Source organism: Escherichia sp. WS1368, from assembly GCF_046487485.1.
GTDB classification, from domain to species: domain Bacteria; phylum Pseudomonadota; class Gammaproteobacteria; order Enterobacterales; family Enterobacteriaceae; genus Escherichia; species Escherichia coli.
On sequence record NZ_JBJQJI010000002.1, the window covers coordinates 576,716 to 634,386 of the forward strand.

General features: G+C 50.7%; 53 protein-coding genes, 1 pseudogene and 1 riboswitch (2 of these 55 running past the window's edge). Of the genes and pseudogenes, 21 read left to right on the plus strand and 33 right to left on the minus strand.

Translation table 11 applies throughout. The features are described 5' to 3' along the window. The 3 genes from ACJHYD_RS08415 to soxR all read right to left on the minus strand — a co-directional run. A protein-coding gene (locus ACJHYD_RS08415; RefSeq protein WP_000402207.1) for a Na+/H+ antiporter crosses the window boundary here: on the minus strand, nt 1-1,508 show its 5' portion. Its footprint begins 142 nt before the window's first position; the window shows 1,508 of its 1,650 coding nt (coding positions 1-1,508); it begins with the start codon at nt 1,506-1,508; the stop codon falls past the left edge of the window. Nucleotides 1,509-1,658: 150 nt separating this feature from the next. Further along, on the minus strand, nt 1,659-3,008 hold the full coding sequence (gene ghxP, locus ACJHYD_RS08420) for a guanine/hypoxanthine transporter GhxP (RefSeq protein ID WP_000106882.1): 1,350 nt from the start codon (nt 3,006-3,008) through the stop codon (nt 1,659-1,661). Between the two features lie 545 nt (nt 3,009-3,553). Beyond that, on the minus strand, nt 3,554-4,018 hold the full coding sequence (soxR, locus tag ACJHYD_RS08425) for a redox-sensitive transcriptional activator SoxR (protein WP_000412424.1): 465 nt from the start codon (nt 4,016-4,018) through the stop codon (nt 3,554-3,556). A gap of 85 nt (nt 4,019-4,103) precedes the next feature. Between soxR and soxS the strand changes: the two genes are divergently transcribed. After that, nucleotides 4,104-4,427 carry a superoxide response transcriptional regulator SoxS gene (gene soxS / locus ACJHYD_RS08430; protein ID WP_000019358.1) on the plus strand — a complete coding sequence of 108 codons (324 nt, stop codon included), beginning with the start codon at nt 4,104-4,106 and terminating at the stop codon, nt 4,425-4,427. 2 nt (nt 4,428-4,429) lie between these two features. On the opposite strand, the gene pdeC is transcribed toward soxS, so the two are convergent. Continuing rightward, a complete protein-coding gene (pdeC, locus tag ACJHYD_RS08435; RefSeq protein ID WP_001550430.1) occupies nt 4,430-6,016 on the minus strand; it encodes a c-di-GMP phosphodiesterase PdeC in 1,587 nt (528 codons plus the stop codon). A 429-nt stretch (nt 6,017-6,445) separates the two neighbouring features. Between pdeC and ACJHYD_RS08440 the strand changes: the two genes are divergently transcribed. Continuing rightward, a complete protein-coding gene (locus ACJHYD_RS08440) occupies nt 6,446-6,727 on the plus strand; it encodes a YjcB family protein (RefSeq protein WP_001295689.1) in 282 nt (93 codons plus the stop codon). Between the two features lie 98 nt (nt 6,728-6,825). Here the strand turns inward: ACJHYD_RS08440 and ssb1 are convergent, their stop codons facing one another. After that, a complete protein-coding gene (gene ssb1, locus ACJHYD_RS08445) occupies nt 6,826-7,362 on the minus strand; it encodes a single-stranded DNA-binding protein SSB1 (RefSeq protein ID WP_000168305.1) in 537 nt (178 codons plus the stop codon). Between the two features lie 254 nt (nt 7,363-7,616). Here ssb1 and uvrA point away from each other — a divergent pair, with 254 nt between their 5' ends. After that, nucleotides 7,617-10,439, plus strand: coding sequence for an excinuclease ABC subunit UvrA (gene uvrA / locus ACJHYD_RS08450; RefSeq protein ID WP_000357740.1), 2,823 nt, complete (start codon nt 7,617-7,619; stop codon nt 10,437-10,439). 34 nt (nt 10,440-10,473) lie between these two features. Here uvrA and ACJHYD_RS08455 read toward each other — a convergent pair whose 3' ends face one another. From ACJHYD_RS08455 to aphA, 3 genes are all read right to left on the minus strand, one after another. After that, nucleotides 10,474-10,830 carry an MmcQ/YjbR family DNA-binding protein gene (locus tag ACJHYD_RS08455; protein WP_000155657.1) on the minus strand — a complete coding sequence of 119 codons (357 nt, stop codon included), beginning with the start codon at nt 10,828-10,830 and terminating at the stop codon, nt 10,474-10,476. A 3-nt stretch (nt 10,831-10,833) separates the two neighbouring features. Further along, nucleotides 10,834-11,250 (minus strand): secondary thiamine-phosphate synthase enzyme YjbQ, encoded by a 417-nt coding sequence (locus ACJHYD_RS08460; RefSeq protein ID WP_000270375.1) that lies wholly within the window; start codon nt 11,248-11,250, stop codon nt 10,834-10,836. A 110-nt stretch (nt 11,251-11,360) separates the two neighbouring features. Further along, complete coding sequence (gene aphA, locus ACJHYD_RS08465) at nt 11,361-12,074, minus strand: acid phosphatase AphA (RefSeq protein ID WP_001226928.1); 714 nt, start codon at nt 12,072-12,074, stop codon at nt 11,361-11,363. Nucleotides 12,075-12,474: 400 nt separating this feature from the next. On the opposite strand from aphA, the pseudogene ACJHYD_RS08470 reads away from it, so the two are divergent. Continuing rightward, a pseudogene (locus tag ACJHYD_RS08470) lies at nt 12,475-12,837 on the plus strand (hypothetical protein); the annotation flags it as partial. 362 nt (nt 12,838-13,199) lie between these two features. On the opposite strand, the gene tyrB reads toward ACJHYD_RS08470, so the two are convergent. The 3 genes from tyrB to dnaB form a co-directional block, all read right to left on the minus strand. Next, complete coding sequence (tyrB, locus tag ACJHYD_RS08475; protein WP_001550428.1) at nt 13,200-14,393, minus strand: aromatic amino acid transaminase; 1,194 nt, start codon at nt 14,391-14,393, stop codon at nt 13,200-13,202. A gap of 252 nt (nt 14,394-14,645) precedes the next feature. Further along, on the minus strand, nt 14,646-15,725 hold the full coding sequence (alr, locus tag ACJHYD_RS08480; protein WP_001550427.1) for an alanine racemase: 1,080 nt from the start codon (nt 15,723-15,725) through the stop codon (nt 14,646-14,648). Nucleotides 15,726-15,777: 52 nt separating this feature from the next. After that, the gene (gene dnaB, locus ACJHYD_RS08485; protein ID WP_000918363.1) at nt 15,778-17,193 is read right to left on the minus strand and encodes a replicative DNA helicase; all 1,416 of its coding nucleotides are present in this window, start codon (nt 17,191-17,193) and stop codon (nt 15,778-15,780) included. A gap of 82 nt (nt 17,194-17,275) precedes the next feature. Between dnaB and ACJHYD_RS08490 the strand changes: the two genes are divergently transcribed. After that, a complete protein-coding gene (locus tag ACJHYD_RS08490; RefSeq protein WP_000235522.1) occupies nt 17,276-18,259 on the plus strand; it encodes a quinone oxidoreductase in 984 nt (327 codons plus the stop codon). 165 nt (nt 18,260-18,424) lie between these two features. On the opposite strand, the gene pspG is transcribed toward ACJHYD_RS08490, so the two are convergent. The 3 genes from pspG to ACJHYD_RS08505 form a co-directional block, all read right to left on the minus strand. Beyond that, nucleotides 18,425-18,667 carry an envelope stress response protein PspG gene (gene pspG / locus ACJHYD_RS08495; protein ID WP_000891404.1) on the minus strand — a complete coding sequence of 81 codons (243 nt, stop codon included), beginning with the start codon at nt 18,665-18,667 and terminating at the stop codon, nt 18,425-18,427. 133 nt (nt 18,668-18,800) lie between these two features. Next, nucleotides 18,801-19,838 (minus strand): tRNA dihydrouridine(20/20a) synthase DusA, encoded by a 1,038-nt coding sequence (dusA, locus tag ACJHYD_RS08500; RefSeq protein ID WP_001298868.1) that lies wholly within the window; start codon nt 19,836-19,838, stop codon nt 18,801-18,803. 362 nt (nt 19,839-20,200) lie between these two features. Beyond that, nucleotides 20,201-21,163: a DUF2713 family protein gene (locus tag ACJHYD_RS08505; RefSeq protein ID WP_000912582.1), complete on the minus strand. Its 963-nt coding sequence runs from the start codon at nt 21,161-21,163 to the stop codon at nt 20,201-20,203. A gap of 317 nt (nt 21,164-21,480) precedes the next feature. On the opposite strand from ACJHYD_RS08505, the gene zur reads away from it, so the two are divergent. Then, nucleotides 21,481-21,996, plus strand: coding sequence for a zinc uptake transcriptional repressor Zur (zur, locus tag ACJHYD_RS08510; protein WP_000416263.1), 516 nt, complete (start codon nt 21,481-21,483; stop codon nt 21,994-21,996). Nucleotides 21,997-22,037: 41 nt separating this feature from the next. Here the strand turns inward: zur and ACJHYD_RS08515 are convergent, their stop codons facing one another. The 4 genes from ACJHYD_RS08515 to dgkA form a co-directional block, all read right to left on the minus strand. Continuing rightward, nucleotides 22,038-22,247, minus strand: coding sequence for a CsbD family protein (locus ACJHYD_RS08515; protein WP_001030593.1), 210 nt, complete (start codon nt 22,245-22,247; stop codon nt 22,038-22,040). 115 nt (nt 22,248-22,362) lie between these two features. After that, a complete protein-coding gene (gene dinF, locus ACJHYD_RS08520) occupies nt 22,363-23,688 on the minus strand; it encodes an MATE family efflux transporter DinF (protein WP_001301116.1) in 1,326 nt (441 codons plus the stop codon). Nucleotides 23,689-23,760: 72 nt separating this feature from the next. Further along, a complete protein-coding gene (lexA, locus tag ACJHYD_RS08525; RefSeq protein WP_000646078.1) occupies nt 23,761-24,369 on the minus strand; it encodes a transcriptional repressor LexA in 609 nt (202 codons plus the stop codon). A 109-nt stretch (nt 24,370-24,478) separates the two neighbouring features. Further along, the gene (gene dgkA / locus ACJHYD_RS08530; protein ID WP_000002913.1) at nt 24,479-24,847 is read right to left on the minus strand and encodes a diacylglycerol kinase; all 369 of its coding nucleotides are present in this window, start codon (nt 24,845-24,847) and stop codon (nt 24,479-24,481) included. Nucleotides 24,848-25,017: 170 nt separating this feature from the next. On the opposite strand from dgkA, the gene plsB reads away from it, so the two are divergent. Beyond that, entirely contained in the window at nt 25,018-27,441 is a 2,424-nt protein-coding gene (plsB, locus tag ACJHYD_RS08535; RefSeq protein ID WP_000017354.1) for a glycerol-3-phosphate 1-O-acyltransferase PlsB, read from the plus strand. Between the two features lie 154 nt (nt 27,442-27,595). On the opposite strand, the gene ubiA is transcribed toward plsB, so the two are convergent. The 6 genes from ubiA to malK form a co-directional block, all read right to left on the minus strand. Then, nucleotides 27,596-28,468, minus strand: a complete 873-nt coding sequence (gene ubiA / locus ACJHYD_RS08540; protein ID WP_000455227.1) for a 4-hydroxybenzoate octaprenyltransferase — start codon at nt 28,466-28,468, stop codon at nt 27,596-27,598. Between the two features lie 12 nt (nt 28,469-28,480). After that, the gene (gene ubiC / locus ACJHYD_RS08545; RefSeq protein WP_001550424.1) at nt 28,481-28,978 is read right to left on the minus strand and encodes a chorismate lyase; all 498 of its coding nucleotides are present in this window, start codon (nt 28,976-28,978) and stop codon (nt 28,481-28,483) included. A 222-nt stretch (nt 28,979-29,200) separates the two neighbouring features. Beyond that, complete coding sequence (locus ACJHYD_RS08550) at nt 29,201-30,781, minus strand: SopA family protein (protein WP_001550423.1); 1,581 nt, start codon at nt 30,779-30,781, stop codon at nt 29,201-29,203. A gap of 228 nt (nt 30,782-31,009) precedes the next feature. Continuing rightward, nucleotides 31,010-31,930 (minus strand): maltose operon protein MalM, encoded by a 921-nt coding sequence (gene malM, locus ACJHYD_RS08555; RefSeq protein ID WP_000783444.1) that lies wholly within the window; start codon nt 31,928-31,930, stop codon nt 31,010-31,012. Between the two features lie 151 nt (nt 31,931-32,081). Further along, entirely contained in the window at nt 32,082-33,422 is a 1,341-nt protein-coding gene (gene lamB / locus ACJHYD_RS08560) for a maltoporin LamB (protein WP_000973665.1), read from the minus strand. Nucleotides 33,423-33,493: 71 nt separating this feature from the next. Beyond that, nucleotides 33,494-34,609, minus strand: coding sequence for a maltose/maltodextrin ABC transporter ATP-binding protein MalK (gene malK / locus ACJHYD_RS08565; RefSeq protein ID WP_000179165.1), 1,116 nt, complete (start codon nt 34,607-34,609; stop codon nt 33,494-33,496). Nucleotides 34,610-34,973: 364 nt separating this feature from the next. Here malK and malE point away from each other — a divergent pair, with 364 nt between their 5' ends. From malE to malG, 3 genes are all read left to right on the plus strand, one after another. Beyond that, nucleotides 34,974-36,164 carry a maltose/maltodextrin ABC transporter substrate-binding protein MalE gene (gene malE / locus ACJHYD_RS08570; protein WP_000695381.1) on the plus strand — a complete coding sequence of 397 codons (1,191 nt, stop codon included), beginning with the start codon at nt 34,974-34,976 and terminating at the stop codon, nt 36,162-36,164. Nucleotides 36,165-36,317: 153 nt separating this feature from the next. Next, complete coding sequence (malF, locus tag ACJHYD_RS08575) at nt 36,318-37,862, plus strand: maltose ABC transporter permease MalF (protein ID WP_001315138.1); 1,545 nt, start codon at nt 36,318-36,320, stop codon at nt 37,860-37,862. 14 nt (nt 37,863-37,876) lie between these two features. Beyond that, nucleotides 37,877-38,767 (plus strand): maltose ABC transporter permease MalG, encoded by an 891-nt coding sequence (gene malG / locus ACJHYD_RS08580; protein ID WP_001252058.1) that lies wholly within the window; start codon nt 37,877-37,879, stop codon nt 38,765-38,767. 93 nt (nt 38,768-38,860) lie between these two features. On the opposite strand, the gene psiE is transcribed toward malG, so the two are convergent. Next, nucleotides 38,861-39,271, minus strand: a complete 411-nt coding sequence (gene psiE, locus ACJHYD_RS08585) for a phosphate-starvation-inducible protein PsiE (RefSeq protein WP_000202902.1) — start codon at nt 39,269-39,271, stop codon at nt 38,861-38,863. 127 nt (nt 39,272-39,398) lie between these two features. Then, on the minus strand, nt 39,399-39,542 hold the full coding sequence (locus ACJHYD_RS08590; protein WP_000487761.1) for a hypothetical protein: 144 nt from the start codon (nt 39,540-39,542) through the stop codon (nt 39,399-39,401). On the opposite strand from ACJHYD_RS08590, the gene ACJHYD_RS08595 reads away from it, so the two are divergent. Next, a complete protein-coding gene (locus tag ACJHYD_RS08595) occupies nt 39,543-39,821 on the plus strand; it encodes a hypothetical protein (RefSeq protein ID WP_001328330.1) in 279 nt (92 codons plus the stop codon). 46 nt (nt 39,822-39,867) lie between these two features. On the opposite strand, the gene ACJHYD_RS08600 is transcribed toward ACJHYD_RS08595, so the two are convergent. The 5 genes from ACJHYD_RS08600 to pgi all read right to left on the minus strand — a co-directional run bounded on the left by ACJHYD_RS08600 (nt 39,868) and on the right by pgi (nt 45,695). Continuing rightward, the gene (locus ACJHYD_RS08600) at nt 39,868-41,964 is read right to left on the minus strand and encodes a YjbH domain-containing protein (RefSeq protein WP_001550422.1); all 2,097 of its coding nucleotides are present in this window, start codon (nt 41,962-41,964) and stop codon (nt 39,868-39,870) included. Then, nucleotides 41,964-42,701 (minus strand): capsule biosynthesis GfcC family protein, encoded by a 738-nt coding sequence (locus tag ACJHYD_RS08605; RefSeq protein ID WP_001550420.1) that lies wholly within the window; start codon nt 42,699-42,701, stop codon nt 41,964-41,966. Before ACJHYD_RS08605 ends, ACJHYD_RS08600 begins: the two co-directional genes overlap by 1 nt. Further along, nucleotides 42,698-43,336, minus strand: coding sequence for a YjbF family lipoprotein (locus ACJHYD_RS08610; protein WP_001305725.1), 639 nt, complete (start codon nt 43,334-43,336; stop codon nt 42,698-42,700). The genes ACJHYD_RS08605 and ACJHYD_RS08610 overlap by 4 nt, the downstream gene beginning before the upstream one ends. Nucleotides 43,337-43,449: 113 nt before the next feature. Further along, nucleotides 43,450-43,692, minus strand: coding sequence for an exopolysaccharide production protein YjbE (yjbE, locus tag ACJHYD_RS08615; RefSeq protein WP_000757333.1), 243 nt, complete (start codon nt 43,690-43,692; stop codon nt 43,450-43,452). A 353-nt stretch (nt 43,693-44,045) separates the two neighbouring features. Beyond that, nucleotides 44,046-45,695: a glucose-6-phosphate isomerase gene (gene pgi / locus ACJHYD_RS08620; RefSeq protein ID WP_000789997.1), complete on the minus strand. Its 1,650-nt coding sequence runs from the start codon at nt 45,693-45,695 to the stop codon at nt 44,046-44,048. A 236-nt stretch (nt 45,696-45,931) separates the two neighbouring features. Continuing rightward, a riboswitch (Lysine riboswitch) is annotated at nt 45,932-46,128 on the plus strand. 91 nt (nt 46,129-46,219) lie between these two features. Here pgi and lysC point away from each other — a divergent pair. Together lysC and ACJHYD_RS08630 are read left to right on the plus strand one after the other, a co-directional pair. After that, on the plus strand, nt 46,220-47,569 hold the full coding sequence (lysC, locus tag ACJHYD_RS08625) for a lysine-sensitive aspartokinase 3 (RefSeq protein ID WP_001290317.1): 1,350 nt from the start codon (nt 46,220-46,222) through the stop codon (nt 47,567-47,569). A gap of 252 nt (nt 47,570-47,821) precedes the next feature. Then, nucleotides 47,822-48,094: a DUF3811 domain-containing protein gene (locus ACJHYD_RS08630; RefSeq protein ID WP_001207638.1), complete on the plus strand. Its 273-nt coding sequence runs from the start codon at nt 47,822-47,824 to the stop codon at nt 48,092-48,094. On the opposite strand, the gene rluF is transcribed toward ACJHYD_RS08630, so the two are convergent. Beyond that, entirely contained in the window at nt 48,095-48,967 is an 873-nt protein-coding gene (gene rluF / locus ACJHYD_RS08635; RefSeq protein ID WP_000936365.1) for a 23S rRNA pseudouridine(2604) synthase RluF, read from the minus strand. A gap of 347 nt (nt 48,968-49,314) precedes the next feature. On the opposite strand from rluF, the gene ACJHYD_RS08640 reads away from it, so the two are divergent. From ACJHYD_RS08640 to pepE, 8 genes are all read left to right on the plus strand, one after another. Then, nucleotides 49,315-50,262, plus strand: coding sequence for a sugar-binding transcriptional regulator (locus ACJHYD_RS08640; protein WP_001550418.1), 948 nt, complete (start codon nt 49,315-49,317; stop codon nt 50,260-50,262). A gap of 69 nt (nt 50,263-50,331) precedes the next feature. Further along, nucleotides 50,332-51,138, plus strand: coding sequence for an SDR family oxidoreductase (locus ACJHYD_RS08645; RefSeq protein ID WP_001195423.1), 807 nt, complete (start codon nt 50,332-50,334; stop codon nt 51,136-51,138). Between the two features lie 9 nt (nt 51,139-51,147). Further along, complete coding sequence (locus tag ACJHYD_RS08650) at nt 51,148-51,555, plus strand: mannose/fructose/sorbose PTS transporter subunit IIA (protein ID WP_410228820.1); 408 nt, start codon at nt 51,148-51,150, stop codon at nt 51,553-51,555. After that, nucleotides 51,555-52,049, plus strand: coding sequence for a PTS system mannose/fructose/N-acetylgalactosamine-transporter subunit IIB (locus tag ACJHYD_RS08655; RefSeq protein WP_001027853.1), 495 nt, complete (start codon nt 51,555-51,557; stop codon nt 52,047-52,049). The genes ACJHYD_RS08650 and ACJHYD_RS08655 overlap by 1 nt, the downstream gene beginning before the upstream one ends. 65 nt (nt 52,050-52,114) lie before the next feature. Then, entirely contained in the window at nt 52,115-52,912 is a 798-nt protein-coding gene (locus ACJHYD_RS08660; protein ID WP_001550416.1) for a PTS mannose/fructose/sorbose transporter subunit IIC, read from the plus strand. Between the two features lie 10 nt (nt 52,913-52,922). Continuing rightward, nucleotides 52,923-53,747 carry a PTS system mannose/fructose/sorbose family transporter subunit IID gene (locus tag ACJHYD_RS08665; protein ID WP_000437902.1) on the plus strand — a complete coding sequence of 275 codons (825 nt, stop codon included), beginning with the start codon at nt 52,923-52,925 and terminating at the stop codon, nt 53,745-53,747. A 51-nt stretch (nt 53,748-53,798) separates the two neighbouring features. Continuing rightward, on the plus strand, nt 53,799-55,028 hold the full coding sequence (gene sorE / locus ACJHYD_RS08670) for an L-sorbose 1-phosphate reductase (protein WP_000858557.1): 1,230 nt from the start codon (nt 53,799-53,801) through the stop codon (nt 55,026-55,028). 381 nt (nt 55,029-55,409) lie between these two features. Continuing rightward, nucleotides 55,410-56,099, plus strand: a complete 690-nt coding sequence (gene pepE, locus ACJHYD_RS08675) for a dipeptidase PepE (RefSeq protein ID WP_000421763.1) — start codon at nt 55,410-55,412, stop codon at nt 56,097-56,099. Between the two features lie 89 nt (nt 56,100-56,188). Here pepE and ACJHYD_RS08680 read toward each other — a convergent pair whose 3' ends face one another. Beyond that, on the minus strand, nt 56,189-57,671 hold the 3' portion of the coding sequence (locus tag ACJHYD_RS08680) for a Na/Pi cotransporter family protein (RefSeq protein WP_000956830.1). The gene runs 149 nt beyond the window's last position; the window shows 1,483 of its 1,632 coding nt (coding positions 150-1,632); its start codon lies beyond the right edge, outside the window; its stop codon occupies nt 56,189-56,191.

Genomic DNA, 57,671 nt, shown 5'->3' on the forward strand with positions numbered 1-57,671 from the left:
CGACGCTCAAGGTTCTCTTCCTGCACGGAACTTTCAACGTCGTTACGTCCATCGGCGCGACGACGCAGGTTACCAATGACGCGAGAACTGACCTCCGTGAGCAGCTGGTTATCGATATTCTCTTCGGTATCCGCCGCCAGACGCTCCTCCATTTTCTGGATCGCCACAATCGCCACTTCTGCCGTTGCCGCTCGCGCAATACGTTCCTCTTTCAATTGTTGCGAATGGTCCGCGACTTCAATGTGTTGTAGCAGAATAGGCAACATCACCACGCCGACAAACAGCGAGAAGAGAATGACACCAGCCGCCAGGAATACCAGCTCATAGCGCGCCGGGAAGACGTTACCATCCGGCAAGAGCAGCGGGATAGAGAGCACACCAGCCAGAGTGATCGCCCCACGCACCCCGGCGAAAGACGCGATCAGGATTTCTCGTGTGGTCCACGAACCAAACTCCATCGGCTTCTTTTTCAGGAAGCGGTTGCTGAACTTTTTCATCGTCCACAGCCAGCCGAAACGGACCAGCATCAGCGCCGCATAAATCAGAATGATATCGGTAAACAGCATCCAGATTTCGACGTTAGGGTCGATTTCTGCCGCCATCAGCGACGTCTCCAGAATACCCGGCAGCTGCAGACCTAACAGCAGGAATACCATGCCGTTAAAGACAAATTCCAGCATCGCCCAGGTGCTGTTTGCGCGCAGGCGCATTGCCAGCGGCGCACGGCGCATCACACCGGAGCGGGTGATGGTCATCCCGGCAGCAACCGCAGCGAGGATGCCGGAAACGCCAATATGTTCGGCAATCAGATAAGAAGCGAATGGCAGCAGGAACAGCAGGACGATCTGCGTCGCGGGTTCATCACCGCCCCAGCGGCTGAGGAATCGCAGCGAGCGACCGTACAGCCAGCTCACCACAAAACCGGCGAGAATACCGCCAATGGCTACTTTCATAAATTCGACCGTCGCACCGCCAACGGTGAAGATCATCGTCCCCATCGCCACTGCTACGGCAAACTTCAACGACACCAGGCCAGAGGCGTCATTCATCAACGCTTCGCCCTGCAAAATGCCCATGATTTTTTTCGGGATGCGCCCTTCGCCAACAATCCCGGAGAGCGCCACAGCATCGGTCGGAGAAAGCACCGCCGCCAGCGCAAAGGCGGGGATCAGCGGAATGCCCGGCACCACCCAGTAAATAAGGAAGCCAATGCCGACCACGGTGACCACCACCAGCGCCAGCGCGAGGCCGAAAATCTCTCGACCATGTTCGAGAAATTCACGGGTCGGCGTTTTCCAGCCATCAGCGAACAGCAACGGCGGGATAAACAAGACTAAAAAGAGTTCAGGATCAAACTCCACATGCAAACCAAACGTCGGCCACGCCAGTAGCGCACCGATGGCGATTTGCATAAGCGGAAGCGGGATCTGAAAGGGCATGACACGAGTGACCACCCCGGACAGCGAGACCACGAGGGTCATTATCAGTATGGTGAAGAAGATTTCCATGCGTTCCCTGTTTGCGATGTTTTTTATGATCTGAGAAAGACGTTATGCCTGAATTCTCATTTTTTCAGAATATCGCAAAAGCTCACACAATGTGCGGAGAAAATAAAAACGGGCAGCCATTGCCACCCGTTTTCAGAATCATATGAAAGATTAGATAGCCCAGCCACCCGCATAGAAGGTCACCAGCGCCACAGCGATAACGACCGTACCGATGTTCAACTTGCGCCATTCGCCGGAAACCAGACGACCAATCACCAGAGTCGCGAAGCCGATCATGATGCCTGTTACGATGTTACAGGTCAGCACGATGAATACCGCCGTAACCAGACCCGCCATCGCATCAACAAAATCAGCAAAGTCGATTTTCGCCACGTTACTCAGCATCAGCAGGCCAACGTACATCAGCGCCGGAGCCGTTGCATACCCCGGAACGAGGTAAGAGAGCGGAGAGAGGAACAGAATCAGCAGGAACAGCACGCCAACGGTGATAGCCGTCAACCCGGTTTTACCGCCCGCCGCCGTACCCGCCGCAGACTCGATGTATACCGCTGCCGGAGCTGCACCCACCAGGCCAGAGAAAACGCTGCTCATGGAGTCGGTGGTCAGTGCTTTCCCACCGTCAATGATCTGCCCATCTTTATCCAGCAGGTTCGCCTGACCGGCGACGGCGCGGATAGTTCCGGTGGCATCAAATACTGCCGTCATCACCAGCGCCAGAACGCTTGGCAGGACTACAGGATTCAGCGCGCCCATAATGTCCAGGCTACCAATCAGTGAATTGCCGTTTTCATCGCTCAATGAAGGCATGGCGAAAACGCCGGAGAAATGGACGTTAGGATCGAAGATCAAACCGACAATTGAGATACCGATAATGGTCAGCAGAATGCCACCAGGGACTTTCAGTTTTTCCAGGCCGATGATCACCGCCAGACCTACCAGTGACATAATCACCGGGAAGGTCGCGAAATCACCCAGCGCAACGGGCAGACCATCAAGCGGGTTTTTAATCACCAGACCGACACCATTAGCGGCAATGAGCAGCAGGAACAGACCGATACCGATCCCCGTGCCGTGCGCCACACCGTGCGGCAAGTTGCGCAAAATCCAGCTACGGATACCCGTGGCAGAAATTACCGTAAACAGTACACCCATCAGGAACACAGCACCCAGCGCGACAGGTACGCTAATATGTTGCCCCAGCACCAGACTGAATGCGGTAAACGCCGTCAGGGAGATGGCGCAACCAATCGCCAACGGCAGATTAGCCCACAGACCCATCACGATAGAACCGAGTCCGGCAACCAGACAGGTCGCAACGAAAACTGCCGCAGGCGGGAAGCCTGCTTTACCCAACATGCCTGGAACGACGATAACCGAGTAGACCATCGCCAGAAATGTTGTTAACCCGGCAACCACTTCCTGACGGACAGTGCTTCCACGTTGTGAAATTTTAAACCAGGCGTCGAGTGAACCGCCGGTACGCGCTGATGGCGTAGACATAAGAAAACATCCCCTGAGAGTTTAATTTTCGTCAAGATGCGTGGCGGACAATCCCCTGCCAGCGAAACGTTATCTTCCTGCTCCAGGTTTGCGACAAATTGGTGCGTCGCAAAAAAGCAAACGTTTAGCTCCGCGCATACAAAACGGGTGGTAAAAAAAGCAAACGATTATCCGGCGATCATAGCGGCTTTTTCAACCGAAGTTTGCTGCTTTTTTCTCTTTTATTGTCTTGACGATGAAAAACCAGGCAATTGATGCGCAAACGTTATCGTCGATGCGCAAGATTGCAGCGTTATCGAGCCATATACCGTTCAGGATTGCGATAAAAAATCGTCTTAGATGACAAAAATATTGCGGCTAAAAAGTGTACTTTTACTCTGGCGAAGAAACGCCGGTGACATACAATTAAAGCATCAACACCAACCGGAACCTCCACCACGTGCTCGAATGAGGTGTGTTGACGTCGGGGGAAACCCTCCTGTGTACCAGCGGGATAGAGAGAAAGACAAAGACCGGAAAACAAACTAAAGCGCCCTTGTGGCGCTTTAGTTTTGTTCATCTTCCAGCAAGCGTGCGCCTGTGCCTTCTTCTCCTAAGCGGTCGCCCGGGTTACGCAATGGGCAATCACTGCGCGAAAGGCAGCCACAACCAATACATCCGTCCAGCTCGTCACGCAGCGCCACTAAGGTATGAATGCGCCGATCCAACTCTTCTCGCCATTGGGACGAAAGCTGTTTCCACTCTTTCGCACTTAATGTATGCCCTTCGGGCAACACGCCGAATGCTTCACGAATGGTCGCCAGCGGAATGCCAATACGCTGAGCAATTTTGATGATTGCGACATATCGCAACACATCACGTTTATATCGCCGCTGATTGCCACTATTACGGATACTGCTAATCAACCCTTTGCTTTCATAGAAATGCAGCGCCGATACCGCCACACCGCTGCGTTTTGCCACTTCGCCGGGGGTTAGCAGCGCTTTAATGCGGGGTAATTTCTTTTCCATAAATCGCTTTACCTCAAGTTAACTTGAGGAATTATACTCCCCAACAGATGAATTAACGAACTGAACACTGAAAAGAGGCAGATTTATGTCCCATCAGAAAATTATTCAGGATCTTATCGCATGGATTGACGAGCATATTGACCAGCCGCTTAACATTGACGTCGTCGCAAAAAAATCAGGCTATTCAAAGTGGTACTTACAGCGGATGTTCCGCACGGTGACGCATCAGACACTTGGTGATTACATTCGCCAACGCCGCCTGTTACTGGCCGCCGTTGAGTTGCGCACCACCGAGCGTCCGATTTTTGATATCGCAATGGACCTGGGTTATGTCTCTCAGCAGACCTTCTCCCGCGTTTTCCGTCGGCAGTTTGATCGCACTCCCAGCGATTATCGCCACCGCCTGTAGTTTTATTGCCCGCGCGTTAACTCCCGCGCGGGTAATTGCTCCATCCATTGCATAAACACCTGCGGCGGCATCGCCTTCGCAAAGAACCATCCCTGACAATAGCGCACGCCGCGTTTGCGCAGCCAGTTAACCTGCTCCTCAGTTTCGACGCCTTCAGCGATCGTTTTTAACCCCAGACTGTGCGCCAGCTCGATGATGTGTTCCGCAATCAAATGACTGGTTTTGTGGGTGGTCAGCGTCTCAACAAACGATTTATCGATTTTCAAAATATCGACATTCAATGATTTAAGGTTATGCAAGTTAGAGTAGCCAATACCAAAATCATCAATTGCCACTTCGTAACCAGCCTGGCGGAACGCCAGAATAATTGGTGTCATTTTGTCGACATCAAGAAATGCATGTTCAGTCACTTCAAATTTAATTTGCTGTGGACGCACCGCGTATTGCTCTGTTTTCTGATTGGTTCGCGCTATCAACCGTGACGTATGAAAATCGGAGGCCGACAGGTTAATAGAAACATAGCGATCGGCATGTGTTGCCAGGTACGCGCCCAGATCGCGGAAGACATTATCAATAACATAATCAGTTACCTGTCCGATCATCCCCTCCTTTTCTGCCAGCGGAATAAACTCTGCCGGATTCATTACTTGCCCCTGCTCACCAGGCCAACGTAACAATGCTTCAGCGCCGATACATTTTTCTGTTTTGATATCGATTATTGGCTGGTAATAAAGGCAAAGTTGATGTTTTTCGAGGGCGCGTTGCAATTTGCGTTTGGGAGACAAATAGTTTTGCCGAATACGTAGCCAGAGTAATAACAGAACAAGACTCCCCAAAATACCGGCGGGTAACGCAAAAATAAGATGATTATAAAAATGCGCTATAAGACGTTGATATGAAGTCGCAACAATGGCTGCAATTGGGCGTTTTGTCGAATAAACTGTCGCATATAAATAGCCATTTCTTTGTACGGTTAAATCATTCAAATGAATCAGTGGAGAAAACGTTGCTGCCGAGGCCTCGTTGCTTAACGAGAAAAAGGTTTTCGTTACCGTATCATACACACCCCATTGCAATGTCGGATCATCAGACATCACTTCACTCCAGAAGAGAGGGTTGATGACCACCACATAATTTCCCCGCTGCATATAGGTCATTTTATAGCCAGAGAAAAAAGGCGTATCGCGGTAATAATAGATAGAAACGTTAGGTTCACGCTTATAATCGGCCGGTGCAATCGTATAGCCGTTTACAGGCGCTATCAGCGATGAGCATAAAAAATGGTTATCACGGGCATAGATCAATTCATTAATATAAAGATAGCCACGAATAATATTCAACATTCGCTTTTGATGGGCTGGAGTGCAAACTTGCCCCTGATAGCGTTCTGCTGCATCGCTCACTAAATCTGCCTGGCGAATGACCAGCTCGGATTTATCCAGCGCCAGCTGAGCAAAAGTTTGGAGCTGACTATTCACTTCTGATTTTGCCCAAAGGAAGGCAATCCATAGCGACAGTATGATGGGAAAGAGAACTAAAAAGATAATGCCCGGCAACGCCAGTAATTGGTGTCGTGCACGATGACTCATTGCTATCAATTTCCTGCCTGTTTATACCCGGTCATTGCAAGGCGAGAACCCTGGTTATCGACGTCTTTAGATAAATCTTACGGTATAAATAGCACTTTTGCCTGATTTGAAATTGATACCTTTTTAATCGTCACCTAAATAAAAATAATTCATTGATATTCAAAACTAATTTCCTACAGGAATGCAGAGGCGGTGGGAAGATATCCCCTTAATGCCGCTGAAAAAACACATAATCTGTACGGCAATAAAAGTCGCGGCCTAATCTGGCTAACAAACAATCAATTGTGATATAGTTCACAAAATTAATGAAACAAACAGAGTGTTTCTTTTTTGTGTTCTGCAAGCCCCGCGATAGCCAGATTGTATCACGCCTCCCGTGAACAACGCCGCGCTGTCCGAGGCATCGGCTCTTTTCAGAGGAATTGTTTGATGGCTACCCTCACCACTGGCGTGGTTCTTCTTCGCTGGCAACTTCTTAGTGCCGTAATGATGTTTCTGGCCAGCACACTCAACATCCGTTTTCGTCGGTCTGATTATGTCGGGCTTGCAGTGATCAGCAGCGGTCTGGGCGTAGTTTCCGCCTGCTGGTTCGCAATGGGGTTGCTTGGCATCACAATGGCGGATATCACCGCCATCTGGCACAACATCGAGTCGGTGATGATAGAAGAGATGAATCAGACACCGCCACAATGGCCAATGATTTTGACTTGATATGTAGAAGCCTCCAAAACGGAGGCTTCTTTTTTACGGCTGGCAGATGTTTTAATCATCCACCTTAAAACAATATAACCTATTGTTTTAATGAAAAATCAGAACGGAATATCGTCATCAAAGTCCATCGGCGGCTCATTAGACGGTGCTGCCGGAGCAGACTGCTGCGGGCGAGACTGCGCGCCGCCGCTGAACTGATTGCCGCCCTGCGGCTGCTGAGGCTGACCCCAACCGCCCTGCGGCTGGCCACCACCGATATTGCCACCTGCAGGAGCGCCACCACCCTGACGACCACCCAGCATCTGCATGGTGCCGCCAACGTTCACCACCACTTCAGTGGTGTAGCGATCCTGACCGGATTGATCGGTCCATTTACGGGTACGCAGCTGACCTTCGATATAAACCTGAGAACCTTTACGCAGATATTCGCTGGCCACTTCTGCCAGTTTGCCGAACAGCACAACGCGGTGCCATTCAGTCTGCTCTTTCATCTCGCCGGTCGCTTTATCACGCCAGGATTCGGAAGTAGCCAGCGTAATGTTGGCAACAGCGCCACCATTTGGCATGTAGCGTACTTCCGGGTCCTGACCCAGATTACCAACGAGAATAACCTTGTTTACGCCTCTGCTGGCCATGTTCGTGTCTCCTGAAAAAAAATCGTTCTGAATAAGTGTAAACGCGCGATTGTACCATTACCAATAGCGCTTTTACTATGTTGTGACCTCGGTTCCGGGAAACAAACCTGGCCAGACATTGTTACACAACACTCCGGGTAATGCATTCCAATACTGTATATTCATTCAGGTCAATTTGTGTCATAATTAACCGTTTGTGATCGCCGGTAGCACCATGCCACCGGGCAAAAAAGCGTTTAATCCGGGAAAGGTGAATGGATAAGATCGAAGTTCGGGGCGCCCGCACCCATAATCTCAAAAACATCAACCTCGTTATCCCCCGCGACAAACTTATTGTCGTGACCGGGCTTTCGGGTTCTGGCAAATCCTCGCTCGCTTTCGACACCTTATATGCCGAAGGGCAGCGCCGTTACGTTGAATCCCTTTCCGCCTACGCGCGGCAGTTTCTGTCACTGATGGAAAAGCCGGACGTCGATCATATTGAGGGGCTTTCTCCTGCCATCTCAATTGAGCAGAAATCGACGTCTCATAACCCGCGTTCTACGGTGGGGACAATCACCGAAATCCACGACTATTTGCGTTTGTTGTTCGCCCGCGTCGGTGAGCCGCGCTGCCCGGACCACGATGTACCGCTGGCGGCGCAAACCGTCAGTCAGATGGTGGATAACGTGTTGTCCCAGCCGGAAGGTAAACGCCTGATGCTGCTCGCACCAATCATTAAAGAGCGCAAAGGCGAACACACCAAAACGCTGGAAAATCTGGCAAGCCAGGGTTACATCCGTGCTCGTATTGATGGCGAAGTCTGCGATCTTTCCGATCCGCCGAAACTGGAACTGCAAAAGAAACATACCATTGAAGTGGTGGTTGATCGCTTCAAGGTGCGTGACGATCTCACCCAACGTCTGGCAGAGTCGTTTGAAACCGCGCTGGAGCTTTCCGGTGGTACCGCGGTAGTTGCCGATATGGACGATCCAAAAGCGGAAGAGCTGCTATTTTCCGCCAACTTCGCCTGCCCAATTTGCGGCTATAGTATGCGTGAACTGGAACCACGCCTGTTTTCGTTTAACAACCCGGCGGGGGCCTGCCCAACCTGTGACGGCCTTGGCGTGCAGCAATATTTCGATCCTGACCGCGTGATCCAGAATCCGGAACTGTCGCTGGCTGGCGGTGCGATCCGAGGCTGGGATCGCCGCAACTTCTATTACTTCCAGATGCTGAAATCGCTGGCAGATCACTATAAGTTCGACGTCGAAGCGCCGTGGGGCAGCCTGAGCGCGAACGTGCATAAAGTGGTGTTGTACGGTTCTGGCAAAGAAAACATTGAATTCAAATACATGAACGATCGTGGCGATACCTCCATTCGTCGTCATCCGTTCGAAGGCGTGCTGCACAATATGGAGCGCCGTTATAAAGAGACGGAATCCAGTGCGGTACGTGAAGAATTAGCCAAGTTTATCAGCAATCGCCCGTGCGCCAGCTGCGAAGGAACCCGTCTGCGTCGGGAAGCGCGCCATGTGTATGTCGAGAATACGCCGCTGCCTGCTATCTCCGACATGAGCATCGGTCATGCGATGGAATTCTTCAACAATCTCAAACTCGCAGGTCAGCGAGCGAAGATTGCGGAAAAAATTCTTAAAGAGATTGGCGATCGCCTGAAATTCCTCGTTAACGTCGGCCTGAATTACCTGACACTTTCCCGCTCGGCAGAGACACTTTCTGGCGGTGAAGCCCAGCGTATCCGTCTGGCGAGCCAGATTGGTGCGGGCCTGGTTGGCGTTATGTACGTGCTCGATGAGCCGTCTATCGGCCTGCACCAGCGCGATAACGAGCGCCTGTTGGGTACGCTTATCCATCTGCGCGATCTCGGTAATACCGTGATTGTGGTGGAGCACGACGAAGACGCGATTCGCGCCGCTGACCATGTGATCGACATTGGTCCTGGTGCGGGTGTTCACGGCGGTGAAGTGGTCGCGGAAGGTCCACTGGAAGCGATTATGGCGGTGCCGGAGTCGTTGACCGGGCAGTACATGAGCGGTAAACGCAAGATTGAAGTGCCGAAGAAACGCGTTCCGGCGAATCCGGAAAAAGTGCTGAAGCTGACAGGCGCACGCGGTAATAACCTGAAAGACGTGACGCTGACGCTGCCAGTCGGTCTGTTTACCTGCATCACAGGGGTTTCAGGTTCCGGTAAATCGACACTGATTAACGACACACTGTTCCCGATTGCCCAACGCCAGTTGAATGGGGCGACCATCGCCGAACCGGCACCGTATCGCGATATTCAGGGACTGGAGCATTTCGATAAAGTGATCGATATCGACCAAAGCCCAATTGGTCGTACTCCGCGTTCTAACCCGGCGACCTATACCGGCGTGTTTACACCTGTGCGCGAACTGTTTGCGGGCGTACCGGAATCCCGTGCGCGCGGCTATACGCCGGGACGTTTCAGCTTTAACGTCCGTGGCGGGCGCTGCGAAGCCTGTCAGGGCGATGGCGTGATCAAAGTGGAGATGCACTTCCTGCCGGATATCTACGTGCCGTGCGACCAGTGCAAAGGTAAACGCTATAACCGCGAAACGCTGGAAATTAAGTACAAAGGCAAAACCATCCACGAAGTGCTGGATATGACCATCGAAGAGGCGCGTGAGTTCTTTGATGCGGTGCCAGCTCTGGCGCGTAAGCTGCAAACGTTGATGGACGTTGGCCTGACGTACATTCGCCTCGGGCAGTCCGCAACCACGCTTTCTGGTGGTGAAGCCCAGCGCGTGAAGCTGGCGCGTGAGCTGTCAAAACGCGGCACCGGGCAGACGCTGTATATTCTTGATGAGCCGACCACCGGTCTGCACTTCGCCGATATTCAGCAACTGCTCGACGTACTGCATAAACTGCGCGATCAGGGCAACACCATTGTGGTGATTGAGCACAATCTCGACGTGATCAAAACCGCTGACTGGATTGTCGACCTGGGACCAGAAGGCGGCAGTGGCGGCGGCGAAATCCTCGTCTCCGGTACGCCAGAAACCGTCGCGGAGTGCGAAGCTTCGCATACGGCACGCTTCCTCAAGCCGATGCTGTAATCGTTAAGGCCGCTTTCCGAGCGGCCTTTTCCTTTCAGAGTTGCACCAGCAATTTACGTTTTTCTTCCGGCAGCAAATTCACCGCCTGCTGATAAGACGCATCCACCAGATAATAGATTTGCGAATCTGGCAGCGAACCGTCGAGATACACGGTGCTCCAGTGCGCTTTATTCAGATGGCGGCTTGGACGCACATCGCTGTGCTGCTGACGTAGCAGCTCCGCCAGCTCCGGGCTGGTTTTCAGCGAAACCGCCGGGCGATTTTCTACTTCTTTCACCATCGCAAACAGTACATCTTCCACTTTGATCTGCGTCGCTTTCCAGTCGTTATGCACGCTCTGTTCTGCGCCTGGTTTTGCCATGCAATATTGTAGCAACTCCGAAATGGTCATTTTTTACTCCCCTTGTAGTGTCGCGATAATGCGACGCGATCCGCCGTGGATGCGATGTTCCCCCAGCCAGATGCCTTGCCAGGTGCCGGTCTGAATACGCCCTTTATGCACCGGCAATACAAGCGATGTTCCCAGCATTGAGGATTTGATATGAGAAGGCATATCGTCTGCTCCCTCATAGTCATGCTCATAATTTCCGTTGTCGGGAACGGTGCGGAGGAAAAAACGCTCCATGTCGTGGCGTACGGTGGGATCGCAGTTCTCATTAAGTGTCAGAGAGGCGGAGGTATGTTGCAGCAACAGATGCAGTAAACCGATGTTAACGCGCGGCATATCAGCCAGCTGATTCAGAATTTCATCCGTTACCAGATGAAACCCACGAGATTTGGCGCTAAGCGTGAGCGTCTTTTGATACCACATGTGCTGCTCCTTGATAAAACTCTCTTAATCAGTTTGCAGCAAGACAGAGAAAGGATAAAGGTGTGATTAAAAAAACAGCATTCGGGAGAGTGTCACGCTCTCCCGCTCTGTCAGTATTCTGAATTGACGATCACCTCTTCACCAAACGCACCCGCTTGTGGCAAGGGTTTGTAGGTAGAGTTGGAGGCGCGCAGAATGCGGATACCACGAGCGCCGACATCGCGTGCGGCGGTAATATCGTTATCGGAATCGCCATAAAAAATTCGGATATTTTTATCCTGCAGCCATTGCGATTTTGTATTTTGCCCTGGTTTATCACCCGCAAAGATCACCGGATTCATATTGGTGGCAGGAATATGAAAATTATCCGCCAGCGTTTTTGAAACCGTTTCTGTTTTCGTCGGGCTACGACCAGTCACAAAGAAGATCGCGTCACCGCGGCGTACATGCATATCAATCAGCTGGCGAGCGACCTCTTTTGGAATGCTGAATTCATCCCAGCCATTGTTCATTTTTTCCCAGAACACAGGATTTTTCAGATAATCTTCGCTTTCTGGCGAGAAGGTTTTTTTGCCGCGCCAGAAGCCCGGACTGGAAAAAAGTACCGTGTCATCGATATCAAACCCCACCGCCATTGGCGGACGCCCTGCGAGGCTATTTTCAATTTGTGCGACCGAAACCCAATGAATTGGTGCCTGTTCAGCAAGCCTGGCAACGTTAGTACCAGGGTTAAGCGGCGAAGGAGATGAGGCCAGGGCAACAGCGGAACTGTTTAGAGCGAACAATAAGCAAACGGCACTGATTGCCTGTGTGATCTTGCGCATATTTTTCCCTAAATAGTCAGTATGTTGAAACTTTTTATTGTGAGATTTGTTGCAAAAACCATCTGACCATAACGCCAGCAGCAGGGGAAAGGAAGGATTATCTGCGGTTTTTGTGATGAAAAGCAGGATGATTATATTTAACCCAGTAAATACGTTCCTGTCGTTTTTTTGTAAAAAAATGTTTATTCCTCAATGAAGGATACATTAATTTTACGTTTATTATGATGAATCCTCTGCAAATGAGCGAAATTTGATAGAACATTTATCTGCTGTACGATTTAATGAACTTAATGATACAGCATTACAAAAACAATCGAAGTTTATAAAGATGATTTCTGATTGACCAGAACCCTACCATACAATGGTGACTAATTTTATTACTCTCGAAGGAGATGATGATATGAATATATCATATGTGAATAGCAACAAAATGACATCTTTACCTGTTGAGCTAGATGCACTAAATAATAAAGATATCTCTTATTCCAAAGATTTTTCTTATGCCAAAGATCTCTTTTTATATATAGAAACACAGTTAAAAATTGCAAAAGATTTTTGTAGACCAGGAGAGGAAGTATCAAGATCTATTGCAAATAAAGTTTTTCATGCATTTATTGATTTAGTTAACAAAATCAGAGGCAAGAAAGATTGTATGTATATTTGCACACTTTGCTGTTTTGCCGAGGAGGTTAAAGGTGATTATTCTCATTACAGAACCTTTTTATTTGATATTGGTAATCAATATAAGGTTAAACTTACACAAAGCGGAAAAAAAGAGTTCTCTTTAACATTAGAATTTAACGATACTATAATTGAATCTCAGAAAGTCACAGGCAATAAGGCAAAGCATATTCTTGAGGATATAGAAATATTCTATCGTAACAAACCCGATACTTATTATTAAATTTAATAATGGTTAGATGTGCAGAAATTATTACTCCACACGGTAAAACAGGGAAAAGCACTCCAGAACATTGGGATAAACTTAACAAGTTAGAACTAACAACGTTTTATTACCTCTCACGTAGAACGATGGCATCAAAAAAATCATCTATAAAGCAAGAGTGAAAGCGACGACAGTTTAATTTCACTGCAGGCTGGATAACTCCAGCCTGCTTTCCTGCATTACATTACCGCAGCAAACGCCTTTGCTACACGTTGTACATTTGCCGTATTTAACCCGGCGACACACATGCGACCGCTGGCGATGAGATAAATACCAAACTCCTCACGTAGTCGGTCAACCTGAGCGGCACTTAAACCGGTATAACTGAACATGCCGCGCTGATTAAGCAGATAATCGAAATTGCGTTCTGGTATCTCTGTGCTCAATACCTTCACCAGTTCCTGACGCATCGCCAGAATGCGAGTACGCATCTCTTCTACTTCCGCCAGCCAGCTGGCTTTCAATGCCTCGTCATTCAGCACCGCAGCCACCACCTGCGCACCAAAATTCGGCGGGCTGGAGTAGTTGCGGCGAACTGTTGCTTTCAATTGCCCCAGTACGCGGCCAGCGGCTTCGGCATCTTCACACAGAACAGAAAGTCCGCCAACGCGCTCGCCGTAAAGGGAGAAAATTTTCGAGAACGAATTGCTCACCAGAGCGGGTAATCCAGCGCTGGCAATGGCACGAATGGCGTAGGCATCCTCTTCCATACCGGCACCAAATCCTTGATAGGCAATATCGAGGAATGGAATAAGCTCGCGGGCTTTGAGAATTTCAATCACCGCATCCCACTGATCATTAGTGAGATCGGCACCCGTTGGGTTGTGGCAACATGGATGCAGCAACACAATACTGCGGGCAGGTAATGTTTTCAGCGTCGCCAACAGGTCATTAAAGCGCACGCCGTTAGTCGCTTCGTCATACCAGGGGTAAGTACTCACTTCGAATCCAGCCCCGGCGAATATTGCTACGTGGTTTTCCCAGGTAGGATCGCTGACCCAGACGCCTGATTCCGGGAAGTAGCGTTTCAGGAAATCTGCGCCCACTTTCAATGCCCCTGAGCCGCCAAGGGTTTGAATGGTTGCTACGCGCTGTTGTTGCAGTACCGGATGGTCCGCACCAAACAGCAGCGGCGCAATGGCATGGCGATAGCTATTAAGCCCTTCCATCGGTAAATAAAGCGAAGCGCCATGAGGCTGCGCATTCAGGCGCGCTTCCGCATCCGCCACGGCTTTCAGTTGGGGAATAATTCCGTCTTCGTTGTAGTACAGACCGATACTTAAATTCACTTTGTCGCTGCGAGGGTCTTCTTTGAAACGCTCCATAAGCGTAAGAATCGGGTCGCCAGCGTAGGCGTCAACTTTTTGAAACACGCGATGGTTCTCCAGGTTTACGGGCAGGTGGTTAAAACACAATAAACCGGAAGAAGGCGAAGATCGAGTGGATGTTCAGGGGCGAACGGCAATTAGCAACAGAGTGAGACTCATGACAAACGTACATCCGCCAGAGGCACGGCCTTCATAAGAGCATGAAAGAATATCAACTTATTGAATTGGTAGGATTTTATTGGCCGGATAAGGCATTCACGCCGCATCCGGCACAAACAATCAAATATTACAGAACGATTAATCCACGTATTTCATCGCGACCCTTGAAGTCAGGCGCGTGATAAGTTCGTAAGCGCTCACTTTCGTCATTTCAGCGATACGTTCTACGGGCAAACCTTCGCCCCATAAAATGACCGGGTCCCCGGCTTTATCCTGCGCCTGTGGACCTAAGTCGACGCAGATCATATCCATCGCCACGCGCCCGACAATCGGCACTTCGCGACCGTTCACCAGCACTGGCGTACCGGACGGCGCGGCGCGCGGATAACCATCGCCATAGCCCATCGCGACTACGCCAAGGCGGGTATCACGTTCGCTTACCCAGGTTCCACCATAACCGACAGGCTCTCCGGCTTTATGCTCACGCACGGCAATCAGGCTGGAGGTTAGTGACATCACTGGCTGACAGCCAAAATCGGCACCGGTGGAGCGATCTTCCAGCGGAGAGACGCCATAAAGAATGATGCCCGGGCGCACCCAGTCAAAATGCGACTGTGGCCACAGCAGAATGCCACCCGATGCGGCAATGGAACGTAGACCTGGTTTGCCTTCGCAAAAGGTATTAAAGATAGCGAGTTGTTTCTCGGTTGCGCCGCATTTTGGTTCATCCGCGCGCGCAAAATGGCTGACGATATTCACCGGCTGACGAACGTTTTTGCACTGGGTCAGGCGATGATAAAACGCCTCAGCCTGTTCCGGCCTTACGCCCAGACGGTGCATACCGGTATCGAGTTTCATCCAGACGGTTACCGGCTCGTCCAGGCTAGCCTCTTCCAGCGCAGCCAGCTGTTCTTCGTTATGCACGGCGGTATGAAAATGTTGCGCAGAAATCGTCGGTAGATCTCTGGCATCAAAAAAGCCTTCGAGTAACAGTACAGGTTTGGTGATTCCCCCCGCACGCAGTCGCAGAGCTTCTTCGAGACGGGCTACGCCAAAGGCGTCAGCATCGGGGAGCGTTCGCGCGGTCTCAAGAAGACCGTGACCATAAGCGTTCGCTTTCACCACCGCAACCATTTTACTGGCAGGAGCCAGTTCACGAAGACGTTGCAGGTTGTGTCGCAGAGCGCGGCGGTTAATCACAACAGTTGCCGCTTGCATTTGTGTTCCTTGATAAGTGTTTGCTTTAATTACCTAATTCATAAAATAATTATTATTCGTCGTCGTACTGCGGCCCCGCATAGTTGTCGAAGCGCGACCATTGACCGTTAAAGGTCAGGCGTACCGTCCCGATTGGGCCGTTACGTTGTTTACCGATAATAATTTCCGCGATGCCTTTTAAATCACTGTTTTCGTGATACACCTCATCACGATAGATAAACATGATCAAGTCCGCATCCTGCTCGATAGAGCCAGATTCACGCAGGTCGGAGTTGACCGGACGTTTGTCGGCACGTTGTTCCAGAGAACGGTTCAACTGGGACAGCGCCACCACCGGCACGTTCAGTTCTTTCGCCAGTGCTTTCAGCGAGCGGGAGATTTCTGCAATTTCCAGCGTACGGTTATCGGAAAGCGCCGGTACGCGCATCAGTTGCAGGTAGTCGATCATGATAAGCCCGATGCCGCCGTGTTCACGGGCAATACGGCGCGCGCGGGAACGCACTTCCGTTGGCGTCAGGCCGGAGGAATCATCGATATAGATATTACGTTTTTCGAGCAAAATACCCATGGTGCCGGAAATACGTGCCCAGTCTTCATCATCGAGCTGCCCGGTACGGATTTTAGTCTGGTCAACGCGCGACAGCGACGCCAGAGAACGCATCATAATCTGTTCTGATGGCATCTCCAGCGAGAAGATAAGTACAGGTTTATCCTGCAACATCGCCGCGTTTTCGACGAGGTTCATCGCAAATGTGGTTTTACCCATCGACGGACGCGCGGCGACGATGATCAAATCCGACGGCTGCAAGCCAGCGGTTTTTTTGTTGAGATCGTCATAACCGGTGTTTACCCCGGTAACGCCATCGTGTGGCTGCTGAAACAACTGCTCAATACGCGCCACCGTGGCGTCGAGCACATCAGCGATGTTCTTCGGCCCTTCGTCTTTGTTTGCACGACTTTCGGCAATTTTAAAGACGCGGGATTCAGCCAGGTCCAGCAGATCTTCGCTGGTGCGCCCCTGCGGATCAAAACCGGCTTCGGCAATCTCATTCGCAACCGAAATCATCTCGCGAACAACGGCACGTTCACGCACGATGTCAGCATAAGCACTGATGTTCGCCGCACTTGGCGTATTTTTTGACAGCTCCGCCAGATAAGCGAAACCACCGACGCTATCGAGTTGCCCCTGGCGTTCCAGCGATTCCGCAAGGGTAATCAGATCGATAGGACTACCGCTTTCCTGTAAACGCGCCATTTCAGTAAAGATATGACGGTGTGGGCGGGTGTAAAAATCGTCTGCCACCACACGCTCGGCTACATCGTCCCAGCGTTCGTTATCCAGCATTAAACCGCCCAACACCGACTGCTCCGCTTCGATCGAGTGCGGAGGCACTTTCAGCCCGGCAACTTGTGGATCGCGTTCGCGGGGTTCAGCCTGCTGTTTGTTGAAGGGTTTATTTCCTGCCATAGTGAATGGAGTTACCGAGATAAAGAATGGGTCGAAACTTTACCATATGAAGCAGACCCTGACGATACGTTCTGGAGGACACATGGCAACACGAATTGAATTTCACAAGCACGGTGGCCCGGAAGTACTTCAAGCCGTAGAGTTCACTCCTGCCGATCCGGCGGAGAATGAAATCCAGGTCGAAAATAAAGCCATCGGCATCAATTTTATCGACACGTATATCCGCAGCGGCCTTTACCCGCCGCCATCACTACCCAGCGGATTAGGTACCGAAGCGGCAGGCATCGTGAGTAAAGTCGGCAGTGGTGTAAAGCATATTAAGGCAGGCGATCGTGTAGTCTATGCGCAGTCGGCGTTAGGCGCTTACAGCTCGGTGCATAACATTAATGCGGATAAAGCGGCGATTCTGCCTGCGGCAATTTCTTTTGAGCAAGCTGCGGCATCCTTCCTGAAAGGCTTAACGGTTTATTATCTGCTGCGCAAAACCTATGAAATTAAACCCGATGAGCAGTTCCTGTTCCACGCAGCGGCTGGCGGCGTTGGCTTAATTGCCTGCCAGTGGGCAAAAGCCCTTGGGGCGAAACTTATCGGCACTGTGGGAACCGCGCAAAAAGCGCAGAGTGCGCTAAAAGCGGGCGCATGGCAGGTTATTAACTATCGCGAAGAGAATCTGGTCGAGCGGTTAAAAGAGATCACCGGTGGCAAGAAAGTGCGCGTGGTGTACGATTCCGTGGGCAGAGACACCTGGGAACGGTCGCTGGATTGCCTGCAACGCCGCGGCTTAATGGTGAGTTTTGGCAACTCATCAGGTGCGGTTACCGGCGTGAACTTAGGCATTCTCAATCAGAAAGGCTCGTTGTATGTGACACGCCCTTCCCTGCAAGGCTATATCACCACGCGGGAGGAATTAACCGAGGCCAGTAATGAACTGTTCTCTTTGATTGCCAGCGGTGTGATTAAGGTCGATGTCGCCGAGCAGCAGAAATATCCGCTGAAGGATGCGCAGCGTGCGCATGAGATTCTGGAAAGCCGGGCGACGCAAGGTTCCAGCCTGTTGATTCCATAAAAGAAATAGGGCTTCCACCTGGGAAGCCCTTTCTTTTTATAGTTCGGCTGTATGTAGGGTACAGCACGATGAATCTGTTAGAGGCGCAATAGTGACAGATTTGATTATCAATTCCTATTTTGTTCTAAGGATAAAACCTTAGGTTGTGATCATCCGCACAATCCCTTAGTAACGCCAGCGGTCATAACGCTGATATTTCGGCACTTTTGGTGCTTTAATCGCCTTAATAACCCACACCACCGCAATCGCCAGGAGTAACCACGGCAGCAACTTAATCATCAATGCCAGCATACCGCCGAGGAACATAATGGCCGTCGCCACAACCAGCGCGGCGATAATGCCCAGCAACGAAACGCCGGTGACCATCAACATGACAAAAAAGCCAATCACAAAAAGTAGTTCCAGCATGATGCTCTCCCAAATATGAAATCTCTTGCTGGCATTACAAGAATCATGCCAAAAATAATCTATTGATTTAACAGCAAAACGCCCCGCGACGGTGCGCAGGGCGTGGTGAATTTGACTATTTTTTGGTGAAAAGTTAACGCTTATCCGCCACCAGTTTGAGCGCGTGTTCCAGCACATTAATGTCTGCACCCGCTTTATGGGCATTTTCACTTAAATAACGCCGCCACTGCCGCGCGCCAGGAATACCCTGGAACAAGCCCAGCATATGCCGGGTAATATGGCCAAGATACGTCCCCTGGCTGAGTTCACGCTCAATGTACGGATACATGGCGCGCACTACCGCCACCGGATCGGCATCGGTATCCGAGGAACCAAAGATCTCTCGGTCTACCGCCGCCAGAATACCCGGATTCTGATACGCTTCGCGCCCGACCATCACGCCATCCATATGTTGCAAATGCGCTTTAGCCTCTTCCAGCGACTTGATACCACCGTTAATCGACATTGTCAGATGCGGAAAGTCACGCTTCAATTGATACACTCGCGGATAATCGAGCGGCGGGATTTCACGGTTTTCTTTCGGGCTTAACCCCGAAAGCCAGGCTTTACGTGCGTGGATGATGAACATCTCACACTCGCCTTTGCCGGAAACGGTGTTGATGAAATCGCAGAGAAATTCATAGCTGTCCTGGTCGTCGATGCCAATACGCGTTTTCACCGTCACCGGAATCGACACCACATCGCGCATCGCTTTCACGCAGTCGGCAACCAGCTGCGCATTACCCATCAGACACGCCCCAAACATGCCGTTCTGCACCCGGTCAGACGGGCAGCCGACATTCAGGTTGATCTCATCATATCCGCGCGCTTCTGCCAGCTTTGCACACTGCGCCAGCGCCGCCGGATCGCTACCGCCCAGTTGCAATGCTACCGGATGTTCTTCTTCACTGTACGCCAGGTAATCACCTTTACCGTGAATAATCGCCCCTGTAGTCACCATTTCGGTATACAGCAACGTATTGCGGGAAAGCAGACGCAAGAAATAGCGGCAATGTCTGTCCGTCCAGTCGAGCATTGGTGCAACGCTAAACCGACCACTCCAGTGAACGTCAGTTTTTTCAGGCATTGCGCTGGTTTGGTTGATTTTTTGCATTTCAGAATTACCGTGCATTTTTAAATGTAGAGATTATTTTATCGATATATCATGGGGTTATGTTATTCAGCATCACTGTTCAGGAGGCTCAATAGCGGGGTACTATACCATAACAACAGGAAGCGCCTGTCTCATTGCAAAAGAAAATTGAGATCCTCTCAAGGCATGAAGCTCTCACGAAGTGATGGAAATAATCTTATTAGCCGTTAGCTTTGTTAAGGCCAATGATAAACAATCCAGGTTCGACGATAAATAAAAATCACACATTAAACTACGGTGATATCTCTCCCTGCTAATAGCACTGATAGAGAAAAAAAGAACCCAATAAGCATTGGGTCCTTTTATATAATGCCTTCCATACTATCGAAGAACTTCACATATTATTTCTCCGATTTAACCCCGAATAAATCATAAATTAATTTAGAAGTGTCTGTAAGTATTTTAATCTTTTCCTTTGAGTTTGGGTCAAACGACTTAGCAAAGTCAATTAATTTCGGTGCAGCATCTCGCATTTTGCTTAAAATATCAGGTTCGAGCTTTCCTTCATTCACCAGAAGTGACATTTTATCCAGATAGTCATCAAAATTCATTTCTCCCCCATCTGCCAGACGCTTCATCTCTCCCAGGTACTTCTTCATATCACGTTGAGATAATTCTTCAAACTGAGCTGTCAGATAGTTCTCATTATATTCATTAATCTTCACTCTTTCTGCTCCTGCTAAATCTACGTAGGCACTAGAATATGAAAGTGAAATTAACAGCGAAGCGAATAATTTTAAGCTGTTGTCATCATATTCCTGACATGCATTAACAAACGTTAAAAAACCAGAACCTATTGCTTGCAAATGTATATTCGCTAAAGGTTCATTATCTTTAGATTCCTCATAAAAAAGCTGAACCGTGGAGGGAAGGCCATTCTTAGTTTCTACGTCAAAAGTACATCGTTCTATGGGCGTCGCATCTTTATTATCCTCGGGATTACATATACTATTAATCGCGAAATGAAAAATAGCCCGGTCAACAACTGATGCAATAAATTCACGATCGTTTAATTCCTCATCAGTACAATCTCCAATATACTCATTGACACACATTTTGAGATCATTTATTTGCTTAATTAACGTCACATTTTTTTCACGTGCAGTCCATAAATTATGAGTGATTCTTTGAATAAACAAATCTATTTTTGCAATAATTATATCCCGATGACGCATCGCTGAATAATCAATAGATTTACCATATATACTATTTACTTTACCTTTGATTGCATCTTCATTATCGAATTGATTTGAATTGAGTGTTTTATTAAAGTATCCAGTTGCACCGGGTATTATCTTCAACATGATTCATCTACCTTTTTTGTCGTACCGTGTCCTCCTTATAATTCTTTTGCCATCTGCTCACTATCAAAAATCGCTCATAATCTCTGAAGTACAGGTATGCAATCAAACCCAGCTAAATAAATAGCGATTTAACTTGAAGCAATTTATTTAAAAATGAATTATTAATTATTATCGTGTTGATAATGGTACTACCAGGCAAAACAACACCTTACGTACAAAACAGAAAATCAACATTACGGCAACAATAAGGGTTCTCGGTGTTTTTCCTGGAACATGGTAAAGTAAGGACATTCTTAACCCCCACTTTGAGGTGCCCGATGGAAAAGACCACAACGCAGGAGTTATTAGCGCAGGCTGAAAAAATCTGCGCGCAGCGTAATGTGCGCCTGACCCCACAGCGCCTGGAAGTGTTGCGCCTGATGAGTCTGCAGGATGGCGCTATCAGCGCTTATGATCTGCTTGATTTGCTGCGCGAAGCTGAGCCGCAAGCCAAGCCGCCAACGGTTTATCGCGCGCTGGATTTTCTTCTTGAGCAAGGTTTTGTGCATAAGGTGGAATCCACCAACAGCTATGTGCTCTGTCATCTGTTCGACCAGCCCACCCATACTTCAGCCATGTTTATTTGCGATCGCTGCGGCGCGGTGAAAGAAGAATGTGCAGAAGGCGTGGAAGACATTATGCATACGCTGGCGGCCAAAATGGGGTTTGCCCTGCGGCATAATGTGATTGAAGCACATGGACTCTGTGCGGCATGCGTGGAAGTGGAAGCGTGTCGTCATCCTGAACAGTGCCAGCATGATCACTCTGTACAGGTGAAAAAGAAATCACGTTAAGAGGGCGTACATCCTTGTACACGTCGGGCAGGAGGGATTAATTACCAGCGATACTCATTGCGGGTTTCCCAATCCACGACCTCTTTTTCTGCCTGATCTTTCTGATAACCATAACGTTCCTGGATTTTACCGACCAGTTGATCACGTTTACCTTCAATGATCGTCATATCATCATCGGTCAGTTTGCCCCATTGCTCTTTCACTTTACCTTTAAACTGTTTCCAGTTACCGCCGGCTTCATCTTTATTCATAATCAAGACCTCATCGTTAGGTTGTGAATGAGAGTACGTTCACTTTTCTTCTGAACGTGAGATTAAGTGTAGTCAGCAATTTGGCTTAGGATTATTTATTCAGAATTTTTAACCGTCACGTTGCGGCAAACCAGGTACCATTGCGCCAGTGACGCCGCCAGATAGCCGCCAGAGAAAGCCCGCGCAAAGCCAGAAAGACGGTTAATGCCAGCCACAAACCATGATTACCCAGCCACGGCAGCGTAAGGAGCGTCAGCGCAAAACCTGCGGCGGCCACCGCCATACTGTTACGCATTTCGGCGGCACGCGTTGCGCCTATAAACATGCCGTCCAGCAGATAACACCAGACGCCAACCAACGGCAAAATCACCTGCCAGATAAGATAGCGGTCGGCCAGCTGCTGAATCTGGGTTAACGACGTCAGTAACGCAATGATGTGTTCCCCTGCCAGCAAATAAACCACCGAAAACAGTAACGCTACAATCCCCGACTGGCGGCACGCTGCCCGCCAGACATCCAGTAACTGGCTACCGTCGCGCGCACCGTACGCCTGACCAGAATGTGCTTCAACCGCGTAGGCAAAACCATCCAGCGCATAGGCGGTAAAGGTGAGTAACGTCATCAGAACCGCGTTAACAGCGATAATGTCACTCCCCAGTCGCGCGCCAAGTACGGTGATCGCGCCGAAACAGAGTTGCAACAACAGCGAGCGCAGCATGATATCGCGGTTAAGCGCCAGCAAGCGACGGAAGTTTCCTCGCCAGGCAGTTTTCAGCATTTCGCCGGATATTCCGCGAAGTTTGAGGATTTTACGCACCATTAGCAGACCAATCAGCAATGTTGCATATTCCGCAATAACCGTCGCCAGCGCCGCGCCCTGCACGTTCATATGCAGCCCCATCACCAGCCAGACATCCAGCACAATGTTGAGGATATTGCCGACCACTAACAAAATTACTGGTGCACGGGCATATTGCACGCCGAGTAACCAACCAAGTAATACCAGATTCGCCAGCGACGCCGGTGCGCTTAACCAGCGGATTTCAAGAAAGCGCCGCGCCTGTTCTAGCACCGCTTCGCTGCCGCCAACAATATGCAGCGCCAGATCGATAATCGGCGTACGCAGCAGCGCAATTAACGCCCCGGCCCCCAACGCCAACAGCAACGGTTGCACCAGCGCACGGGCTAATGCCTGAGGATTTTTGGCACCATAAGCCTGCGCAGTCAGCCCGGTAGTGCTCATGCGCAAAAACAGCAACAGCATAAAGAGAAAGCTGGTCGCCGTTGCACCAACCGCCACGCCGCCCAAATAAACCGGGCTATCAAGATGACCAATTACCGCCGTATCGACCAGTCCCAGCAACGGAACGGTGATATTGGAGAAAATCATGGGTAAGGCGAGATGCCAGAGTGCTTTATCAGATGAAGTGAGGAATGCCATGCAGACAAGCCTGATGAAGAGAGATGAAAAACAAACCGCGACGCCTGGCGGCATCGCGGTCTCAGAGATATGTTACAGCCAGTCGCCGTTGCGAATAACCCCAACCGCCAGCCCTTCAATGGTGAAGCTCTGCTGACGAAGGTCAACGACAATTGGTTTAAACTCGCTATTTTCTGGCAACAGTTCGACTTTATTGCCCTGTTTTTTCAGGCGCTTAACGGTAACTTCGTCATCAATACGTGCGACAACGACCTGACCGTTACGTACATCCTGAGTTTTATGCACTGCCAGCAAGTCGCCATCCATAATGCCGATATCTTTCATCGACATCCCGCTGACGCGCAGCAGGAAATCAGCATTCGGCTTGAATAAGGAAGGATCGACCTGATAATGACCTTCAATATGCTGTTGCGCCAGAAGCGGTTCACCGGCAGCCACACGACCTACCAGCGGCAACCCTTCTTCCTCTTCCTGCAACAGACGAATCCCGCGTGATGCGCCGGAAACAATTTCAATAACGCCTTTGCGTGCCAGCGCCTTCAGATGTTCTTCAGCCGCGTTTGGGGAACGGAACCCCAAACGCTGCGCGATTTCCGCACGCGTCGGCGGCATACCTGTCTGGCTGATGTGATCACGGATGAGATCAAACACCTCTTGTTGCCTGGCCGTTAACGCTTTCATTCCGCCCCCTGGGTGTATATACAGTTATGCTGTGAGTATATACAGCAAAAGGCGATTTTGGAACCATAAACTGCACAATAAACCAGAGATTTATCGAAATCTGGAAGGGTTATCCAAAATGCGACCATAACAGGATGCACCAGGTAATCACGGCGACGATAATCGCAATCAGCACCGCGGCGGATCCCATATCTTTAGCGCGTCCGGATAGCTCATGGTATTCAGAGCCAATTCGGTCAACCACTGCTTCGATGGCGCTATTGAGGATTTCCACAATCATCACCAGCATCACGGAGCTGATAAGCAGCACGCGGGTAATTGCGTCCACATCCAGCCAGCAGGCGATGACCACCGCCAACAATACCGCTACGCCTTCCTGACGGAATGCCGCTTCGTTGATCCATGCAGCGCGTAAACCTTTCCAGGAATAGCCAGCAGCTTTGATAATTCGGGTGAGTCCAGTGGTATTATTGGCCATTGAAAGAACCTTTTTACATTATGAGCGTCAATATCAGTGTACCGTTAAATCCGATGATTCGGGTTTGCGTAACGCCGCGCGAAACATGAGCGGATACCACAGAATTTCCCATGACTTTCTGCTATCCTTGCCGCGCATTTGCATTATTAACCAGAGGCTTTACATCGTTTATGTCCGGCTGGCCACGAATTTACTACAAATTACTGAATTTACCATTAAGCATCCTGGTAAAAAGCAAGTCTATTCCGGCAGATCCTGCCCCGGAACTGGGGCTGGATACCTCTCGTCCAATTATGTACGTTTTACCGTACAACTCGAAAGCAGACTTGCTGACGTTGCGCGCCCAGTGTCTGGCACATGACCTGCCTGACCCGTTAGAGCCGCTGGAAATCGACGGCACGCTACTGCCGCGCTATGTGTTCATTCACGGCGGGCCGCGTGTATTCACCTATTACACGCCGAAAGAAGAGTCTATTAAGCTGTTCCACGACTATCTCGATTTGCACCGTAGCAACCCAAATCTGGATGTGCAGATGGTGCCAGTGTCGGTGATGTTTGGTCGCGCGCCGGGGCGTGAAAAAGGCGAAGTGAACCCGCCGCTGCGTATGCTTAACGGCGTACAGAAATTTTTCGCTGTACTGTGGCTCGGTCGCGACAGTTTTGTGCGTTTCTCACCGTCAGTTTCGCTGCGCCGTATGGCGGATGAACACGGCACGGATAAAACTATCGCGCAGAAACTGGCGCGCGTGGCGCGTATGCACTTTGCCCGTCAACGTCTGGCTGCCGTAGGCCCACGTTTGCCTGCTCGTCAGGATCTGTTTAATAAGCTGCTCGCCTCCCGCGCCATTGCGAAAGCGGTAGAAGATGAAGCGCGCAGCAAAAAAATCTCCCATGAAAAAGCGCAGCAGAACGCGATTGCACTGATGGAAGAGATTGCGGCGAATTTCTCTTACGAGATGATTCGCCTGACTGACCGTATTCTGGGCTTCACCTGGAACCGACTTTACCAGGGTATCAACGTCCATAACGCCGAGCGCGTTCGCCAGTTGGCCCACGACGGTCATGAGCTGGTGTATGTGCCTTGCCACCGCAGTCACATGGACTACCTGCTGCTTTCTTACGTGCTGTATCACCAGGGGCTGGTGCCGCCGCATATCGCCGCTGGGATCAACCTGAATTTCTGGCCTGCCGGGCCGATTTTCCGCCGTCTGGGGGCGTTCTTTATTCGCCGTACGTTTAAAGGCAATAAGCTCTATTCCACCGTTTTCCGTGAGTATCTCGGCGAACTGTTCAGCCGTGGTTATTCCGTCGAGTATTTCGTGGAAGGCGGTCGTTCCCGTACGGGGCGTTTGCTGGATCCGAAAACCGGAACGCTATCGATGACCATTCAGGCGATGCTGCGTGGCGGCACGCGTCCGATTACGCTGATTCCGATCTACATCGGTTATGAGCACGTCATGGAAGTGGGTACTTACGCCAAAGAACTGCGCGGTGCAACGAAAGAGAAAGAGAGCCTGCCGCAGATGCTGCGCGGTTTAAGCAAGCTGCGTAATCTCGGTCAGGGTTACGTCAACTTCGGTGAACCAATGCCGTTGATGACCTACCTTAACCAGCACGTACCAGACTGGCGTGAATCTATCGATCCCATCGAAGCGGTGCGTCCGGCCTGGTTAACGCCGACGGTCAATAATATTGCTGCCGATCTGATGGTACGCATTAACAACGCAGGCGCGGCAAACGCCATGAACCTGTGCTGTACTGCGCTTCTGGCGTCACGTCAGCGCTCACTCACCCGCGAGCAGTTAACCGAGCAACTCAACTGCTACCTGGATCTGATGCGCAACGTGCCTTACTCCACGGACTCTACCGTTCCTTCAGCCAGCGCCAGCGAGCTTATCGATCACGCGCTGCAAATGAACAAGTTTGAAGTTGAGAAAGACACTATCGGCGACATCATCATTCTGCCGCGCGAGCAAGCGGTGCTGATGACCTACTATCGCAACAACATTGCGCATATGTTGGTGCTGCCTTCGCTGATGGCGGCAATTGTCACCCAGCATCGCCACATCTCCCGCGACGTATTGATGGAGCACGTCAATGTGCTTTACCCAATGCTGAAAGCGGAGCTGTTCCTGCGCTGGGATCGCGACGAGTTGCCGGACGTTATTGATGCACTGGCAAATGAGATGCAACGTCAGGGGCTGATTACCCTGCAAGATGATGAGTTGCATATCAACCCGGCGCATTCTCGCACGCTACAGCTGCTGGCCGCAGGCGCGCGCGAAACGCTGCAACGTTATGCCATTACCTTCTGGCTGTTGAGCGCCAACCCGTCGATCAACCGCGGTACGCTGGAGAAAGAGAGCCGCACCGTCGCGCAACGTCTCTCCGTGCTGCACGGTATCAACGCGCCGGAGTTCTTCGACAAGGCGGTGTTCAGTTCTCTGGTGCTAACACTGCGTGATGAAGGGTATATCAGCGATAGCGGCGACGCCGAACCGGCAGAAACGATGAAGGTGTATCAGTTGCTGGCGGAGTTGATTACATCAGACGTGCGTTTGACGATTGAGAGTGCGACGCAGGGCGAAGGGTAATCAGGGAGAATTGCCGGATGCGGCGCAAACGCCTTATTCGGCCTACCATGATCTGCAAATTCAATAAATTGCGATATGTTGTGTAGGCCTGAGAAGCGCAGCGCATCAGGCAACCCAGAAGGAAGCCGGATGATCATCCGGCTTTTTTACATCATCAGAAATGCCAGTAACTCATTGCCAGCCCTAAAAACAGTACCAGACCAACATAGTTATTATTCATAAATGCTTTAAAGCAGGCTTCACGCTCGCGGTTGGCAATCAGTTTTTGTTGATAAACAAACAGCGCGCCAGCCACCAGAATTGACCAGTAATATCCCCAGCCTAAGCCATTTAACTCACCGATGATCGCCATCAGCGCCAGTACGCCAATCTGCAAAATACCAATAATCAATTTATCGTATTGGCCGAACAGGATTGCGGTGGATTTAATGCCAATCTTCACATCATCATCGCGGTCAACCATCGCATACTGCGTGTCGTAAGCCACCGCCCAGAGAATATTGGCGAGGAACATTAACCAGCAACTCAATGGCACCGACTCACTCACAGCAGCAAAAGCCATTGGAATCGACCAGCCAAACGCCGCGCCCAGCACCACTTGCGGTAGATGGGTATACCGCTTCATAAACGGGTACACCCACGCCAGCGCCAGCGCGGCAATCGACAACAGAATGGTCATCGTATTCAGCGTCAGCACCAGTAAAAACGAAATCAGTACCAGCACGACAAACAGCGCGCGCGCCTCTTTCTCCGTTACCGCGCCGCTGGGAAGCGGTCGGTTCGCCGTGCGCTTAACATGACCATCAAACTTGCGGTCAGCATAATCATTCACCACACATCCGGCAGCGCGCATCAGCCAGACACCCGCGACAAACACCGCCAGGATCCAGAGCTGGGGAACGCCCGGTGTCGCCACCCACAACGCCCATAATGTTGGCCAGAGCAGCAGTAACGCGCCAATTGGCTTATCCGTACGCATTAAGCGATGAAACGCCAGCAGCTTATTCTGCGTCAGACTCCACTCCATATTTTTTTCCTCTTAGTACAACGGTGACGCCGGTAAAAACAGTTCTGTTAGCAACAGCGGTTTACCGCTTAATCGCAGGCGGGAACGTCGCCCCCACAGCCCGGCATCACGGCCTATCTCAATAAAGTCCCGGGTTAATGTCGATGATGTGAACAGATAGCGTCCTAACGGCGTTTTACCCAATTTTTGTAACGCCAGCTCCGGCCCGCTTAACGTTGACACAGGAACGACGGTACGACCGGCAAGCCACGGTTCACCATCGGCACATAACAAAATTTCACGTAACCAGTAACGAGACTCTTTCGGCAGCAGCGGCAGTTCTTCGGGGATTTCATTCTGCTCGACAAACCCTTCGCGGATCATCGTCACGCTCACCGTTTTTCCCTGCTGTTCAAAACGTTTTGTCATGGAATCTTCCAGCAACAGCCAGTCGCGCAGTTGCGTATCCAGGGCAGGGATCTCTGTAAAATAGCGCAGCGCACGCAGTTGCGTTAACGCGGGGTGTGACATGCCGAACTCTCCGTTACATAACGTAAAGGCATTGTATCGCAGAAAAGTGTTTACGGGAGATGTAAAGCAAATTAAGTGATCTAATGCGCAACAAAAACGCAACAATCGCATGAAGTGGTAAAACGCTGTTGAACCTTACGCTTTGCCGATGCCCGTGCTGGCGAGGGCAACCATAGGGACATCACCGCCCAGGATGCCAGGAACGATGATGTTTTCCTTTACTTAAATACCTTTATTCTTTATACGATTAGCTCGCCAACTCGCAGTAAAAATTGGGAAAAGAGCATGTTTATCCTGAGATTTGGTGCCGAAAAGTGTTTCCGGAGTAAGATTAACAGGCAACATCTCATGTCTGGATTTGTAGATATACGTGGAATTCCAATTGGTATCTTTTGTAGGATTCAACATATCATGTAAGCGCTGGGAGCTTACCACCATAACTGGCCCATCATAGACAGAGGAGAACAGGATAAAGATATTATCGTTTCGTGTTAATTCATTCGTGTTAAAGGTTCTTAAATTATCTTCAATTTCTATAAATAAAGGTGAAACATCATCACTACGAATCCACTCTTTATAAAGATGCCAGGCATTTTCTTTGATCGTATCATTCGTTGATCGTAGAGCCTGATCGATAAGTTGGATAAAAAAATTGTTATTTTGATCAATCAGCCATTTATTCATATTAAATCTGTTAATAAAATCGATCATCTGTTGGGTATCGAAATGCATCTTACTGAATCGATTTTGACGCATAAAATTATCGAACTTGTTATCTTCATCAGGATGGATATAACTACGTATAATTGGATCTTTTATATAAGGACAATGGCTAAATATTTTCTTCATATTCTCAATAAAGTTTTTATTAACAATATTAAGAATTTTTAATTGCATCACCAATTTTACTGCCAGAACGGATTTCAATATCGCTGGATCATCTGGCAATGTATCAATCATTTTTATAATATTATTGATATAGTCATCGAGATCTTCATTTCCAAATATATCTGAGTAATCAATAGATAATACCATTCGTTGTGTAACGCTGTCTTTAAAATTCCCTGTCGATATTCGCACATGATCAAACACGACAGCTGTCAAATTCGATTTAATAAATGATATTTCTTTGTCAGAAAGAAATTCTGCTCTGGTGAAGTGCGAAGCATAAAGATAACAATTATTGAACTTTGAATTTCTAATCTGACATTCACGAAAATTACTATGAGTAAGCTGGCTCCGCGAGAAGTCAACTGTATCAAGAATACTTTGGCTAAAATCGACATATTCGCCACTCGCTTTGATAAAAATCACATTGTGTAAACGTCGACATTTAAATATGACATTATCAACTGTTGCAGTAGTAAAATTGCAATCCCCTATTTCTTTACATTCGAATGTTACATGTTGTAGATTTGACGATAAAAAAGACACCTTCGAAATAACGTCACCTTTAAAATGACAACTTGTTAAATCCAAATCAGACAGGTCAGTATACCCCTGCGCATCTTTATCCATCAGAAAATCACAAGCACATTCTATTTCTTCATTTCTATAGAATTTTACGCTTATAATATCATTACTGATTGAGACTTCACGAAACATATTTATTGCATGATTTTTTTCGTTCCGTTGTTTTATATTTAAAAATATATCACTGATATAAATAAAGTTATCTCTATTTAAACCTGGCACCCCATTAAAATTACGTAGTAAATCAAGATCTAATTTATTATTTCCTTGCACCACATCATGTTTTATCAAAGAGTTATTGCCGTCAAACTTTGAGATATGACCTAACATAAAACCTCTGCATTACAGAAATGAAATAACTGGAAAAAGTAGCCTGAGCGTCCAGACACTACCGGCGAAAGGAAAAGAATCTCTGATAATGCATTGAGATAATGGATATTCTTAGTGAAGAAGAAGTGAAGTACTATAAAAAATCGCTCATATCCCTGGAATGAAGCATAAAAAAAGGTGCGCCAGGAGACGCACCAGTTGTTGCAAAATCAGCACTGTGGGGCGTAATTACCCCTTGCCTTTTACACTGCTGATAAAGGTGGAACGGGCAGATGTTGACCCCAGGCGTTCAGCTTCATCAAGCAGTTTTAACGCCTTATCAACATCACCTTTCGCGACAGCGTTTTTGATCGCGGTATTAAAATAACTTTCCGTGTCGTTGAGCATCGGCTCGCTTTTCTTCACCGGTGCCGGAGCGGGTGCAGCCACAGCTGGTGCCGCCGTGTTGCCTACCGTAACCGGAGCTGGAGCGGAAGAACCAAATAGTGGCCCGACCAACACGCTGGAACTGGAGTTCGTTTTGACTTTCAGTTTCAGTAAGCCATCGGTGGTATGACGAGCAACCGGGTCAGGAATATCCGGGATCGAGTTACCGACGCCTTTGGCATAGGCTTTAGCCGGGTCGAGCAGTTGGGTCGTCTGCTGGAGGTCTTTTTCCGTGGTAAAGACCAGAACATAAAGTTTTTGCTGCCCCAACGCCGGTGTCAGGCGCATAACGCCTTCCAGACGATCTGCACTCATCACGCCTGGTTCCTGGTAGGTGAAATAACTGCTGGGGAAGAAGGCTGATGGGGTCATATTCTGATCAAGAATCAGCACGTTCGGCGCAAATACGCTGGTTTGTTTGTTCACTTCGCTGGTCAGCGTTAGGGTCAGTTCGCCAATGTTTGCCGGGACGCTGTACGCAGCAACCGGACCACTGATGCCGGGAACGTTCAGTTGTTGGCCGCCAGTCGCCAGTTGGGTGGTCTGGGTTTTAGATTGATCGACCGGTGTCCAGGTGAGTTGTTGCAGCGCGGCAGATGGAATGGCTGGCGCGTCGCTGGTGTTTTGCGGTACGTAGTTAACATCGGCAAGGCTGATTCCAGGCGCGCTTGCCAGCAACCCTGCTGATAAACAGAGGGCGATGAGACTTTTATTCATTTTCATTGTTTTCACCTCAAAATCTGGAGCTCAGCGGTAGCCAGGCAATAGCGCGCTAAACCCGATAATCAGAGGGGCTTGCGCCCCTTTCAGATAATGACAACCTGTTTTTATGCCGGATGCGGCGCAAGCACCTTATCCGGCCCAGTTTTTGCTATTACCACCAGATTTCCATCTGGGCACCGAAGGTCCACTCGTCGCTGTCACCACGGCCGAAGCTGCCGCCGTTGAAATCAGCAGGAACGGCTTTGCCGAAGTTAGTGTTGGTATTGGCGTTACCGGTGTAGTCATAACCCCATTTCTCATCCCACTTGGCGTAGGTTGCGAAGACACGAATAGCCGGGCGTGACCAGATGCTGTCGCCAGCCTGCCATTGTTGTGCAAGGGTAATTTTGTACTGATTGTTCTTGTCGCCGGTGCGCTGGGATTCGACGTTGTCGTAGCCGATTTCCATCACGGTGCTCATGATTGGCGTCCACTTGTACATCGGGCGAATACCGACGGTCCACCACTTGGTGCCGTTGTCGTTATCCCAGTTGATATCCTGGTACATACCCACGTACATCATGTCCCAGTTATCGCCCATGGAGATCGCACCGTGGTCGAGGATACGCAGCATGTGACCGTTGTTGTTGATATTGTAGGCAAATTTTTCGTTATCAAACGCGACGCCAGAACCCTGCGACAGACCTTTACCCTGCGAGGTCATCGAGTCAGTAGCGTACTGAACAACAAACTTGTTAAAGCCCTTCAGGACACTCTGAGTATGTTCAGCAGTGAATAACCAACCGTCTTTCGATGCGCCATCAACCAGACGATAGTTATCACGCAGGTTGGCACGACCGTAGTCGACACCCAGTTCTAATGTGCCGCCCGGGTTGATTTCCATCTGCGCTAAACGCACGTCGAAAACGTCGTTCGCGGTTTCGTTGGTATAGTCATAAATATTGTTGCTGGCGAAAGAGGAAGAACCACCAGCTTCAGAGGAGCGGGTTGCTGCCAGAGAGAGTTTACCGAAGCCAACATCGATGTTTTCCAGACCGGCACCAGGACCAGAAATATCCCAGTAGTAGAAGTCGATCATATGAACGTCATGACGTTGGTAGAAGCGCTTACCTGCCCAGATGGTGGAGCCTGGCAGCCATTCGATCAGGTTTTTACCCTGCACGTTTGCTTCACGGAAGGCCGGATCGGTAGCTTCCCAGTCATTCTGTTGTGCGACGGAATAGGCCACGTTAGTGTCGAAATAGAAGCTCTTATCGCCTTCTTTCCACACTTCCTGACCCAATTTTAATTCAGCATAAGTTTCACATTCGTTGCCAAGACGGTATTTACTTTGAGCACCGGTAGTCTGGAAACACTGTTGTTCACCGCCGCTACCTGTCCAGCCAATACCGGAACGTGCATAGCCGTGGAAATCAACAGCCATTGCCTGAGCAGACATTACGCCCGCTGCGACGGCAACCGCCAGAGGAAGTTTGCGCAGAGTAATCATCATTCTATCTCCTGAGTCATTGCTTTTCTTTTTTCACATCACCTGTGACAGGCTTTGTGTGTTTTGTGGGGTGCTTAAACGCCCGGCTCCTTATGCAGTCGACGACATGCAGTGCCATCCTCACGGAACAGATGGCAACGCTCTGGCGGCAGGCCGATAGCGAATGTGGCACCTTCTTCTACCAACACCACGTCGTTCTGGCGGTACACCAGGTTTTGACGAATGGAAGGGATCTGGATATGGATTTGGGTTTCGTTGCCGAGTTGCTCGACGACCTGAACTTCACCCTCAAGGATGACGTCAGCGATATCACTTGGCAGTAGATGTTCCGGGCGAATACCCAGCGACATATTGGCTCCAACCTGGACATCACGGCTTTCAACCGGCAGCCAGACTTGCTGACGATTTGGCATCGGCAGCTCCACCTGCACTTGATCGATTGCAGTGGCGGTCACTTTTACCGGCAGGAAGTTCATCTTTGGCGAACCGATAAATCCGGCGACAAAACGGTCTGCCGGATAGTGGTACAGCTCCAGCGGTTTCCCAACCTGCGCCACGCGACCGGCGTCCAGCACCACGATTTTGTCGGCCAGCGTCATCGCTTCGACCTGATCGTGGGTGACGTAAATCATTGTGCGGCCCAGGCGTTTATGCAGACGGGAGATTTCGATACGCATTTGCACACGCAGTGCAGCATCGAGGTTGGAGAGCGGTTCATCGAGCAAAAATACGCTTGGCTCGGCCACCAGCGTACGGCCAATCGCCACACGCTGACGCTGACCACCGGAGAGCGCTTTCGGTTTGCGATCCAGCAAATGCGCCAGTTGCAGCACTTCCGCCACCTGGTTGACGCGTTGGTTAATCACCTCTTTTTTTGCGCCTGCCAGTTTCAGGCCAAATGACATGTTTTCTGCTACTGACAGGTGGGGATAGAGCGCGTAAGACTGAAACACCATACCAACGCCGCGTTCTGCTGGCGGAGTGTCATTCATCCGTTTCTCACCGATGAACAGGTCGCCGCTGGTGATCGTCTCAAGCCCGGCAATCATGCGCAGTAAAGTCGATTTACCGCAGCCAGACGGTCCGACAAACACCACGAATTCACCTTCATGGATATCGAGATTGATATCTTTCGATACCACGACCTCGCCCCAGGCTTTCGTTACATTTTGCAGCTGTACGCTCGCCATGCCCTTCTCCCTTTGTAACAACCTGTCATCGACAGCAACATTCATGATGGGCTGACTATGCGTCATCAGGAGATGGCTTAAATCCTCCACCCCCTGGCTTTTTTATGGGGGAGGAGGCGGGAGGATGAGAACGCGGCTTCTGTGAACTAAACCGAGGTCATGTAAGGAATTTCGTGATGTTGCTTGCAAAAATCGTGGCGATTTTATGTGCGCATCTCCACATTACCGCCAATTCTGTAACAGAGATCACACAAAGCAACGGTGGGGCGTAGGGGCAAGGAGGATGGAAAGAGGTTGCTGTATAAAGAAACTAGAGTCCGTTTAGGTGTTTTCACGAGCACTTCACCAACAAGGACCATAGATTATGAAAATAAAAACAGGTGCACGCATCCTCGCATTATCCGCATTAACGACGATGATGTTTTCCGCCTCGGCTCTCGCCAAAATCGAAGAAGGTAAACTGGTAATCTGGATTAACGGCGATAAAGGCTATAACGGTCTCGCTGAAGTCGGTAAGAAATTCGAGAAAGATACCGGAATTAAAGTCACCGTTGAGCATCCGGATAAACTGGAAGAGAAATTCCCTCAGGTTGCGGCAACTGGCGATGGCCCTGACATTATCTTCTGGGCGCACGACCGCTTTGGTGGCTACGCTCAATCTGGCCTGTTGGCTGAAATCACCCCGGACAAAGCGTTCCAGGACAAGCTGTATCCGTTTACCTGGGATGCCGTACGTTACAACGGCAAGCTGATTGCTTACCCGATCGCTGTTGAAGCGTTATCGCTGATTTATAACAAAGATCTGCTGCCGAACCCGCCAAAAACCTGGGAAGAGATCCCGGCGCTGGATAAAGAACTGAAAGCGAAAGGCAAGAGCGCGCTGATGTTCAACCTGCAAGAACCGTACTTCACCTGGCCGCTGATTGCTGCTGACGGGGGTTATGCGTTCAAGTATGAAAACGGCAAGTACGACATTAAAGACGTGGGCGTGGATAACGCTGGCGCGAAAGCGGGTCTGACCTTCCTGGTTGACCTGATTAAAAACAAACACATGAATGCAGACACCGATTACTCCATCGCAGAAGCTGCCTTTAATAAAGGCGAAACAGCGATGACCATCAACGGCCCGTGGGCATGGTCCAACATCGACACCAGCAAAGTGAATTATGGTGTAACGGTACTGCCGACCTTCAAGGGTCATCCATCCAAACCGTTCGTTGGCGTGCTGAGCGCAGGTATTAACGCCGCCAGTCCGAACAAAGAGCTGGCGAAAGAGTTCCTCGAAAACTATCTGCTGACTGACGAAGGTCTGGAAGCGGTTAATAAAGACAAACCGCTGGGTGCCGTAGCGCTGAAGTCTTACGAGGAAGAGTTGGCGAAAGATCCACGTATTGCCGCCACCATGGAAAACGCCCAGAAAGGTGAAATCATGCCGAACATCCCGCAGATGTCCGCTTTCTGGTATGCCGTGCGTACTGCGGTGATCAACGCCGCCAGCGGTCGTCAGACTGTCGATGAAGCCCTGAAAGACGCGCAGACTCGTATCACCAAGTAATGCTGTGAAATGCCGGATGCGGCGTGAACGCCTTATCCGGCCTACGAAATTGAAACGTATGTAGGCCTGGTAAGGCGCGTCAGCGTCGCATCAGGCAGTTGTTGTCGGATAAGGCGTGAAAGCCTTATCCGTCCTGGAATGAGGAAGAACCCCATGGATGTCATTAAAAAGAAACATTGGTGGCAAAGCGACGCGCTGAAATGGTCAGTGTTAGGTCTGCTCGGCCTGCTGGTGGGTTACCTTGTTGTTTTAATGTACGCACAAGGGGAATACCTGTTCGCCATTACCACGCTGATATTGAGTTCAGCGGGGCTGTATATTTTCGCCAATCGTAAAGCCTACGCCTGGCGCTATGTTTACCCGGGAATGGCTGGAATGGGATTATTCGTCCTCTTCCCTTTGGTCTGCACCATCGCCATTGCCTTCACCAACTACAGCAGCACTAACCAGCTGACTTTTGAACGTGCGCAGGAAGTGTTGTTAGATCGCTCCTGGCAAGCAGGCAAAACCTATAATTTTGGTCTTTACCCGGCGGGCGATGAGTGGCAACTGGCGCTCAGCGACGGCGAAACCGGCAAAAATTACCTCTCCGACGCGTTTAAATTTGGCGGCGAGCAAAAACTGCAACTGAAAGAAACGACCGCCCAGCCCGAAGGCGAACGCGCGAATCTGCGCGTGATTACCCAGAATCGTCAGGCGCTGAGTGACATTACCGCCATTCTGCCAGATGGCAACAAAGTGATGATGAGCTCCCTGCGCCAGTTTTCTGGCACGCAGCCGCTCTACACACTCGACGGTGACGGCACGTTGACGAATAATCAGAGCGGCGTGAAATATCGTCCGAATAACCAAATTGGCTTTTACCAGTCCATTACCGCCGACGGCAACTGGGGTGATGAAAAGCTAAGCCCCGGTTACACCGTGACCACTGGCTGGAAAAACTTTACCCGCGTCTTCACCGACGAAGGCATTCAGAAACCGTTCCTCGCCATTTTCGTCTGGACCGTGGTGTTCTCGCTGATCACCGTCTTTTTAACGGTGGCGGTCGGCATGGTTCTGGCGTGTCTGGTGCAGTGGGAAGCGTTGCGCGGAAAAGCGGTCTATCGCGTCCTGCTGATTCTGCCCTATGCGGTGCCATCGTTCATTTCAATCTTGATTTTCAAAGGGTTGTTTAACCAGAGCTTCGGTGAGATCAACATGATGTTGAGCACGCTGTTTGGCGTGAAGCCCGCCTGGTTCAGCGATCCGACCACCGCCCGCACGATGCTGATTATCGTCAACACCTGGCTGGGTTATCCGTACATGATGATCCTCTGCATGGGCTTGCTGAAAGCGATTCCGGACGATTTGTATGAAGCCTCAGCAATGGATGGCGCAGGTCCATTCCAGAACTTCTTTAAGATTACGCTGCCGCTGCTGATTAAACCGCTGACGCCGCTGATGATCGCCAGCTTTGCCTTTAACTTTAACAACTTCGTGCTGATTCAACTGTTAACCAACGGCGGCCCGGATCGTCTTGGCACGACCACGCCAGCCGGTTATACCGACCTGCTTGTTAACTACACCTACCGCATCGCTTTTGAAGGCGGCGGGGGTCAGGACTTCGGTCTGGCAGCAGCAATTGCCACGCTGATCTTCCTGCTGGTGGGCGCGCTGGCGATAGTGAACCTGAAAGCCACGCGAATGAAGTTTGATTAAGGGAGATAACAAAAATGGCAATGGTCCAACCGAAATCGCAAAAAGCACGTTTGTTTATTACTCACCTGCTACTGCTACTTTTTATCGCGGCGATTATGTTCCCGCTGCTGATGGTCGTCGCTATCTCACTGCGTCAGGGGAACTTCGCGACCGGTAGTCTGATCCCGGAGCAAATCTCCTGGGATCACTGGAAACTGGCGTTAGGTTTTAGTGTGGAACAGGCTGATGGTCGCATTACGCCACCGCCATTCCCGGTACTGCTGTGGCTGTGGAACTCGGTAAAGGTCGCCGGGATTTCCGCGATTGGCATTGTGGCGCTCTCCACCACCTGCGCCTACGCTTTCGCCCGTATGCGCTTTCCAGGCAAAGCGACGCTGCTGAAAGGAATGCTGATTTTCCAGATGTTCCCGGCAGTACTTTCACTGGTCGCGTTGTATGCGTTGTTTGATCGTCTGGGTGAGTACATTCCATTCATTGGCCTGAATACTCACGGCGGCGTAATTTTCGCGTATCTGGGTGGGATTGCGCTGCATGTCTGGACCATCAAAGGCTATTTCGAAACCATCGACAGTTCGCTGGAAGAAGCGGCGGCGCTGGATGGTGCGACACCGTGGCAAGCCTTCCGCCTTGTCTTGTTACCGCTGTCAGTACCGATTCTGGCGGTGGTGTTCATCCTGTCGTTTATCGCTGCCATTACTGAAGTTCCGGTCGCGTCGCTGTTACTGCGTGACGTAAACAGCTACACCCTGGCCGTGGGAATGCAGCAATACCTCAACCCGCAAAACTACCTGTGGGGTGACTTTGCCGCCGCTGCAGTGATGTCTGCATTACCGATCACCATCGTCTTCTTGCTGGCTCAACGCTGGCTGGTCAACGGCCTGACGGCAGGTGGTGTGAAAGGTTAAAGATGTTGTTCTGCCAATGTTATGCCGCTGCACCCTCAACTTACGTTATCCCAACTTGTGACTGTTATTCGGCGCTCCACGGAGCGCCTTTTTTTACTCCCGCTTCAACCGTTTCGAATTACATAACCACAGGGTGATCACCAGCAACAGGATCGCTGCCGAGTAGATCAACACATCCAGTGGCGATTTATGATCGACGATGATCAAGCGCACAATGGCGGTGATCCCAATATAGACAAAGTAACGTAGCGGGAAGTGAAAACCGGACTGAAAGTACTTCACAATCAGCGCGATAAATTCGAAATAGAGAAAGTAAACCACCAGCCCTTCTACCAGCTCATATTTGCTGGTTTGTTCTGGCGCGAACAGCACATCAGCCAGATGCACCGTTTCTTTGCCGAGGAAGACAACCAAAATCAGGCCGAGGCACAGCAGGCCAAGATTGAGTACGGTCTGCAAAATGGTGGAGATAAACTCCACGCGCGGACGAGAGAGTGACGTCATAGCAGTACCTCCTTCACAATGGCGAGCTTCCTGTATAACGCAAAAATGTGACGGTGATCTATATTTTTTGTGTATGTTTTGTTCAACCTGGATTTAGAGAGCATCTCCCATCAACGCCGGATGCGGCCTACCCGTAGGCTGGATAAGCCGCGCCTGGCGGCGCATCCGGCAAGACAAACCGCACCATAGCCGGTACTGCAAAAATCACCCATTCAGGTGATTCCCAGCCACCAGCAATGCGCGAAAAATCGACAATGTTCCTCTGGAACAAATGAAACGTAACCTGATAAAGGTGGTAAAAATGAAGCCTTATTTTGCTGCTTTGATGTTATCAGTCTCTGTTCTTCCTGCTTATGCTGGTCCGCTCGGTACTGCTGATAAAACCGACCTACCGCAAAGCAATGTCTCCAGCCCAATGATGGCCCAGTCGCTCAGGCAACCAGACCTGCAACCAATATCGACGGACAGGAAGACAGAATGTTTTCGCCTTTACACACCAGATCGCAAACCGGGGGTGAACTGCGTTCCTGATGGCTCGACAGGCCATTAAGAATAAAGGTGCCAGTGAGTGCGAAAACTGGCACCTTTCCCATGACTTAGCGGAAATTGACGCTACGGTCGCTGGTCATGTCATACAACTGGAACTTACGCCCAAGTTGCTGACCACCGTCACGCGTCAGCGGCGTCCAGCCAATTGCCGCACGGCTGCGTGTCGGGCCAGACGAGAAGAGATCCAGCGGTACAGAGACATACACGCCTTTGGTGAAGTCCCCTTCGCCGTACTCCTCTTTCGAAACATTGGTGATCGTGGCATAGCCACCCACCACCACGCCGCTATCAAAGCGTTTGGCGATCTCCAGCGTGCCGCCTTTATCCCCTGCCAGATACTGCCCGACGCTCGCTTTCACTAACACATCCTGAGCGAAAGATGGCGTCCAGTATGCGGTCAGATGTCCGGTTTTCACGCTGTAGTCGGTGAATTTCATCATATCTTTTGCGCTACGCCAGTCGCGCTGTTTAACGTAGTTGGCATCCAGACCAAACGCCCAGTTGCTGTCCAGCGGGCGATACAACACTTCTGCCCCCGCACCGCCAAACATGGTTTCGAGATAACCACCGTAGACCTGACCGTAGAAGCCGTTGCCCAGATGCTGGAAGTAGTTGGCTTGCAGGTTATTCACATAGACATCGTTCTGCACATACTCGCGCACATGGGTACGAACGCGCGGTAAGTGCGAGTCCTGCGGTGGATTAGTGTAGTTAAACTTGTCGTAGTTGTTGGCAAGATTTGCAAACAGGCTTCCAGTGGTCAGCAGATGGTCCGTCAGCCACAAATCTGCCGTTCCCATCACGCCCAGCTGATACATGTAAAAGTTTTCCGGGCCACCGACCGACTGGTTCAGCACCGGATCGATATGGAAATCAAAGCGTGATTTGTCGATATACCAGCCCTGCTCGGTGGACTTCGGAACCACTGGCTCGACGCGTTTTTGCGCCAGCGTCGTTTCGTGGCCCAACGGCTCTCCGGCAAGATGATTTTTCAGGCTGGCGACATCGGTTTCCGTCGTCACCTGCGGCATGTTAAGGCGATTCTCCGTAATGCGGATCGTTTTGATCCCATCCGGCAGATCGTTCATCACGATCCGATTAGCACGGATGATCCCTTCGCGCGAATCACGATATTTCACCTGCTCGCCGGTGACATACAGCGTATCGCCTTTCGCCTGGATCTGCGGATCGGCCAGTCCGGCGTTGTATTTCAACAGCGTTAACTGATTTGCCACCACCGAATGCTGCAAAATGGCATCCTGCGGCTGCGGTTGATATTGCGGGCGGGCGTTATCGTTGTAGGACGGGCGCAGATCGTTAAAGTTGGTGCGCAGCGTGACGCCAAACATAAAGGTGTTGCCACGTTCATAGCTAAGGTTAACGTCGGCCCAATCGGTAACGCGATAAATCGCCCCGACGTTAAACTTACTTTTTTGCTCCAGCTTCCCGGCAAAATCCTGCTGATAATTATTGCCTTCATACTCCAGTTTCAGGCGCAGCGGTTGCCAGGGCGTCTGGTATTCCACGCCGCCAAACAGTGAGGCAGGACCGTGGAACATCTGGCTACCGTCGATAGATCCCGCCTGTTTGTAGCTGTTATCGCGATAGCAATATTTATCACTGGCTGAACAGAGCGGATTTTTCACATTACCGCTGGTGCCCAGATATCCCCATCCCAGGCCGAGCGTAAAATCGAACGGCCCCCAGGCTTTGCTGGCAACAAGATATTCCGCATCAAACAGCCCCGTACCGCCGATATCCCGCGCACCAACCGCCACTTGCGGCAGCCAGTAACTCTCTTCCCACAAACGCAGTTTGAGATCGAAGGCTTTATCTTTATACGTTTGATCGCCAGAGAACGCTTCGACGCTGCTGTACTGCCGGGTGCGCACGTCGGTGTAGCGCAGCGTTGTTTCCAGCCACGGGAAGAGTTGCACTGAAGCTGAGTAATAACGGTACTGATCGTTATCGCGATAGTTCAGGCTCAGCTCCCCTTCCCGTGCCATACGTGCGGTGGGCGTTTGTAATAATCCTACGCCACCGAAATCCGACTGCGACGGACCAATGGGCGCAGGATATGTTTCGCCGTAGCAAGCTGTGCTAATGCCCAGCGCCAGTAAGCTAAGCAGATGTCTTTTTTTCATTATTGGGGTATCCGCTGCGTCAGAGTCTGAAGAATGTCGGCGTTCAGGGCATCAGGCGTCTTACTCCAGACGGAGTCCGCGAGGCCAACATAAATAATGCTGCCGGGCATCGGCTCTACGTGACGCTTGTTCCAGTAAGCCACCGGCGCTTTTTGCGTGCGTCCGTCCGGGTAAACCACCCACGCGTAGCTGCGATCCGCACTGCTAAGCAGGTTCTGGCCGGAGAGATAGCTTGCGACGTCGCGACCTGGAGTGAATGGCTGCTTGCCAGGACGGCTGATAAGCCCGAATAACGTGACCGTGGACGGCGGTGGTCCGACCCACAGCGTGTAGTTGCCCTGCAACGGCGGGTTACCGCGTTCAGCAACGCGGACGATATCGGGATCAAGATTGATTTTTTGCCTGCCCGTCACCTTCAACGCCTGAATTTGCTGGCGTAAGGCGTTAATGGCGGCGGCATCGTCAGCGCTGGAATCTGCGGCTAGTTCTGCCAGCCGTGTCAGCAACGCCTGCTGCTGACGCAATGCTGCCGCCGTTGCCAGCTCTTCGCTAATCACCGCACCGGGCCACCAACTGTTTGCCAGCCGCGGTTGGCCTACCAGATCGATTAAATGCTCTGCCCCCGTCAGCGTTTTGGCCTCACTGCTGCCATTGCTGAATACCTTGACGGTTCCCGCCGCGAAGACCGATGACGCCCCCACACTCAAAATCAATGCGACAATAGTTTGTTTAATCATTGTTTTGCCGCCTTGATGAGAGTGGTTTTCACCGGGAAATAATCCGCGCCGAGATACTGTTCCGACTGGCGAATTTGCCCTTCGCTGTCGATCCAATAGCGGTTATGCCAGCGCGCCTGGTCGGTGGAGACGTCTTCGTCCAGCACGCGAACCGGAGTTTCATCGCTGCCGACTTTGACGGTATCGGTGCCATCCCATTTGAAGACTGAGCGTGCGGTGGCGTAGCGTACCTGCTGGTACTCGGTCCAGCCCATCGTGCGCGTCCATGTTGCACCATCAACAATTTGTGCGGGTTTAATCAGCGGGTCGGCGGCAAGGTTATTCACGTCAATCAGGTTGTCGCCGCCAAGCAAAGTCTTCACCAGACGACCATGTTGTGTGACGAGAGTGGCCTGATCCTGAGTGACCCATTTTTGTTGTCCGTCTTCAGCAAAGGCCAGCACCACAAACAATTGCGGCCCGCCATTAAGCTGCATGTACTGGCTGGCGTAGGGCATATTTTGAATATCATCGTCCGTCAGCTGTACGCCTGGCGTGCCGAACAGACTGTCCCACAGCGAATTGCCCAGCTCTTTAGTCGTGGCTGAACAGGCCTGTAATAGCAGGCAGATAAGAATGAGTGCAGGTCGCTTCACGACTCTTCTCCAGAGGGGCAGAATAACCACACCGGAGTGTGGTTATGGTAAATCCCTTCATACTTCAAGCCACAGATGCAATGACTCGAATTATTTTGGGGATACATACTTTATTACTGGGTACTGGTGGTCGTGGTTGTTGTGGTCCCGGTATTAGAACCATCACCGCCACCGGTTGCCGCGAGCGCGACACCCACCGCCGAGCTTACGGTGCTGACGCTGGTCGCGGAGGAACTCCCCGCCGAAACCGACGTTGCTGCCGACCCTGCCGCTTCGCCCACCTGTACAGGTGCAGCCCACGCAGAAGTCGCCGCAAGCGCAGATATGGCAAAAATGCCATACAGAACTTTTTTCATAACAATTTCCCTTCATTGAATGAATGGAGATTTACCCAAAAACATTTCGGGCGGGATCGAGTATACACAACTAAAGCATGCGAATTACGGTGTGGGGAATTAGCGATGGGGTTTTAGGATAATTGGAATGAATATCAAATATAAGTTTCAACTTATATATAAATAAGATTAAAAATCAAAAAGTTAAAATAAAATCAAAAATAATCAACCTACGTATTTTCCGAAATCAATCACGATTAAAAATTTATTTTAGGATTAACCTCACAGCATGATTTCCGTTAAATCACAGACAAGGGGATTTATCTGATAAAAAATGCCGACATAACGTCGGCATTTTTATTAAGGTTATTTAATTAACCGCGCCACGCTTTATAGCGGTTAATCAGACCATTGGTCGAGCTATCGTGGCTGCTGATTTCTTTATCATCTTTCAGCTCTGGCAGAATACGGTTCGCCAGTTGTTTACCCAGCTCCACGCCCCACTGGTCGAAGGTGAAGATGTTCAGAATCACGCCCTGAGTAAAGATTTTGTGCTCATACAGCGCAATCAACGCACCCAGGCTGAACGGAGTGATTTCGCGCAGCAGGATGGAGTTGGTCGGGCGGTTACCTTCGAACACTTTGAACGGCACCACGTAGTCAAGCGTTGCCGGATCTTTACCCTGATCACGATATTCCTGCTCAACCACTTCGCGGGATTTACCAAACGCCAGCGCTTCGGTCTGAGCAAAGAAGTTAGACAGCAGTTTCTGGTGATGATCAGAGAGCGGGTTATGGGTGATAGCCGGGGCGATGAAATCGCACGGTACCATTTTGGTTCCCTGGTGGATCAGCTGGTAGAACGCGTGCTGACCGTTAGTGCCTGGTTCACCCCAGATAATCGGGCCAGTCTGGTAATTCACGACGTTACCGTTACGGTCAACGTACTTACCGTTGGACTCCATATTGCCCTGCTGGAAGTACGCCGCGAAACGGTGCATATACTGGTCATACGGCAGAATCGCTTCAGTTTCCGCGCCAAAGAAATTGTTGTACCAGATGCCAATCAGCGCCAGTAGTACAGGCAGGTTTTTCTCGGCAGGCGTGGTGGAGAAATGCTTGTCCATCGCGTGTGCGCCAGAAAGCAGTTCAACGAAGTTATCAAAGCCGATGGAGAGAACAATCGACAGGCCAATCGCTGACCATAAAGAGTAACGACCACCGACCCAGTCCCAGAACTCGAACATGTTGGCGGTATCAATACCAAACTCGCCAACGGCTTTGGCGTTGGTTGAGAGCGCCGCAAAGTGTTTCGCAACGTGTTTTTCATCACCAGCCGCTTTCAGGAACCAGTCACGCGCACTATGGGCGTTGGTCATGGTTTCCTGAGTGGTGAAGGTTTTAGATGCTACCAGGAACAGCGTGGTTTCCGGGTTTACTTTTTTCAGCACTTCCGCGATGTGAGTCCCATCGACGTTAGAAACAAAGTGCATGTTCAGGTGGTTTTTGTACGGACGCAGTGCTTCGGTCACCATGTATGGGCCGAGGTCAGAACCGCCGATCCCGATGTTCACTACGTCAGTGATTGCTTTGCCGGTATAACCCTTCCACTCACCGGAAATAATCGCTTGCGAGAAGGTTTTCATCTTCTCCAGCACCGCGTTGACTTCCGGCATAACGTCTTTGCCATCAACCAGAATCGGGGTATTGCTACGGTTACGCAGCGCTACGTGCAGCACGGCGCGGTTTTCGGTGCGGTTGATCTTCTCACCAGAGAACATCGACTTAATCGCGCCCGCCAGATCGCACTCTTTCGCCAGATCTTGTAATTTCGCCAGCGTCTCTTCAGTGATGCGGTTTTTGGAGTAATCCACCAGCATCTGATCGTCGAAGGTTGCGGAGAACTTAGAAAAACGATCGCCGTCTTTAGCAAAAAGATCGGCGATCGTAACGTCTTTCATTTCATCGAAGTGTTTCTGTAGTGCCTGCCAGGCAGCGGTCTGCGTTGGATTGATGTTTTTCATTAGCAATACTCTTCTGATTTTGAGAATTGTGACTTTGGAAGATTGTAGCGCCAGTCACAGAAAAATGTGATGGTTTTAGTGCCGTTAGCGTAATGTTGAGTGTAAACCCTTAGCGCAGTGAAGCATTTATTAGCTGAACTACTGACCGCCAGGAGTGGATGAAAAATCCGCATGACCCCATCGTTGACAACCGCCCCGCTCACCCTTTATTTATAAATGTACTACCTGCGCTAGCGCAGGCCAGAAGAGGCGCGTTGCCCAAGTAACGGTGTTGGAGGAGCCAGTCCTGTGATAACACCTGAGGGGGTGCATCGCCGAGGTGATTGAACGGCTGGCCACGTTCATCATCGGCTACAGGGGCTGAATCCCCTGGGTTGTCACCAGAAGCGTTCGCAGTCGGGCGTTTCGCAAGTGGTGGAGCACTTCTGGGTGAAAATAGTAGCGAAGTATCGCTCTGCGCCCACCCGTCTTCCGCTCTTCCCTTGTGCCAAGGCTGAAAATGGATCCCCTGACACGAGGTAGTTATGTCTGAAATTGTTGTCTCCAAATTTGGCGGTACCAGCGTAGCTGATTTTGACGCCATGAACCGCAGCGCTGATATTGTGCTTTCTGATGCCAACGTGCGTTTAGTAGTCCTCTCGGCTTCTGCTGGTATCACTAATCTGCTGGTCGCTTTAGCGGAAGGGCTGGAACCTGGCGAGCGATTCGAAAAACTCGACGCTATTCGCAACATCCAGTTTGCCATTCTGGAACGTCTGCGTTACCCGAACGTTATCCGTGAAGAGATTGAACGTCTGCTGGAGAACATTACTGTTCTGGCAGAAGCGGCGGCGCTGGCAACGTCTCCGGCGCTGACAGATGAGCTGGTCAGCCACGGCGAGCTGATGTCGACCCTGCTGTTTGTCGAAATCCTGCGCGAACGCGATGTTCAGGCACAGTGGTTTGATGTACGTAAAGTGATGCGTACCAACGACCGATTTGGTCGTGCAGAGCCAGATGTAGCCGCGCTGGCGGAACTGGCCGCGCTGCAGCTGCTCCCACGCCTCAATGACGGCTTAGTGATCACCCAGGGATTTATCGGTAGCGAAAATAAAGGTCGTACAACGACGCTTGGCCGTGGAGGCAGCGATTATACGGCAGCCTTGCTGGCGGAGGCTTTACACGCATCTCGTGTTGATATCTGGACCGACGTCCCGGGCATCTACACCACCGATCCACGCGTAGTTTCCGCAGCAAAACGCATTGATGAAATCGCGTTTGCCGAAGCGGCAGAGATGGCAACTTTTGGTGCAAAAGTACTGCATCCGGCAACGTTGCTACCCGCAGTACGCAGCGATATCCCGGTCTTTGTCGGCTCCAGCAAAGACCCACGCGCAGGTGGTACGCTGGTGTGCAATAAAACTGAAAATCCGCCGCTGTTCCGCGCGCTGGCGCTTCGTCGCAATCAGACTCTGCTCACTTTGCACAGCCTGAATATGCTGCATTCTCGCGGCTTCCTCGCGGAAGTTTTCGGCATCCTCGCGCGGCATAATATTTCGGTAGACTTAATCACCACGTCAGAAGTGAGCGTGGCATTAACCCTTGATACCACCGGTTCAACCTCCACTGGCGATACGTTGCTGACGCAATCTCTGCTGATGGAGCTTTCCGCACTGTGCCGGGTGGAAGTAGAAGAAGGTCTGGCGCTGGTCGCGTTGATTGGCAATGACCTGTCAAAAGCCTGCGGCGTTGGCAAAGAGGTATTCGGCGTACTGGAACCGTTCAACATTCGCATGATTTGTTACGGCGCATCCAGCCATAACCTGTGCTTCCTGGTGCCCGGCGAAGATGCCGAGCAGGTGGTGCAAAAACTGCATAGTAATTTGTTTGAGTAAATACTGTATGGCCTGGAAGCTATATTTCGGGCCGTATTGATTTTCTTGTCACTATGCTCATCAATAAACGAGCCTGTACTCTGTTAACCAACATCTTTATCGGAGAATAATTGCCTTTAATTTTTTTATCTGCATCTCTAATTAATTATCGAAAGAGATAAATAGTTAAGAGAAGGCAAAATGAATATTATCAGTTCTGCTCGCAAACGAATTCCCGTACACTGAACTCTCTGGCTCACTGAGGGCACCAGCATGGCACTCCCCCGTATTACCCAAAAAGAGATGACTGAACGCGAGCAGCGTGAACTTAAAACACTGCTGGATCGGGCGCGGATTGCGCATGGTCGCGTACTGACCAACTCCGAAACCAACAGCATTAAGAAAGAGTACATCGATAAATTAATGGTCGAGCGTGAGGCTGAAGCGAAAAAAGCCCGCCAGTTAAAGAAAAAGCAGGCTTATAAACCGGATCCTGAAGCGTCATTTAGCTGGTCAGCAAATACGTCGACGCGCGGCAGGCGCTGATTAGCGCCCCTTCTTTTTACGCCCCGGCGAGGTAAAACGCTTACCGTTGGACGCCGGGCGACCGCCTTTTTCCGCCGTTTTTTCCATCTTAACGACTGGACGTTTAATGCCTACAGTTTTCGGTTTGGCCTTCGCTTTAGGTTTTGCCTCGGAAGAGGAATTTTCAATGAGCTTAAAGAGGTCGATTAACTCATCGTCAGTTAAATCACGCCATTCCCCCAGCGGAATGCCGCTTAAACTAACGTTCATGATGCGCGTACGTTCCAGCTTTTTCACTTCGTAACCAAAGTGCTCGCACATGCGACGGATCTGACGGTTCAGCCCCTGCACCAGGGTAATGCGGAAGACAAACGGCGCTTCTTTTTTGACTTTACACTTTTTCGTCACCGTCCCGAGGATCGGCACTCCCGCCCCCATACCACGAATAAATTCATCGGTAATCGGTTTATCGACCGTCACCAGATACTCTTTCTCATGATCGTTACCCGCACGGAGGATCTTATTCACCAGATCGCCGTGATTGGTGAGGAAAATCAGCCCCTGGGAGTCTTTATCCAGGCGGCCAATCGGGAACACGCGTTTGCTGTGGTTAACGAAATCGACAATGTTATCGCGCTCGCCATCTTCGGTGGTGCTGACAATACCGACGGGCTTGTTCAGGGCGATAAGTACCAAATCTTCGGCTTCCCGAGGCTCAATCAACTGACCGTTTACTTTCACAACGTCGCCGGGTTTCACCTGATCGCCAATGGTGGCTCGCTTGCCATTAAGGAACACATTGCCTTGCTCGATATAGCGATCCGCTTCGCGGCGTGAGCAAATTCCGCTTTCGCTGATGTATTTATTTAAACGGACTGATGAGTCGGGCAGCATAAATTCTCCTGTAAAACGCGGAATATACCGTACCTCTTAGCGGGGAAAAACAGGGTTATGCGGCAACGTCGAAATTAAATGTGATCTGCCACGCCTTTTATCACAAAAGTGTCTCCGGAAGTACGATGCAAATTTGCCTGGCAAAATAAGGATAATCAACATATTACGAACCGCTGCACACCTGTGCTGATGACTACTACGCAGAGAAACAAATGTGCAAGAGAAAGCGCTATTTCTCCCCATGCAAAGAGTGAAAAATCGCTTTGAAAGGCCATCATGATGGGGTTATATCAGATCAAGCGGTGAGAAAGCGTATTTGCACAAATGTGCAGAACCAGGAGGCGGCAATGGAAAACAGTGACGATATCCGTTTGATTGTGAAGATTGCCCAACTCTATTACGAACAGGATATGACGCAGGTGCAAATCGCGCGCGAACTGGGTATTTACCGCACCACCATCAGCCGCTTGCTTAAACGAGGCCGCGATCAGGGAATTGTCACCATCGCCATCAACTATGACTACAACGAAAATCTCTGGCTGGAGCAGCAACTGAAGCAAAAGTTTGGCCTGAAAGACGTTGTGGTGGTGTCGGGAAATGATGAGGATGAAGAGACTCAACTGGCGATGATGGGGTTACACGGCGCGCAACTGCTGGATCGCTTGCTGGAGCCTGGCGATATTGTCGGTTTTTCCTGGGGTCGCGCGGTGAGCGCACTGGTTGAAAACTTGCCGCAGGCGGGGCAATCGCGGCAGTTAATCTGCGTACCAATTATTGGCGGACCGTCCGGTAAACTCGAAAGCCGCTATCACGTAAACACATTAACCTACAGCGCGGCAGCGAAGCTGAAAGGGGAATCGCATCTCGCAGATTTTCCGGCTCTGCTGGATAACCCCTTAATTCGTAATGGGATCATGCAGTCTCAGCACTTTAAAACCATCTCTGCCTACTGGGATAATCTGGATGTCGCCCTGGTGGGAATTGGCTCACCGGCCATTCGCGACGGCGCTAACTGGCATGCGTTTTATGGTGGTGAAGAGAGTGACGACCTGAATGCCCGCCAGGTTGCTGGCGATATTTGCTCGCGCTTTTTTGATATTCACGGCGCAATGGTTGAAACGAATATGAGCGAAAAAACACTCTCTATCGAAATGAATAAATTAAAGCAGGCACGATATTCCATTGGCATTGCCATGAGTGAAGAAAAATACAGCGGAATTGTTGGTGCACTGCGTGGAAAATATATTAATTGTCTGGTAACGAATAGCAGCACAGCTGAACTATTACTGAAATAAAAATCTTCCCGATGTTTACCGTAATAAAAATTACGGCGGGTCCCTATTATCTAAAAACAGGAGTCTGTTATGCAAACGTGGTTAAATTTGCAGGATAAAATCATTATCGTCACCGGCGGCGCATCCGGTATAGGTCTGGCGATTGTAGAGGAATTATTAGCACAAGGCGCGAATGTACAGATGGTCGATATTCACGGTGGCGATGGACAATATGAAGGTCATAAAGGCTATCAGTTTTGGCCGACCGATATTTCCAGCGCCAAAGAGGTAAATCATACGGTAGCAGAAATTATCCAGCGTTTTGGTCGCATCGACGGTCTGGTTAATAACGCCGGGGTCAATTTCCCACGTCTGCTGGTCGATGAGAAAGCGCCTGCCGGGCAGTATGAACTCAACGAAGCTGCATTCGAAAAAATGGTCAATATCAACCAGAAAGGCGTTTTTCTGATGTCGCAGGCGGTGGCGCGACAGATGGTCAAACAACACGATGGCGTGATTGTGAATGTTTCCTCAGAAAGTGGGCTGGAAGGCTCAGAAGGCCAGAGCTGCTACGCCGCCACTAAAGCTGCGCTCAATAGCTTCACTCGTTCCTGGTCGAAAGAGCTGGGTAAGCACGGTATCCGTGTGGTCGGTATCGCGCCGGGGATTCTGGAAAAAACAGGACTGCGCACGCCGGAATATGAAGAAGCGCTGGCGTGGACGCGCAATATCACCGTCGAGCAGCTGCGTGAAGGCTATACCAAAAACGCCATTCCTATTGGGCGCGCCGGAAGATTAGCAGAAGTCGCTGATTTTGTTTGTTATCTGCTGTCTGAACGCGCCAGCTACATCACCGGAGTAACCACTAACATTGCGGGCGGCAAAACGCGCGGATAAGGAGGCTTTATGGTCAACGCCATTTTTTGTGCCCACGGCAAATTAGCCTGCGCCATGCTGGAATCGGTTCAGATGGTTTACGGCAACGCCAATGTTGAAGCCGTTGAATTTGTACCCGACGAGAACGCCGGAGACATTGTGGCAAAGCTGGAGAAGTTAGTGAGCATTCACAATCATGACGAGTGGCTAATCGCCGTGGATTTACAGTGCGGCAGCCCGTGGAATGCGGCAGCGATGCTTGCGATGCGCAATCCTCGCCTGCGGGTAATCAGCGGCCTTTCTCTGCCGCTGGCGCTCGAACTGGTTGATAACCAGGACAGCATGAATGTTGATGAACTGTGTGAACACCTGACGCAAATCACAAAGCAATCCTGCGTCGTCTGGAGACAGGTGGCAACGGCAGAGGAGGATTTCTGATGAACATTACGCTCGCCCGCATTGATGACCGCCTGATCCACGGCCAGGTCACTACCGTCTGGTCTAAAGTGGCTAACGCCCAGCGCATTATTATCTGCAATGACGAAGTTTATAACGATGAAGTTCGCCGGACATTATTGCGTCAGGCTGCGCCACCGGGAATGAAGGTTAACGTGGTCAATATTGAAAAAGCCGTCGCGGTTTATCACAACCCGCAATATCAGGACGAAACCGTTTTTTATCTTTTCACTCGCCCACAGGATGCCTTAGCGATGGTTCGCCAGGGGGTAAAAATAGGCACCCTGAATATTGGCGGCATGGCCTGGCGGCCCGGTAAAAAACAGTTAACCAAAGCGGTTTCATTAGATGATGATGATATTAACGCGTTTCATGAGTTAAATAATCTTGGCGTCATACTGGATTTACGCGTCGTAGCGTCAGATCCCTCAATCAATATTATCGACAAAATAAACGAACAGTTAATCGCAAATTAAATAATAGCGCCTGTGTACATATGCTTTAACAGGCAGGGATGACGACACTTAAAAGGTGACAAATCATGGAAATAAGTACCCTACAAATCATTGCTATATTTCTTTTTTCCTGTATTGCCGGAATGGGCAGCGTGCTGGATGAATTTCAGACTCATCGCCCATTAATTGCCTGTACGGTGATTGGTTTAATTCTCGGTGATTTAAAAACCGGAATAATACTCGGTGGTACGCTGGAATTGATAGCTCTCGGCTGGATGAACGTCGGCGCGGCGCAATCTCCGGATTCTGCACTCGCCAGCATAATCTCCGCCATTCTGGTTATCGTTGGTCAGCAAAGCATCGCCACCGGAATCGCCATCGCGTTGCCTGTGGCTGCGGCAGGCCAGGTGCTGACGGTGTTTGCCCGTACCATCACCGTAGTGTTCCAGCACGCGGCGGATAAAGCAGCGGAAGAGGCGCGGTTTCGCACTCTCGATATTCTGCATGTCTCCGCGCTTGGCGTGCAGGCGCTGCGCGTTGCTATTCCGGCACTGATTGTCTCGCTGTTCGTCAGCGCCGATATGGTCAGCAATATGTTAAACGCCATTCCCGAATTTGTGACCCAAGGACTACAGATTGCTGGCGGTTTTATCGTGGTGGTCGGTTACGCCATGGTGCTACGTATGATGGGTGTGAAATATTTGATGCCTTTCTTTTTCCTCGGTTTCCTCGCAGGTGGCTACCTCGATCTCAGTCTGCTGGCGTTCGGTGGCGTCGGCGTGATCATGGCCCTGCTCTACATCCAGCTAAATCCACAGTGGCGTAAAGCTGAACCTCAACTCCAGGCCACCACCTCCACCGCCCTTGACCAACTTGACGATTAACGGAGCCATCATGGAACAGAGAAAAATTACACGCAGCGATCTGGTAAGCATGTTTCTGCGCTCCAACCTGCAACAGGCGTCCTTTAACTTTGAACGTATTCACGGGCTGGGTTTTTGCTACGACATGATCCCCGCCATCAAGCGACTTTACCCATTAAAAGAGGATCAGGTTGCGGCGCTCAGGCGACACCTGGTGTTCTTCAATACCACGCCAGCCGTATGTGGCCCGGTCATCGGCGTCACTGCCGCCATGGAAGAGGCGCGGGCCAACGGCGCGGAAATTGATGACGGTACCATTAACGGCATCAAAGTCGGTCTGATGGGACCATTGGCAGGAGTTGGCGATCCACTGGTCTGGGGAACGCTGCGCCCGATTACCGCCGCGCTCGGCGCATCTCTGGCACTTTCGGGCAACATTCTCGGCCCGCTGCTGTTTTTCTTTATTTTCAACGCGGTGCGTCTGGCGATGAAGTGGTATGGCCTACAACTCGGCTTTCGCAAAGGGGTGAATATCGTCAGCGATATGGGCGGGAATGTGCTGCAAAAACTCACCGAAGGCGCGTCGATTCTCGGACTGTTTGTGATGGGCGTGCTGGTCACCAAATGGACGTCAATCAACGTACCGTTGGTGGTTTCACAAACGCATGCCGCCGATGGCTCCACCGTCACCATGACCGTGCAGAACATTCTCGACCAACTTTGCCCTGGTTTGCTGGCGCTCGGTCTGACGCTACTGATGGTTCGTCTGCTCAACAAAAAAATTAACCCGGTATGGCTGATTTTCGCCCTGTTTGGCTTAGGGATTATCGGCAATGCGCTGGGCTTCCTGTCCTGATTCTTCGCCCCGGCACGACTGCCGGGGCCATCGCTCAACATGAGGTGGTTTATGAAAACAACAGCTCTGCGTCTTTATGGTAAACGTGATTTACGCCTGGAAACCTTTGATCTTCCTGAAATGCAGGAGGATGAAATCCTCGCGACGGTGGTCACCGACAGCCTGTGCCTCTCTTCCTGGAAAGAGGCCAATCTGGGTGAAAACCATAAAAAAGTACCCGACGATGTGGCGACCAACCCCATCATCATCGGCCACGAGTTTTGCGGCGATATTCTGGCCGTGGGTAAAAAGTGGCAGCACAAATTCCAGCCGGGTCAGCGTTATGTGATTCAGGCCAACCTGCAACTCCCCGACCGCCCGGACTGCCCCGGCTACTCCTTCCCGTGGGTAGGCGGCGAAGCCACGCATGTGGTTATTCCCAACGAGGTCATGGAACAAGATTGCCTGCTGGCATACGACGGCGAAACCTATTTTGAAGGCTCGCTGGTTGAACCGCTTTCCTGCGTGATTGGCGCGTTCAACGCCAACTATCATCTTCAGGAAGGTAGTTATAACCACACGATGGGGATTCGCCCGCAAGGGCGCACGCTGATCCTCGGCGGCACCGGACCAATGGGACTGTTGGCGATTGATTATGCGCTACATGGACCCGTTAACCCGTCGCTGCTCGTCATTACCGATACCGACAACGACAAATTGAGTTATGCGCGCAAGCACTATCCATCAGAACCGCAAACACTGATTCATTATCTCAATGCCGCCGATGCAGCATTTGATACGTTAATGGCACTGAGTGGCGGTCACGGCTTCGATGATATTTTCGTCTTTGTGCCTAATGAAGGACTGGTGACTCTCGCCTCTTCCTTGCTGGCGACAGATGGTTGCCTGAATTTCTTCGCCGGACCGCAGGATAAACATTTCAGCGCGCCAATTAATTTCTACGATGTGCATTATGCATTTACCCACTACGTGGGCACGTCAGGCGGCAATACCGATGACATGCGCGCAGCAGTCAAATTGATTGAAGAGAAAAAAGTGCAGGCCGCAAAAGTGGTAACACATATTCTTGGGCTGAATGCCGCGGGCGAAACCACGCTTGAATTGCCTGCCGTCGGCGGCGGCAAAAAGCTGGTGTATACCGGGAAATACCTGCCGCTTATGTCACTCACGCAGATTCAGGATCAAGCACTGGCGGCAATTCTGGCGCGTCATCAGGGGATCTGGTCCGGTGAGGCGGAGCAATATCTGCTCACTCATGCAGAGGCAATTTCCCATGATTAATCGCGCTACTTAACTCTGCATGTCGCTGGCTGGTCGCCGCGGCAACTTCGCGACCGGATGTGCGGCTGATTGCTGAAGCAGCACAATTTGCATGAGAAGGATAAAAAATATCAGCGCCTTAAGGGGCGCTCAAATTGGTGGCAAAGTACACATTGTTTATGCCGGATGCGGAATGAAGCCTTATTCGGCATACATAATCTCGAAAATTCAATATATTGCAGTTATCTGGTAGGACTGGTAAGCGTAGCGCATCAGGCAATGCTGTGTTTGTCATCAGTCTCAGCGCCCGGTGCAATACGTGACATCGTGAGCCATGTCAGTAAGTGGTTAAATTCGCAGTGGTAGCATGCCTCCCGTGATTTCTTACTAACCGGAGAAGTAATGGAACTGCTTTTATTGAGTAACTCGACGCTGCCGGGTAAAGCCTGGCTGGAACATGCACTGCCGCTAATTGCTGAACAGTTGCAGGGTCGCCGTTCAGCGGTGTTTATCCCTTTCGCTGGCGTAACGCAGACCTGGGATGATTACACAGCGAAAACGGCTGCGGTTCTCGCTCCGCTGGGTGTTTCTGTCACCGGTATTCATAGCGTTGTCGATCCCGTTGCCGCGATTGAAAATGCTGAGATCGTGATTGTCGGCGGCGGGAATACTTTCCAGTTGCTGAAACAGTGCCGCGAGCGCGGGCTGCTGGCACCAATTACTGACGTGGTTAAACGTGGCGCGCTGTATATTGGCTGGAGCGCAGGCGCTAACCTTGCTTGCCCAACCATTCGTACCACCAACGATATGCCGATTGTCGATCCACAAGGTTTCGATGCGCTGAATCTGTTCCCGTTGCAAATCAACCCGCACTTCACCAACGCGCTGCCGGAAGGCCATAAAGGTGAAACCCGTGAACAGCGTATTCGCGAACTGCTGGTCGTCGCGCCAGAACTCACAATTATTGGTCTACCGGAAGGTAACTGGATCACAGTGAGTAAAGGTCACGCAACGCTGGGTGGCCCGAACACCACTTATGTGTTTAAGGCTGGTGAAGAAGCGGTGCCGCTGGAAGCGGGTCACCGTTTTTAAGTGAATTGCCGGATGCATGATCCGGCATCTTGTACATAGTGCCTGATGCGACGCTTTACGCGTCTTATCAGGCCTTCAGGGGCGCAGTATTAATACTCGTCCCGTCCTTCATCTTCATCAGGCTGTTCCAGCACACTGTAAGCGACTGAACAAAACAGCGAGTTCAGGCGCTGCATATCTCCCAGTAAGCCTAAATGTAGCGAACTGGTTTCAATGCTCTGCACGTTTTGCTGATGCAGGCGATCGACGTGAGCGTGGGAATAGCGGCGATTAAGAATGCGAAAACGATGTTTGCTGCGGCGCAAACGACGGGCGCTGGTAACATCGCCAGAGAAGAAAACCGACATTGCCAGTTTTAAATTACTGAGCAATTGCTCATAGAGCGCATCCAGTTCCTTCAAGCCATCAAGCGAAAATGCTCGCCTTGCAGCCAGCGATTTGTCGGCAATTTCACTACCCATGCGCTCGACGATATCGGAGGCTTGTTCAAGGTTTAGCGACATTTCGATGATCTCCGCCCAGCGGCGCGACTCTTCTTCTGCCAGTTCCTCTTTTGGCATTCGCGCCAGATAAAGTTTAATCGCGGTATAGAGCACGTTGATATCATCCGCCAGCTTGCGCAGCTCTTTCTCCTGCCGTGGCTCGCCGTGCATCACTTTATTCAACCCTTCCATCATCTGTTCCATGGCGTCGCCAATGCGCAGGGTTTCGCGCGCGGCGTTCGCCAGAGCAAGCGTGGGCGTATCCAGCGCGCTGACATCCAGATGTTTAGGCCGTAGCTGGGTATCCAGTTCCGGTTCATCGCGAATAATCGTTTTGCAAAACCGTGCCATCGGGTCAACAAATGGCAGCATGACCAGGCAACGTACAAGGTTGTAGAAGACGTGGAAATAGATCACCAGTTCCGCTTTTGGCAATGACAACTTCCCCATTGTCTCTGCCAGCAAATGGACAAACGGCAGGATAATCAGGCTACCCACCAGCTTAAACAGCAGACTACCCAGCGCGACACGGCGGGCTGCGGCATTGGCGGCACTGTTGTTGAGCATCGCCAGCAGGCCGGAACCGAGGTTAGCACCAATCACCAGACAGAGCGCCACGGGGAAGGAGATAATGCCTGCAGCGGTCAGAGTCGCGGTCAGCAGTACAGCAGCAAGGCTGGAGTAGCTGATAATGGCGAACATCGCGCCAATCAGCGCATCCAGCAGAATATCGCCGGTCAGCGAGGCAAAGATCACCTGAACGCCGTTTGCCTGGGTGATCGGCGTTACGGCCTGCACAATCAACTCCAACGCCAGCAAAATCAGCCCAAGACCAATACCGACGCGGCCCAGTTGCCCGGCGCGTGACTGTTTGCGTCCGAGGAAAAAAATCACGCCGATAAAAATAAGTAATGGTGACAGCCAGGATAAATCGAAGGTGAGAATACGCGCCATTAGCGCCGTCCCGACATCTGCACCCAGCACAATCACCAGAGCCGGTGCGAGGGCTACCAGATCCTGAGCGACGAACGAGGTCACCAGCATGGTGGTGGCATTACTGCTCTGTACCAGTGCGGTAACGCCGATCCCC

Excerpts from the sequence above, each read along its gene's own strand:
- ghxP (WP_000106882.1), bottom strand. The coding sequence starts at position 3,008 with ATGTCTACGCCATCAGCGCGTACCGGCGGTTCACTCGACGCCTGGTTT.
- soxR (WP_000412424.1), bottom strand. The coding sequence starts at position 4,018 with ATGGAAAAGAAATTACCCCGCATTAAAGCGCTGCTAACCCCCGGCGAA.
- soxS (WP_000019358.1), top strand. The coding sequence starts at position 4,104 with ATGTCCCATCAGAAAATTATTCAGGATCTTATCGCATGGATTGACGAG.
- pdeC (WP_001550430.1), bottom strand. The coding sequence starts at position 6,016 with ATGAGTCATCGTGCACGACACCAATTACTGGCGTTGCCGGGCATTATC.
- ACJHYD_RS08440 (WP_001295689.1), top strand. The coding sequence starts at position 6,446 with ATGGCTACCCTCACCACTGGCGTGGTTCTTCTTCGCTGGCAACTTCTT.
- ssb1 (WP_000168305.1), bottom strand. The coding sequence starts at position 7,362 with ATGGCCAGCAGAGGCGTAAACAAGGTTATTCTCGTTGGTAATCTGGGT.
- uvrA (WP_000357740.1), top strand. The coding sequence starts at position 7,617 with ATGGATAAGATCGAAGTTCGGGGCGCCCGCACCCATAATCTCAAAAAC.
- ACJHYD_RS08455 (WP_000155657.1), bottom strand. The coding sequence starts at position 10,830 with ATGACCATTTCGGAGTTGCTACAATATTGCATGGCAAAACCAGGCGCA.
- ACJHYD_RS08460 (WP_000270375.1), bottom strand. The coding sequence starts at position 11,250 with ATGTGGTATCAAAAGACGCTCACGCTTAGCGCCAAATCTCGTGGGTTT.
- aphA (WP_001226928.1), bottom strand. The coding sequence starts at position 12,074 with ATGCGCAAGATCACACAGGCAATCAGTGCCGTTTGCTTATTGTTCGCT.
- alr (WP_001550427.1), bottom strand. The coding sequence starts at position 15,725 with ATGCAAGCGGCAACTGTTGTGATTAACCGCCGCGCTCTGCGACACAAC.
- dnaB (WP_000918363.1), bottom strand. The coding sequence starts at position 17,193 with ATGGCAGGAAATAAACCCTTCAACAAACAGCAGGCTGAACCCCGCGAA.
- ACJHYD_RS08490 (WP_000235522.1), top strand. The coding sequence starts at position 17,276 with ATGGCAACACGAATTGAATTTCACAAGCACGGTGGCCCGGAAGTACTT.
- pspG (WP_000891404.1), bottom strand. The coding sequence starts at position 18,667 with ATGCTGGAACTACTTTTTGTGATTGGCTTTTTTGTCATGTTGATGGTC.
- dusA (WP_001298868.1), bottom strand. The coding sequence starts at position 19,838 with ATGCACGGTAATTCTGAAATGCAAAAAATCAACCAAACCAGCGCAATG.
- ACJHYD_RS08505 (WP_000912582.1), bottom strand. The coding sequence starts at position 21,163 with ATGTTGAAGATAATACCCGGTGCAACTGGATACTTTAATAAAACACTC.
- zur (WP_000416263.1), top strand. The coding sequence starts at position 21,481 with ATGGAAAAGACCACAACGCAGGAGTTATTAGCGCAGGCTGAAAAAATC.
- ACJHYD_RS08515 (WP_001030593.1), bottom strand. The coding sequence starts at position 22,247 with ATGAATAAAGATGAAGCCGGCGGTAACTGGAAACAGTTTAAAGGTAAA.
- dinF (WP_001301116.1), bottom strand. The coding sequence starts at position 23,688 with ATGGCATTCCTCACTTCATCTGATAAAGCACTCTGGCATCTCGCCTTA.
- lexA (WP_000646078.1), bottom strand. The coding sequence starts at position 24,369 with ATGAAAGCGTTAACGGCCAGGCAACAAGAGGTGTTTGATCTCATCCGT.
- dgkA (WP_000002913.1), bottom strand. The coding sequence starts at position 24,847 with ATGGCCAATAATACCACTGGACTCACCCGAATTATCAAAGCTGCTGGC.
- plsB (WP_000017354.1), top strand. The coding sequence starts at position 25,018 with ATGTCCGGCTGGCCACGAATTTACTACAAATTACTGAATTTACCATTA.
- ubiA (WP_000455227.1), bottom strand. The coding sequence starts at position 28,468 with ATGGAGTGGAGTCTGACGCAGAATAAGCTGCTGGCGTTTCATCGCTTA.
- ubiC (WP_001550424.1), bottom strand. The coding sequence starts at position 28,978 with ATGTCACACCCCGCGTTAACGCAACTGCGTGCGCTGCGCTATTTTACA.
- ACJHYD_RS08550 (WP_001550423.1), bottom strand. The coding sequence starts at position 30,781 with ATGTTAGGTCATATCTCAAAGTTTGACGGCAATAACTCTTTGATAAAA.
- malM (WP_000783444.1), bottom strand. The coding sequence starts at position 31,930 with ATGAAAATGAATAAAAGTCTCATCGCCCTCTGTTTATCAGCAGGGTTG.
- lamB (WP_000973665.1), bottom strand. The coding sequence starts at position 33,422 with ATGATGATTACTCTGCGCAAACTTCCTCTGGCGGTTGCCGTCGCAGCG.
- malK (WP_000179165.1), bottom strand. The coding sequence starts at position 34,609 with ATGGCGAGCGTACAGCTGCAAAATGTAACGAAAGCCTGGGGCGAGGTC.
- malE (WP_000695381.1), top strand. The coding sequence starts at position 34,974 with ATGAAAATAAAAACAGGTGCACGCATCCTCGCATTATCCGCATTAACG.
- malF (WP_001315138.1), top strand. The coding sequence starts at position 36,318 with ATGGATGTCATTAAAAAGAAACATTGGTGGCAAAGCGACGCGCTGAAA.
- malG (WP_001252058.1), top strand. The coding sequence starts at position 37,877 with ATGGCAATGGTCCAACCGAAATCGCAAAAAGCACGTTTGTTTATTACT.
- psiE (WP_000202902.1), bottom strand. The coding sequence starts at position 39,271 with ATGACGTCACTCTCTCGTCCGCGCGTGGAGTTTATCTCCACCATTTTG.
- ACJHYD_RS08595 (WP_001328330.1), top strand. The coding sequence starts at position 39,543 with ATGAAACGTAACCTGATAAAGGTGGTAAAAATGAAGCCTTATTTTGCT.
- ACJHYD_RS08600 (WP_001550422.1), bottom strand. The coding sequence starts at position 41,964 with ATGAAAAAAAGACATCTGCTTAGCTTACTGGCGCTGGGCATTAGCACA.
- ACJHYD_RS08605 (WP_001550420.1), bottom strand. The coding sequence starts at position 42,701 with ATGATTAAACAAACTATTGTCGCATTGATTTTGAGTGTGGGGGCGTCA.
- yjbE (WP_000757333.1), bottom strand. The coding sequence starts at position 43,692 with ATGAAAAAAGTTCTGTATGGCATTTTTGCCATATCTGCGCTTGCGGCG.
- pgi (WP_000789997.1), bottom strand. The coding sequence starts at position 45,695 with ATGAAAAACATCAATCCAACGCAGACCGCTGCCTGGCAGGCACTACAG.
- lysC (WP_001290317.1), top strand. The coding sequence starts at position 46,220 with ATGTCTGAAATTGTTGTCTCCAAATTTGGCGGTACCAGCGTAGCTGAT.
- ACJHYD_RS08630 (WP_001207638.1), top strand. The coding sequence starts at position 47,822 with ATGGCACTCCCCCGTATTACCCAAAAAGAGATGACTGAACGCGAGCAG.
- rluF (WP_000936365.1), bottom strand. The coding sequence starts at position 48,967 with ATGCTGCCCGACTCATCAGTCCGTTTAAATAAATACATCAGCGAAAGC.
- ACJHYD_RS08640 (WP_001550418.1), top strand. The coding sequence starts at position 49,315 with ATGGAAAACAGTGACGATATCCGTTTGATTGTGAAGATTGCCCAACTC.
- ACJHYD_RS08645 (WP_001195423.1), top strand. The coding sequence starts at position 50,332 with ATGCAAACGTGGTTAAATTTGCAGGATAAAATCATTATCGTCACCGGC.
- ACJHYD_RS08650 (WP_410228820.1), top strand. The coding sequence starts at position 51,148 with ATGGTCAACGCCATTTTTTGTGCCCACGGCAAATTAGCCTGCGCCATG.
- ACJHYD_RS08655 (WP_001027853.1), top strand. The coding sequence starts at position 51,555 with ATGAACATTACGCTCGCCCGCATTGATGACCGCCTGATCCACGGCCAG.
- ACJHYD_RS08660 (WP_001550416.1), top strand. The coding sequence starts at position 52,115 with ATGGAAATAAGTACCCTACAAATCATTGCTATATTTCTTTTTTCCTGT.
- ACJHYD_RS08665 (WP_000437902.1), top strand. The coding sequence starts at position 52,923 with ATGGAACAGAGAAAAATTACACGCAGCGATCTGGTAAGCATGTTTCTG.
- sorE (WP_000858557.1), top strand. The coding sequence starts at position 53,799 with ATGAAAACAACAGCTCTGCGTCTTTATGGTAAACGTGATTTACGCCTG.
- pepE (WP_000421763.1), top strand. The coding sequence starts at position 55,410 with ATGGAACTGCTTTTATTGAGTAACTCGACGCTGCCGGGTAAAGCCTGG.